This window comes from Prevotella melaninogenica, from assembly GCF_003609775.1.
Lineage (GTDB): Bacteria > Bacteroidota > Bacteroidia > Bacteroidales > Bacteroidaceae > Prevotella > Prevotella melaninogenica_A.
In genome coordinates, this window is sequence record NZ_AP018049.1 from 1,692,672 (window position 1) to 1,737,294 (window position 44,623).

Annotated in this window: 28 protein-coding genes (1 of these 28 running past the window's edge); 8 read left to right on the top strand and 20 right to left on the bottom strand. The window is 41.0% G+C overall.

All coding sequences use genetic code 11. From position 1 onward, the window contains the following. Positions 1-276, top strand: the 3' end of a protein-coding gene (locus PMEL_RS06870) for a glycosyltransferase family 2 protein (RefSeq protein WP_120174555.1). 510 nt of this gene lie to the left of the window's left edge; only the last 276 of its 786 coding nucleotides appear in the window; its start codon lies off the left edge, out of view; the stop codon is at positions 274-276. Positions 277-340: 64 nt separating this feature from the next. On the opposite strand, the gene PMEL_RS06875 is transcribed toward PMEL_RS06870, so the two are convergent. The 5 genes from PMEL_RS06875 to miaB form a co-directional block, all read right to left on the bottom strand. Beyond that, positions 341-2,323 carry an LTA synthase family protein gene (locus PMEL_RS06875; protein ID WP_120174556.1) on the bottom strand — a complete coding sequence of 661 codons (1,983 nt, stop codon included), beginning with the start codon at positions 2,321-2,323 and terminating at the stop codon, positions 341-343. 307 nt (positions 2,324-2,630) lie between these two features. After that, on the bottom strand, positions 2,631-3,446 hold the full coding sequence (locus PMEL_RS06880; RefSeq protein ID WP_120174557.1) for a glycosyltransferase: 816 nt from the start codon (positions 3,444-3,446) through the stop codon (positions 2,631-2,633). Then, entirely contained in the window at positions 3,443-4,417 is a 975-nt protein-coding gene (locus tag PMEL_RS06885) for a lysophospholipid acyltransferase family protein (protein ID WP_120174558.1), read from the bottom strand. Before PMEL_RS06885 ends, PMEL_RS06880 begins: the two co-directional genes overlap by 4 nt. A gap of 35 nt (positions 4,418-4,452) precedes the next feature. Next, positions 4,453-6,312: an ABC transporter ATP-binding protein gene (locus tag PMEL_RS06890; protein WP_120174559.1), complete on the bottom strand. Its 1,860-nt coding sequence runs from the start codon at positions 6,310-6,312 to the stop codon at positions 4,453-4,455. Positions 6,313-6,412: 100 nt separating this feature from the next. Next, the gene (gene miaB, locus PMEL_RS06895) at positions 6,413-7,741 is read right to left on the bottom strand and encodes a tRNA (N6-isopentenyl adenosine(37)-C2)-methylthiotransferase MiaB (RefSeq protein WP_120174560.1); all 1,329 of its coding nucleotides are present in this window, start codon (positions 7,739-7,741) and stop codon (positions 6,413-6,415) included. Positions 7,742-8,253: 512 nt separating this feature from the next. On the opposite strand from miaB, the gene PMEL_RS06900 reads away from it, so the two are divergent. The 3 genes from PMEL_RS06900 (at position 8,254) to PMEL_RS06910 (ending at position 11,141) form a co-directional block, all read left to right on the top strand. Beyond that, positions 8,254-9,498 carry a peptidase U32 family protein gene (locus tag PMEL_RS06900; protein WP_120174561.1) on the top strand — a complete coding sequence of 415 codons (1,245 nt, stop codon included), beginning with the start codon at positions 8,254-8,256 and terminating at the stop codon, positions 9,496-9,498. A gap of 435 nt (positions 9,499-9,933) precedes the next feature. Then, positions 9,934-10,350 carry a SufE family protein gene (locus tag PMEL_RS06905; RefSeq protein WP_013264161.1) on the top strand — a complete coding sequence of 139 codons (417 nt, stop codon included), beginning with the start codon at positions 9,934-9,936 and terminating at the stop codon, positions 10,348-10,350. Positions 10,351-10,565: 215 nt separating this feature from the next. Beyond that, entirely contained in the window at positions 10,566-11,141 is a 576-nt protein-coding gene (locus tag PMEL_RS06910) for an RNA methyltransferase (RefSeq protein WP_120174562.1), read from the top strand. Between the two features lie 345 nt (positions 11,142-11,486). Here PMEL_RS06910 and PMEL_RS06915 read toward each other — a convergent pair whose 3' ends face one another. The 4 genes from PMEL_RS06915 to rnr form a co-directional block, all read right to left on the bottom strand. After that, complete coding sequence (locus tag PMEL_RS06915; RefSeq protein WP_120174665.1) at positions 11,487-12,488, bottom strand: C1 family peptidase; 1,002 nt, start codon at positions 12,486-12,488, stop codon at positions 11,487-11,489. Between the two features lie 119 nt (positions 12,489-12,607). Continuing rightward, complete coding sequence (locus tag PMEL_RS06920) at positions 12,608-13,423, bottom strand: hypothetical protein (RefSeq protein ID WP_120174563.1); 816 nt, start codon at positions 13,421-13,423, stop codon at positions 12,608-12,610. A 27-nt stretch (positions 13,424-13,450) separates the two neighbouring features. Next, entirely contained in the window at positions 13,451-14,107 is a 657-nt protein-coding gene (gene trhA / locus PMEL_RS06925) for a PAQR family membrane homeostasis protein TrhA (protein ID WP_120174666.1), read from the bottom strand. Between the two features lie 7 nt (positions 14,108-14,114). Then, positions 14,115-16,412: a ribonuclease R gene (gene rnr, locus PMEL_RS06930; RefSeq protein ID WP_120174564.1), complete on the bottom strand. Its 2,298-nt coding sequence runs from the start codon at positions 16,410-16,412 to the stop codon at positions 14,115-14,117. A gap of 265 nt (positions 16,413-16,677) precedes the next feature. On the opposite strand from rnr, the gene PMEL_RS06935 reads away from it, so the two are divergent. Both PMEL_RS06935 and PMEL_RS06940 read left to right on the top strand, forming a co-directional pair. Beyond that, entirely contained in the window at positions 16,678-17,667 is a 990-nt protein-coding gene (locus PMEL_RS06935; protein ID WP_120174565.1) for an NAD-dependent epimerase/dehydratase family protein, read from the top strand. Positions 17,668-17,748: 81 nt separating this feature from the next. Beyond that, the gene (locus tag PMEL_RS06940; RefSeq protein WP_120174566.1) at positions 17,749-18,717 is read left to right on the top strand and encodes a phosphatase PAP2 family protein; all 969 of its coding nucleotides are present in this window, start codon (positions 17,749-17,751) and stop codon (positions 18,715-18,717) included. Between the two features lie 320 nt (positions 18,718-19,037). Here PMEL_RS06940 and PMEL_RS06945 read toward each other — a convergent pair whose 3' ends face one another. From PMEL_RS06945 to PMEL_RS06980, 8 genes are all read right to left on the bottom strand, one after another. After that, positions 19,038-20,303, bottom strand: a complete 1,266-nt coding sequence (locus PMEL_RS06945) for a S41 family peptidase (RefSeq protein ID WP_231999377.1) — start codon at positions 20,301-20,303, stop codon at positions 19,038-19,040. Positions 20,304-20,671: 368 nt separating this feature from the next. Further along, positions 20,672-23,149, bottom strand: a complete 2,478-nt coding sequence (locus PMEL_RS06950; RefSeq protein WP_120174568.1) for a TonB-dependent receptor domain-containing protein — start codon at positions 23,147-23,149, stop codon at positions 20,672-20,674. Positions 23,150-23,672: 523 nt separating this feature from the next. Next, complete coding sequence (locus PMEL_RS06955) at positions 23,673-25,694, bottom strand: glycoside hydrolase family 97 protein (RefSeq protein WP_120174569.1); 2,022 nt, start codon at positions 25,692-25,694, stop codon at positions 23,673-23,675. Between the two features lie 20 nt (positions 25,695-25,714). After that, positions 25,715-26,947 (bottom strand): glycoside hydrolase family 71/99-like protein, encoded by a 1,233-nt coding sequence (locus PMEL_RS06960; protein ID WP_120174667.1) that lies wholly within the window; start codon positions 26,945-26,947, stop codon positions 25,715-25,717. 494 nt (positions 26,948-27,441) lie between these two features. After that, positions 27,442-29,004 carry a RagB/SusD family nutrient uptake outer membrane protein gene (locus PMEL_RS06965; RefSeq protein ID WP_120174570.1) on the bottom strand — a complete coding sequence of 521 codons (1,563 nt, stop codon included), beginning with the start codon at positions 29,002-29,004 and terminating at the stop codon, positions 27,442-27,444. Between the two features lie 39 nt (positions 29,005-29,043). Continuing rightward, a complete protein-coding gene (locus PMEL_RS06970; protein ID WP_120174571.1) occupies positions 29,044-31,980 on the bottom strand; it encodes a SusC/RagA family TonB-linked outer membrane protein in 2,937 nt (978 codons plus the stop codon). Positions 31,981-32,039: 59 nt separating this feature from the next. Continuing rightward, positions 32,040-33,260 (bottom strand): hypothetical protein, encoded by a 1,221-nt coding sequence (locus PMEL_RS06975; RefSeq protein WP_120174572.1) that lies wholly within the window; start codon positions 33,258-33,260, stop codon positions 32,040-32,042. Between the two features lie 136 nt (positions 33,261-33,396). Next, positions 33,397-33,903 (bottom strand): DUF5004 domain-containing protein, encoded by a 507-nt coding sequence (locus PMEL_RS06980; RefSeq protein ID WP_120174573.1) that lies wholly within the window; start codon positions 33,901-33,903, stop codon positions 33,397-33,399. Between the two features lie 1,455 nt (positions 33,904-35,358). Between PMEL_RS06980 and PMEL_RS06985 the strand changes: the two genes are divergently transcribed. Together PMEL_RS06985 and PMEL_RS06990 are read left to right on the top strand one after the other, a co-directional pair. After that, positions 35,359-38,262, top strand: a complete 2,904-nt coding sequence (locus tag PMEL_RS06985) for a right-handed parallel beta-helix repeat-containing protein (protein ID WP_120174574.1) — start codon at positions 35,359-35,361, stop codon at positions 38,260-38,262. A 173-nt stretch (positions 38,263-38,435) separates the two neighbouring features. Further along, positions 38,436-40,031 (top strand): DUF6377 domain-containing protein, encoded by a 1,596-nt coding sequence (locus PMEL_RS06990; RefSeq protein WP_120174575.1) that lies wholly within the window; start codon positions 38,436-38,438, stop codon positions 40,029-40,031. Positions 40,032-40,894: 863 nt separating this feature from the next. Here the strand turns inward: PMEL_RS06990 and lgt are convergent. The 3 genes from lgt to PMEL_RS07005 form a co-directional block, all read right to left on the bottom strand. Continuing rightward, complete coding sequence (lgt, locus tag PMEL_RS06995) at positions 40,895-41,737, bottom strand: prolipoprotein diacylglyceryl transferase (RefSeq protein WP_120174576.1); 843 nt, start codon at positions 41,735-41,737, stop codon at positions 40,895-40,897. A gap of 72 nt (positions 41,738-41,809) precedes the next feature. Next, on the bottom strand, positions 41,810-42,913 hold the full coding sequence (gene ychF / locus PMEL_RS07000) for a redox-regulated ATPase YchF (protein WP_120174577.1): 1,104 nt from the start codon (positions 42,911-42,913) through the stop codon (positions 41,810-41,812). 302 nt (positions 42,914-43,215) lie between these two features. After that, positions 43,216-44,025 carry a DUF3108 domain-containing protein gene (locus tag PMEL_RS07005; RefSeq protein ID WP_120174578.1) on the bottom strand — a complete coding sequence of 270 codons (810 nt, stop codon included), beginning with the start codon at positions 44,023-44,025 and terminating at the stop codon, positions 43,216-43,218. Positions 44,026-44,623: the final 598 nt, after the last annotated feature.

The window sequence follows — 44,623 nt, forward strand, 5'->3', positions numbered from 1 at the left end:
CACTTAGCGGAGAACTATCTATCAGATATGTTAGAGAAATGTAACCGCTATACCACTAATGAAGTCCTCAAGAAGCAGGGCAAGAATTATGGAGTTGGTGTATTACTCTTCCGTCCTTTCTGGCGTTTCTTCAAATCCTACTTTATGAATGGAGAAATAAGAAACGGTGTTACAGGCTTTATTGATAGTGTTATGACAGGCTTCTACCAGTTTATGATTGTTGCGAAAGTAATAGAGGCAAGGATAAAGAAACAGAGTGAAGACGAACAGAAATAAACGAATCATTATAATATAACAATAGAGGGTGTAAGCTTCAAAACTTACACCCTCTATCGTTTTGTTACTGTTGTGTCCTCCAATACAAACCAAAATACACCTGACGGAGTAGGTTGCGGGCTGCCGTAAGTCGCTCAGCCTTCTTTTGATAGCTTGGTATAGCTTCTATCTGGTCAACGTTTGCACTATAATAAGTACTGTCCGAAACAGACGTATCTAATAGGTTCTTACCCATCTTGAAATACTTTGTATTACGGAAAGCAAAGGGGGCAAGCGTTGCTAAGATATCATCATGGCTTCCCCAACGATTGGTTAGCTTGTTATAAGCTTCCTTGCGTAGGTAAGGTGGAAGATAGACATAGAGCAGAACGGAATGTTCATACCGCTTATCGATTACATCATAATTAAGAATAACACGCACGTTATGGTCACCTGTGATAACAAGTATCGTATTCTTTGCTGCTGCAGAGGCTTTGAAGCGATTGAGAAAGTCGTTCAGTGCTTTGTTATAATAGCGGAATCCGGTGAGATACTTATCCAAAACCTTACGATTATGCTCTGCAAAACACTTCTTACCATAGAAAGAATCGGGCAAAGGAAGAAGTTTCAAGTCCTTTGGGAACTCAAAAGGTGGATGATTTGTCGTCGTCATCACAGTTATCATCTGCCGTTTCTTTGATGGTTTATTTAACTTATCTAACAACGCTTGGAAGAGGTATTCGTCGTAAACACCAATACTATTATAAGTCGCATGAGGATAGTCTTTCAAGAGAAAGAACTTATCATAGACTGCATCAAACTGCTGATGAGGCAATGCTTCAGCACAGTTCTCCCACGCAGCATCCATTCCCGACATGAACATCGTTGTATAGTTGCTGGCTTTGAAAGGTAAGGCAATCGATGTAGGAAGCGTATTGAAACGATAAGATGAAGTAAAGAAATGTGGAAAAGGAGTAGACACAAAGAGGTTTTCAAGCGAATTTATCGTACCATTCTGAACCGATTGGAAGTTGCGGAAAAGCAAATCTTCTTTGAAATGACGGTCCAAACCGAAGTTCATCTCCGCATCCTTCTGTTGGAGATTGAACAAATAATTACTCCAACTTTCGCTATAAATAATTACAACATTAGGTTGTGGCTGCTTTAAACTGTCACCCACTTCTGCGAATAATGCACGCTGCAAGGCTGTTAACGTGTCGTTCTTTGCTATCTTTATCTGCCCATCGGTATAAACATCTAATGCTTCTTGCAGACTCTTAAACTTATATTGTGCTAATAAGTCATCTGTACTCTCAACCTTAAAGGCCTTAGCTTTCTCTTTACAAGCCTTCTTCAACATGTAGATAGCGTTGGGAACAAGGTCGTTCAATAGCTTCTGATTTGATACAAAGGTGTCTTCTATCTGCAAAGGGAAACGCCATACCGACCCACGCATACCGATAACTAAAAAGGCAATATACAGTAAAATGATAACCGAAAGTTTAATAAGTTGACCGCGAGAAGTCTTCTGACCGCCTAAAGAACAGTTTGTTTGACGAGCCAACACCTTATCTGATTCTATTCTACGAATGACATAAAGGATCAATAATGAGAGGAAAAGGAAGGCTAAACCTTCATAAACACAATGATATTCTTCCCATATAGCTTGTATCAAACTCATTGGTCCTTCATTGAAAAAATCAAAGAAAGTGAGGTTAATATGGCTATTGAAATTAGAAAAGAAGCCCAAATCAATCCCGCTGAGTGCCAGTATAAGAATATCGACAATAGCGTAATAAACCTTACGAAAACGGCTCAATACTCGTTCAGCCCACGCCTTACGCAGAGCAGAAAAGACAAGGGTAAGAACCGTTGGAAGCAACAAAACATAACAAACTACCTGCATATCAAAACGCAGGACATTGAAAAGTAAACGTGGAAGAACAGTTAGGTTGCTGCCTATAAGACCCATCGGAACGAACGCAATAGCAAAGCAAATGCGCACGAAAAAGAGGATAACAAGGATTACAGCAGAGTGCTTAATTAAGTACTTTAAGTTGTTATACATTATTAGGTTTTACTTATTTCGGTTTTAGAATGATATATTTCCCACAACAACAGAGCATCAAGAGTCATTGTTTTTATCGTCATTTTTACTCCTGTTAGACATCGTAAGTAGTCTTCTCAACAACTTGTGGCGATTTTTTTTCATGTAAATAAATCTTTTTCTTCATGACAATAAATATTTATTTTCATGTAAATAATTCTTTCTTTTCATGAAAATAATTCACTAACAGAAGTCGATTGTATGACCATACACTACGGAATATTGATGAACTGTTACTGTTTTCTTATGTTATTTACGGCTTCAAAGACTATATGATATTGCGAAAGAGATTATCAAAGTAGTCAAAGCAATCCTCTTGTAAGGGCTTGTTGATATCTTTAATCCAATACAATGGAGTGTTACGATACATTGATGCAACCAGTGTAAACGTACTCGGTGGTCCAATTAGATAGTCGCAATGAGAAAGAAGACACAGGTCCTCTCCCGGATTACCTTGTGGAAAGACTACATTCTCTTGCCCAAAAGCATCGCTATAAGCCTGCTTATTGAGTTTTGGATCATTACCACAGATATAGATTACAACACGTTTATTAGGATGAAGGAGGATAAATTGGCGGATAATATTTACCATCTGCTTATCGTCATAGAGAAATCTACCATCATTCCATGTGGCATAATCACCACGACGGATATGTACACCCAATCTGATAATACCCTCTTTAGACGATGTTTCCAGCAATGAAGTAACCTTGTTTTCTATGTGAGAATCAAAGGTAAATAAGGATAATATCTCTGGCTTATACTGTAAGAAAAGGTCATACCAACGAGCATACCATCCCTCAGCAACAAGACATCCATGCCTCATTGCATTTTCCTTTTCAGTTAAGTCTTCGTCAGGTGTATCAAATGTGACAGTAGGTATTAGCTTTAATTTGGCTGCATACTTTGCAAAAAGATAAACAAAAAAATTATGCCAACGAGTCCTACAGATATGAAAGTACTGATACTTGTAAGCAAATCGCATTGAAACCGTCTTCCGGTTGTTTGCTCTTGCCCAAGCATATAGATGTCCATATTGCAGGATGTTATTACACATCCTTCCCTTATCTCTTACAAAAATCATTCCTTATCTTTTTTCCTTATAATCTCATCCAGTGGCTCCAAACTAACTCTTCCAGTCTTCTCATCATAGCGTAAGTTAAACTCTTCACGCGTACGCTTCCACCGTTTGTGGCTCCAAAGATAAAGTTCTGGCTGTCGACGGATGGTTTCTTCTAACAATTGAAAATATTTATCGGTTATTTCCCAATCCTTATACTTTGCTGGTTCAGTGGTTATCAACTTGAAATCACACTGATAATAGCCTCTTCGAACACGTGAAACATCACCATAGAAAACGGCTTGTCCAGTCTTCTTTATGATACGTTCACTACCTGTTAAGACGGGTGTATCGTGATTTAGGAAGTCTACCCAATGATGAATATTATTCCAGAAAGGTGCCTGATCAGCGATATATCCAATAACGATTGGTTGTTTCTTCTGGCGATAAGAAACTACTTGTCGCAGTGTCTCTGCCATCGGAATACAAAGTGCATGATGTTTTTCACGTACAGACTTGAAGAGTTTATCAAATCGTTCGTTCTTCAACGGATGATAAACTTGGCAGCACTGTGCCTTCTCAGAAACCCATAAAGGTAAGGATGTTATTAACTCCCAATTACCATAATGGCCCAAATAGACAGCACAGGACACTCCATTTTCAAGTAGCTCGTTCATTTCTTCTATGCCTGTGAAAACCATCCTCTGACGAAGTTCACGCTTACTCATATTGAGAAGCTTGATGGTTTCCACAAGATAATCACAGAAGTAATGATAAAATTCACGCTCTATACGCTGTAATTCAGCCTCATCTTTCTCTGGAAAACTGTCCTTCAAGTTCTTCCAAATAACCTTATGACGATACTTTACAACCTTTCCGACCAAAAGATAAAGGCAGTCAGAAAAGACATAAAGTAGGCTCATTGGCAACAAAGACATCGTATACCAAAAGGTATATGATAGTGCGTAAGCAATATAAGAAAGTCCTTTTTTCATTTTACGAGAAGTCTATCTATCTTCAATGATATTACTTATATCTCCTGCATATCATGCAGTTTCTTATAGTAGCCTTCGATATCCATAAGTTCATCGTGCGTACCTCGCTCTACAATCTCACCTTCATGCAGCACGCAAATCTCATCGCTATTCTTGATAGTAGATAGGCGGTGGGCTACAGCTATGGTCGTACGCGTCTTCATAAGCTTATAAAGGGCATCCTGTACAAGGCGTTCACTCTCTGTATCAAGAGCAGAAGTCGCTTCATCAAGGATGAGGATTGGAGGATTCTTAAGGATAGCACGCGCAATACTCACACGCTGACGCTGTCCGCCAGAGAGGCGTCCACCACGGTCACCAATATTGGTGTCGTATCCTTTCTCACTGCTAAGGATAAACTCATGGGCATTGGCAATCTTCGCAGCTTCGGCTATCGCCTCGTCTGTTGCATTGACACCGAAGGAGATGTTGTTCTTGAAACTATCGTTGAAGAGGATTGCCTCTTGGTTTACATTACCAATAAGCTGGCGGAGATCGTGTACTCCTAAATCCTTAATATTGATTCCGTCAATGAGAATCTCACCTTCCTGCACATCGTAGTAACGTGGGATGAGGTCGAGCAAAGTAGACTTTCCGCTACCACTCTGCCCTACCAAAGCGATTGTCTTACCCTTTGGAATAACGAGGTTAATATTCTTCAATACCCAGTGTAGCTCTGGATTCTCCTCATCGTCCTTACCGTCTGTATAAGCAAAGCTGACGTTACGGAACTCTATCTCATGCTCAAAGCTATCGATATGAACTGGTTTCTCTGGGTCTTGTATCTTTACTTCTGCCTTAAGAATCTTATCAATGCGCTCCATTGAGGCAAGTCCTTTAGGGATATTGTAGCCTGCACGAGAGAACTCCTTCAGTGGATTGATAATGCTGTAGAGAATAACAAGATAGTAGATAAAGGTAGGACCGCTGATAATCGGAGATTCGCCCAAGACGAGAGTACCACCAAACCAAAGTACAACAACTATCATAACCGTTCCGAGGAACTCACTCATCGGGTGCGCTAACTGCTGACGAATGTTCACACGCATGATGTCATTGCGGTATTGTGAGTTGATCTTGTCAAAGCGTTCGTTCATCATTCCTTCAGCACAGAAGGCTTTGATGACTCTTAAACCGCCTAAGGTCTCTTCCACTTGACTCATTGTATCACTCCACAACTTCTGTGCTGTCATACTGTTCTGCTTCAACTTACGACCAACAAAGCCCATAAACCATCCGAAGATAGGAACAAAGATGAGCGTGAAGAGCGTCAACTGCCAAGAGATAATAAGCAGTGTGGTAAAGTAAATGATAATAAGAACAGGATTCTTAAAGAGCATGTCGATAGATGACATGATGGAGTTGTCAACCTCTTGTACGTCACCACTCATACGAGCAATGATATCTCCCTTTCTTTCCTCACTGAAGAAGCCAAGAGAAAGGGATGTTATCTTCTCATAGAGTTGGTTACGAATGTCACGAACTACGCCTGTTCGGATAGGAGTAATTGATGCAGAAGAAAGGAAGTAGGCTCCTGTCTTTAAGAAAGTCATAAAGGCAAGGAGCAATCCGATAACCAATAAGACAGTTGTTGGACCCCAACTGGTGATGTATATCTGCGTATAATAATCCGCATTGTTCGATAGTACCTCCTTAAAAGAGCCTTCACTCCAAGCCATTGCACGCATCGCACCCGTTCCTGCATCAACTTTAAAAAGAATCTGAAGGAGAGGTATAAGCGTTGCAAAGGAGAATATATTGAGAATTGCTGACAATATATTGAAAATGATTGACAGCACAAGATACTTCTTGTATGGTGGTACGAACCTGCGTAAAACGTGTATGAATTCCTTCATCAACTAATCTTCTTATCTTATATTCAATTTTGCAAATATAGCTATAAATAGTAAAACCGCAAAATTGTTTTGCGGTTTTATCTTTATATGTAAAGTATATTTATACTTCTTCTCCAAAGAGTGTGGCACTGGTTGAGCCTGTGATGCGTACGCGGACGGTCTCACCAATATGATGATTGCCACGTGGCATGACTACAGCCTTGTTCTGTGGAGTACGTCCCATGAGCTGTTCGCGGCTTCGTTTACCGAAGCGTTCAATAAGGATATCAAACTCCTTGCCCTCGTCTTTCTTGTTCTGCTCGGCAGAAATTTCGGTCTGCAAGCGAATCAACTCATTCAAACGACGAATCTTCTCCTCTTCAGATACATTATCAGGGAGGTGCTTTGCAGCATAAGTACCTGGTCGCTCAGAGTACTTGAACATAAAGGCTGAGTCGAAACCTACCTCACGCATCAATGAAAGTGTTTGTTGGAAGTCTTCTTCTGACTCATTGTGATAACCTATAAAGATATCGGTTGTAAGTCCACAATCAGGAACAAGACGACGAATAGCAGCCACCTTCTCAAGGTAGTCCTCACGAGTGTACTTACGATTCATCAACTTCAGCACGCTATTACTACCGCTCTGTGCAGGGAAGTGGATGTGATTACAGAGGTTAGGCTCAGTAGCTACTGCCTCAATAATATCCTCTGTCATATCTTCTGGGTTAGAAGTCGTGAAGCGTACACGCATATCTGGTACGCTCTGTGCCACCTTATGCAACAATTCTGCAAAGGAAACGCCATTCTCTGGACGCTTACCATTAGGCAACAAGCCGTATGAATTAACGTTCTGACCTAAGAGTGTAACCTCCTTAAAGCCCTTATCATGCAGGTCTTTAACCTCCTTCAAGATACTATCAACATCACGTGAACGCTCACGACCACGGGTGAAAGGCACGATACAATAGTGACAGAAGTTATTGCAACCACGCATAATACTAACGAAACCCGAGACTCTATTGCCACCAATACGCTGTGGAATGACATCACGATAGGTCTCAGTAGTAGAGAGTTCGATATCCAGAGCATTCGTACCATTCTCACACTGCGCAATCATATCAGGCAAGTTGAGGTAAGAGTCAGGACCACACACAAGGTTGGCGTGGTGATTTTGAATTAAATCGTCTCTTACACGCTCTGCCATACATCCTAACACGCCCAAGATAAGGTCGCGCCCTTTCTTCTGCTCAGCGTGCAAAGCCTCTAAACGATTGTATATCTTGTTCTCTGCGTTCTCACGTACAGAACAGGTATTAAGGAAGATAGCATCAGCTTCATCCTCATTCTCACATACGTCATAACCTGCCATCTTCATGACAGAAGCCACAACCTCCGAGTCTGCCACATTCATCTGGCAGCCGTATGTCTCAATATATAGTTTCTTCATTCTGTTGTTATCTCGAAAAATTTAGCATGCAAAGATACTAAATTTATCGCATACAACCGAAAAACGTTCTAACTATTTGACTCTTAGAAAAGAACTAAGACACTCTTTTTAGTGAATAATGCTGACGCTTAAACATTTCCCATATAAGTTCATTCTTAGGTTTTTACTATCTATCATAATGGCTTTTAGGACGTTTTCTTTCCGTCTTCTGCTGATGTGTTAGCCCTCAGCACGGGTGGTGCTAAGGCTTAGCACCACTCGTACTATTGGTCAACACCAATCGTGTTGAAGGTAAAACACATAGCAATATATTGCATTAATGCAAGTAATTTGCAAAACTTACAAACTCGTTTACGCCCTTTATCAGATATTTTCCGTACCTTTGCAGACTGAATAGACACGTTTATAACAAATAAAGGATAGCAACAGACAAAGCAAAGCATAGGGATAAGTCTACGAAAGGTAACTGATTTCTTATTGCTTGATAACTGTCTGGTAATGATTATAAAACAATGAACAAGAATACAAATGATTTTGAGATAATGGCACCTGTTGGCTCACGTGAGTCATTAGCGGCTGCCATCAATGCCGGAGCTAACTCTGTTTACTTCGGTATCGGGAAGCTAAATATGCGTTCCCATTCGGCCAACCACTTCACCATCGACGATCTCAAAGAGATTGCCGAGACTTGTAATGCAAAGGGGATACAGACTTATCTTACTGTAAACACCGTTATCTATGGCGAAGATATTGAAACAATGCACGAGATTATCGATGCTGCCAAGGCTGCTAACATCACTGCTGTCATTGCCAGTGACGTTGCCGTAATGATGTATTGCCGCCAAGTCGGTGTTGAGGTTCACCTCTCTACACAGTTGAACATCTCTAACATTGACGCCTTGAAGTTCTACGCTCAGTTTGCAGATGTTGCCGTATTGGCACGCGAGCTGAACATGGATCAGGTAAAGGAGATACACGAGCAGATTATCAAACAGAATATCTGTGGACCAAAGGGACAGCCTGTTCGTATTGAGATGTTCTGCCATGGTGCGTTTTGTATGGCCATTTCGGGTAAGTGCTATATGAGTCTTCACGACTCTAACCGCTCTGCTAACCGTGGTGCTTGCACTCAGATATGCCGTCGTAGCTATACGGTTACAGACAATGAGACGGGCAATCAGCTTGAGATTGACAACAAGTACATTATGAGTCCTAAGGACTTAAAGAGCGTTCGCTTCATTGATAAGATGATGGATGCTGGTGTACGTGTGTTCAAGATTGAGGGTCGTGCGCGTGGACCAGAGTATGTTCACACCGTTGTGAGCTGTTATAAGGAGGCAATAGAGAGCGTACTCGATGGTACCTTCACAGAAGAAAAGAAAGACAAGTGGGACGAACGTCTCTCAACAGTCTTCAACCGTGGCTTCTGGGATGGCTACTATCAAGGTCAGGAGATGGGCGAATGGACCAAGGATTATGGTAACAAGGCTACAGAGAAGAAGGTTCTCATCGGTAAGGTGATTAAGTATTTCTCTCGTCTTGGCGTTGCTGAGGTTGCCGTTGAGGCTAACACTTTCGTAAAGGGAGAGAAGCTTCTCATCACAGGTAACAGCACTGGAGCTATGTTCCTCAATGCGGAAGAGATTCGTTATGAACTCAATCCTGTTGATAAAGCAGAACAAGGCTGGCGCGTTTCAATCCCAGTACCAGACAAGGTGCGCCCAAATGATAAACTGTTTAAGTTAGTAACAAAGTAAATCATTCTAATTCATAATTCATAATTCACAATTCATAATTATGATTAGTGCTAATTCAGAATTCATAATTCACAATGCATAATTATGATTAGTGTTAATTCATAATTCATAATTCACAATTCATAATTATGATTACTATGGTAATTCTGAATTCAACATTCATAATTCACAATCCAAATTCACAACGATGATTACTTCTATTGGTTAATATTATATGGTAAATAACAATATCGTAAGCTACTTGTAGCAATAAACTCTGCCCACAGAAGTTATCATAATTATGAATTGTGAATTATGAATTATGAATTAAAAAAGGGATATTGTAAGCTACTTATAGCAATAAACTCTGCCCACAGAAGTTATCATAATTATGAATTGTGAATTATGAATTATGAATTAAAAAATATGAATTATGAATTAAAAAAAAAATGAACTATGACAATAAACGAAGCACAAGATGCAGTAATTGGTGAGTTTGAAGACTTCACTGATTGGATGGATAAATACCAAATGCTCATTGACTTGGGCAACGAGTTAGAGCCATTAGAGGAGCAGTATAAGAACGAGCAGAACCTCATTGATGGTTGTCAGAGCCGTGTATGGCTGCAGTGTGACAATGTAGATGGTAAACTCATCTTCACTGCTGACTCTGATGCACTCATCACAAAGGGTATTATTGCCCTTCTGATACGTGTATTGAGTAACCATACTCCACAAGAGATTATTGATGCAGACTTGTATTTCATTGATAAGATCGGTCTTCGTCAGCATCTCTCACCAACACGTAGCAACGGCTTACTCTCTATGGTGACGAAGATTAAGGCGTATGCAGTAGGGTTTAGTTTGCAGTAAAAAAAGCCTCCCCCAGAAGCCTCCCAAAAGCCTCCCCCAACCCCTCCGAAGGGAGGGGAGTGCAGATAATAAAGAGAGAATAATACAGGGATGCTTTGTTGAAATATCTATAATATTTAGCATATATCCCTATTCTATAATAATATTCTACAACTATAACCCACACACAAGCTAATACTCCTCCCCCTTCGGGGAGGTTGGGTGGGGCTTTTATTATGAGAAAACTACGCACAATAGAAATGAATAGGCTTTCCCTTGAGGAGTTCAAGGAGGCTGATAAACTGCCACTCATCGTTGTGTTAGACGATGTGCGGTCATTACATAATGTGGGAAGTGTCTTCCGTTCGGCTGATGCTTTCCGCGTGGAGGCGGTCTATCTATGCGGTATCACTGCCACACCACCAAACGCTGAGATACATAAGACAGCACTCGGTGGTGAGGATTCAGTTGATTGGCGTTACTTTGAACGTACAGAGGATGCTATCGAAGAACTCCATCGTCAAGGCGTATTCGTGTATAGTGTAGAACAAGTGGAAGGCTCAACAAAGCTGCAGGAACTCAACACAGAGAACCCAACAAACCATCAACACCCAACATCCAACACCCAACACCTATCCACCCGCTACGCTATCGTGTTAGGCAACGAGGTGAAAGGTGTAAAGCAAAGTGTCGTGGACATGAGCGACGCCTGTCTTGAAATTCCACAATTCGGCACCAAACACTCATTGAATGTAAGTGTAACAACCGGTATTGTCATTTGGGAGTTTGCGCGTCAGCTACTTATAAAGTAGGTTTCAAACAACTGACGACATAAGATATTGGGGGCGTATATGCCCCCTTTTTTATTTCAAATCACACAGAACAAACCTCTTCACACAGGGAAAAAGCAAGCATAAAAGTCGTTCTCTGCAAATTATTTTCATGAAAAGAAATATTTTTCTTCACGTAAATAAATATTTTCTTTCATGAAAATAATTCTTTTTCTTCATGAAAATAATTCAGAAAGAGCTGTCAATTTGCAATGAAAAGACAACTCTTTCACACTTCAATTCATTATCATTAGGAACTTAAAAGAGTACTTATCTATAACGATATACAACTGTATATCAACGCAGAAACAAACTTTTAGGCGAAGATTAAATATTGCGTAGCACCACCGCAATAGTCTTCATGCGCACATAGTTCTCACTCAAGAACATAAATCCATGGTAGCGATTGTCTGTTCCCCAGCTATTCTTGCAGAGGAAGAAGCGACGACCATGCTGGTCGTGGGCCAATCCAACGATTTCCATAACGTGATCATCCGTCGTGCGACGTGCCTCAAAAGAAGCCTGTCGACGCTCTGCTGTCACCTTTTTCTTTTCGTTTTTCAATACGGCATAACCTTCCCCAAATAAGAAGCCAGGCTCTGATATGTCTCCTTCCCAGCACACAGGATGTCCTGCTCGTAGACTCTGAACAATGCGGTTCATCATCGTGTCGAGTGGAACATTGAGGAAAGTGTTATGAAAGTAATTATCAGGAACTTCCAAAGGGAAGCGTTGTCCGTAAGGATGATGTGTGAAACTGGTTAGTGCTATGTACTCATCATCTGTGCATACGCTATGTGCAAACTCTAATGGAGTGTATAATGCGCCTAACATAAAGACCTGATTTGGTAGCGGACCAATGTACTTATCCAACAGTTTCTCCGTATCATTGCCATAATCCAACTTACGACAAAGAACGTTATAGTCCATATCAGGCTTATGACGATAGGCATCATAATGCTGCAAACCGTATGTTTGTATAAGGTCGAGTGCCATAGTACACATTCCACGCGTTGTGATACCAGCCTCCTTCTGAACGACCTTATTAGGGAGTAAACGACGACGACTTGCCTGCTCACTAAGGTACATACGTGCCACATAGTCAGGACTTAGATTTACAGAATCGCCCCGCATGATATGCTCTGTTTCAAGGGTTGCAAGCATCGCATAGACCCAACAGAGTGAACTCGACCCTTGGTCTTTTACTGGAGTAGTAGGAAGACGCAACTCAACTGTGAACTTTTCCTCTGAAACATTCACCTTACCACGCTGCTTCTCACAGCTGATCAAAACTAAAAAAGATAAGAATAAAAAGACTGTTTTCTTCATCTTCCAACTCAATATTATCGTTTCTTTCTTACACTCTCTTGTAGATATTACCTACATGACATTCGTTTTAACTTCCTTTCACTCCTTAACTCCTTCACTCCTAAGAACATCCTTTCCACTTAATATTCCACCATCTTGGTCCAAGCCTCAGCCACTTCCTTATCTAAAGGTGGGACAACAGCAGGGATAGAGAAGGTCCAAACGCTGTTCTTCTCTTTCTTAATACGTTTGAGTTCGCTCTCTGTAATGGTCATACGATCCGACACATAAAACTCACTCCATACATCAATTCGTTCGTCATCGTCCTCTCCACGGTAGTGAGCAAAGAAGGTTTGATGCTTCTGGGAAGCAAGGAGGAGATTGTTAGAGAGGTAGCTCTCGCTCTCATCAAACTGTGTCATCCGAGCCACGATACCATACATACGTAGCTGACTCATGTCTATTTCGTGTTTTGGTTGTCCAACGAGTTCGTCCATCTCAAGGGTTGTAACGACCTCTGTCTTCCCATTAATCTTCCGCTTTTCCTTGCTTATCTTACCGCATTTATCCGCCCATCGGTACACATCTCCATTGTTACGAGTGGAATATTCCTCGCTGTTTATACTTGTTAGGAGGGTCTGTCGTTCCAGATTAGGTAATGAAATGCGCACAAAGGTATCATCGCCATTAGCTTTCGGAGCCTTACGACGACGCTCACCCAAGAATTTCCGCTCCACGAAAGGTGAACCTTTCTTTCCTTCCGAAGCCTCAGCAGTCGTGTCAGAAAGCGGTATATAAAACTCCATCATACCATCAATGAAATAGCTAAGCATGGAGTTTGTTGCCTGATAGACACGGTAATAGCCTTTCAGACGAGTGTATTGTCGTTCCTGTGCCTGTGTATTCACGACTGCAAGAATGAGTATTATAGAGAGCAAGAAACTACGTTTCAACATTGCTTTTAGGGTTTATATGAGTGCAAATTATATGTATTCCATTAGGATACCCCACACGGCTATGATATGACAAATGCTGCCTGCAAGGACGAAGAAGTGGAATATTGTGTGCATATACTTACGCTTGTTGAGTGAATAAAACAATGCACCGGTGATATACATGACTCCTTCTGCAAAGATCCAGACGAGCGATTGCGTTTCCAAAGCATCGACTAATGGTTTGAAGGCGACCAATACTGATAGGCCCATACCGATGAATGTCAGCGTTTCTAAGTTACTATGGTCACGCAGTTTACGGAAGGATGAGATGGTGCCGAGCAAAGCACAGAGCCATACAAAGGCAAACAAGCCCCAGCCCCAAGCACCTTGATTGCGCAAGGCTATCAGTGTTATGGGCGAATAAGAACCTGCTATATGCCAATAGATGGCTGCATGATCCCATTTTCGTAGCCGTTCTTTCCATACAGAATGGGCAGAGAGTGCATGATAAGCTGTCGACGTGATGTAACTGAAAAGCATCCCAATAAGATATAATATCACACCTGCTGTTGCCCAACCATTCGTCTCACGGAAGCACCAAACAAGGAAAATCGTACCGAACACTACGCCCAGTACGATTCCTCCACTATGACTCCATGAGTTCCATAGTTCTTCTTTGTGTGAAAAGAATATCTTTCGTCGCACCTTAGTACTACTTTCTTCTGCGACTCTTGCTACCACGCTTGCTGCTCTTTCGGTCGTTCTTCCTATTTACAGCATACTCTGCAGCAGTCTGCTTAGCCTTTAATGGGCGACCATCATCAAGTGCGAAGTCAAGCTGTCTACGCTCTAAATCGGCCTTTGCCACCTGAATGCGGATAGGATCACCAAGCTGGTAGACATGATGACGACGACGACCAACAAGACAATAGTTCTTCTCATCGAAGTCGTAATAGTCATCATCGAGGTCGCGCATAGGAATCATACCCTCGCAATGGTTCTCATCTATTTCTGCATAAATACCAAAACTCTGAATTCCAGAGATATGTGCGTCATAGCATTCACCGATATGCTCGCTCATAAACTCAACCATCTTATACTTGATAGAGTCGCGTTCTGCATTCTGTGCAACGAGTTCCATGTCTGAACAATGCTCACAAAGCTCCTCGTAATGGTCCTTATTAGCCGAGCGACCACCATTCTGATAGCGTGTTATCAAGCGATGAACCATCGTGTCGGGATAACGACGAATAGGCGAGGTAAAGTGGGTATAATAGTCGAAAGCAAGTCCGAAGTGACCGATGTTATGCGTAGTATATTTCGCCTTCATCATCGAACGGAGTGCAATCGTCTGTATCACCTTCTCCTCACGAGTGCCCTGTACTTCGTCCATCAGCTTATTCAGCGCACGGGCAGTGGCACCCTTAGTGCTGGCAGACTTGAGTTTATAACCGAACTTGGCTGTAAACTCACGCAAGTTCTCGAACTTCTGTGGGTCAGGATTGTCATGAACTCGATAAGGAAGGGTCTTTGCTTTCTTGCCTTTCTTTGCTATACCGATGCTTTCAGCTACTGTCTTATTAGCCAAGAGCATAAACTCTTCAATCAACTTGTTTGCATCCTTTGAACGCTTAAAGTAACAACGGATTGGTTTACCTTTCTCATCAATATCGAAGTGGAGCTCTTCTGAATCGAACTTCACACTTCCTGCCTTCATACGACGTGCACGAATCTGTTTTGCAAGACGGTCGAGCGTAACGATTTGTTCAGCATTCTCGCCCTTATATCCAGCCTTTCCTGGGTCTGGTGCAGGCTCACCTGTACCATCAACAACGCCATTGTCTTCCAATATCTGCTGTGCCTCTTCATAGGCATAACGACGATTTGACTTGATAACCGTGTGCACAATGCGGTAAGCCTTTACGTTTGCTTCCTCGTCAAGATTGAAGATACAACTGAAAGCAAGCTTCTCTTCGTCTGGACGGAGCGAACAGATAAAGTTACAAAGACGCTCGGGAAGCATCGGGATAGTGCGGTCTACGAGATAAACCGACGTCGCACGCTGTTGCGCTTCACGGTCGATAATATCTCCTTCTTTGACATAATGCGACACATCCGCAATATGTACGCCCACTTCCCACTGTCCGTTTTTCAGCTTTCGGATAGAAAGTGCATCGTCAAAGTCCTTCGCATCACGTGGGTCTATCGTACAAGTCCATACGTCACGGAAGTCTTCACGCTCCGCATAGTCCTGTGCTGTAATCTCAGCACTAATCTTTTCGGCAGCATCCTCGACACGTTTTGGATACTTATATGGCAATCCATACTGTGCAAGGATGGTGTTCATCTCTACATCATTGTCACCGGCTTCACCCAAGACGTCTACCACTTCGCCCACAAGGTTCTTATGGTCGGCATCGGGCCACTTAGTAATCTTCACCAAAGCACGGTCGTCTGTCTTTCCTCCTTTAAGTTTCTTCTTAGGGATAAGGATATCGTGAATATAGAGATTCTCCTGTGTTACAAGGAAGGCAATGTCCTTCTCGACACGCAACCTTCCAACGAAGGTGTCTTTCTTCCGTTGCAGTATCGCGATGACCATTGCCTCTTTGATATGGTTCTGACGGCGTGCCATGAACTGAACTCTCACTTGGTCGCCATTCAAAGCCGCCATAGAATTACGCTCAGAAACAAAGACTGGTGTACCACCATCCTCTGGTAGGAATGTATTCTTACCATTCGCCTTACGGATAAAGGTACCCTCTTGCACCTGTCCCTTGGTATTCAACGTGTAAGCACTCTCTCCAACCTTTGACAGGAAGTCGTCCCACGCCAATTCCTCCATCACATCTATCGCCAACATTTTGGCTGGATGGGTGGTCAGCTTGAGTGCATGAAATATCTGTTTAAAGCTAAATGTCTCGTCGGGTTGTGTCTGAAAGAAACTTATGAGTTTCTCTGCAAGCTGCTTCTTGGTCAATCGCTTGCTGCTTTTCTTTTCTTTCCTCATAGTGGAATTAGTAGTTTGAACTCAAGTAAAGGTTATCCTAAGCAGTCTTAAAAGCCATCGGACATCATTGTCCAGAGGCTTCGGACAAATCGTCCGAAATAGCCGTAGCATCTGTCCGGTAGTCCGAGACAAAACGGTTTGATACTTAGTTGTAATGCTGTTCATTACATACAAAACATCTAAAAACCGAAACTTGAGTTTTGTTATTTTCCACAAAGTAACGAAAAAGTTTGTATCTTTGCAAACGTTTGCAACGAAATTTTTAATGAAAAAGATACTTATAACAGGCGCATCGGGCTTCATTGGCTCCTTTATCGTGGAGGAAGCACTGCGCAGGGGTATGGAAACTTGGGCGGTAGTACGCCGTACTTCCTCACGAGAATACCTCCAAGATGAGCGGATTCATTTCATAGAATTAGACTTCTCATCAGTCGATAAACTAAAAGAACAGCTCTCTGGACATCAGTTTGACTATGTTGTTCATGCCGCTGGTGTGACAAAATGCTTGAATAAGGAGGATTTCTTCCGTGTCAATCGAGATGGTACGCGCAACTTTGTAGAGGCTCTTCAAGTGCTTAATCAGCCTTTGGAGCGTTTTGTTTTCCTATCAAGTCTTAGTATCTTTGGCGCTATCAGAGAGCAACAACCTTATAAGGAGATAGAGCCAACAGATACTCCACAGCCTAACACAGCCTACGGTAAGAGTAAGTTGGAGGCTGAACAGTTGCTGCCTTCGTCCTTCCCATATATCATCTTGCGCCCAACTGGCGTTTATGGACCACGTGAGAAGGATTACTTCCTAATGGCAAAAAGCATCAAGGGGCATAGCGACTTCGCTGTTGGCTACAAACAGCAGGATATCACCTTCGTATATGTTAAGGACGTTGTACAAGCTACCTTCCTCGCACTTGAGCACGGAAAGATAGGCAGTGCCTACTTCCTAAGTGATGGAAAGGTCTACCAGAGTACTACCTTTAGCGACCTTATCCACGAGGAGTTAGGCCGTCCTTGGTGGATTCGCATCACAGCTCCGATATGGGTATTGCGCGTTGTCACTTTCTTTGGTGACCTTATCGGACAAATGACAGGTAAGATTTCTGCTTTAAACAACGACAAATATCAGATTCTAAAGCAGCGTAACTGGCGTTGTAACATCCGCCCTGCGATTGAAGAGTTAGGTTATAAGCCTGAGTACGACCTCAAACGAGGCGTGAAAGAGACAATAGAATGGTATAAAAAAGAAGGCTGGCTGTAATTTAGCTAATTATTATTAGCCTTATTGGCCCAATTAGGCTAATAAGGCTAATAGGCCTAATAAGCCCAATAACAACAAACAATGAAACAATTCATCATAGACTTATTTAAATTAGAAAAGAAGCCCGTAAAGGGACTTATGGCATACGAATGGGTGGTAATGGCATACTTGGCGTTGACACTCATCGTCATCTTCTTTATGTACACCACCATAGACAACCCACAAGCAATGATTTTCGGTCGTCTACGCATCGTTGCCTTGACTGCCGCAATGTGGCTTGTCTATCGCATAGCTCCGTGTAGAGCGACTCGCTTTGCACGTGTTGGCGTACAATTAGGACTACTTGCTTGGTGGTATCCCGATACCTTTGAAATCAATAGACACCTGCCCAACCTCGACCATCTCTTTGCTCAATGGGAGCAAGACCTCTTTGGTTGTCAGCCTGCATTGCTCTTCTCAAAGGCTTTGCCGGGTCCTATCTTTAGCGAGTTGTTCGACATGGGCTATGCTGCCTACTATCCAATGATAGCCGCAACAGCTGTCTATTACTTCGGATGGTACTATAAGGAGTTTAATAGAGCTACTTTTATCATCCTCTCTTCCTTCTTTATTTATTACGTCATCTTCATCTTCGTGCCTGTAACGGGTCCTACCTTCTACTATAAGGCGATTGGTTTACAGAACGTGACAGCGGGTATTTTCCCTAATGTTCACGACTATTTCAACCATCATCAGGACTGTTTACCAAGTCCAGGATATACTGATGGCATCTTTTATCACCTTGTTGAAAGTGCGAAAGAAGCTGGCGAACGTCCTACTGCAGCCTTCCCAAGCTCACACGTTGGTGTCAGCACCATCTGTATGTTGCTCCTTTGGCACGATCGTAACTATAAGCTTTTGGCTATTTTGGTACCCTTCTATCTCCTACTTTGCTGTGCCACAGTTTATATCCAAGCGCATTACCTCATTGATGCCATCGCTGGTTTCATCTCTGCCTGCATCCTTTTTGCCATCCTCTTACGCATATCAAGAAAGATGATAACGAAATAATAAAACATAGCTGTCACGAAATAAAAAGAGCAACAACGAAATAAAAGACGTCAAGCCAATAGCTTTTATCGTATCATACTATTCCTCTATACGATAAGCTATTGGCTTGACGCCTTTTGTTTTCTTCACTTCTATTCTCTCTAAAACATCAAGATATAAGCAGAGAAAGCAAGAATGAATAGCAAAGGACGATAGAAGTATTTCGCTTTTATCGTCCTTTGTTTATGTAAGGGGAGTCTTGAGTAGAAGTAAAATGCTTTTCTTAGATTCGATAATATATTCGAAAACAAGCGTACACACAAACTTTCTAATGCTGACTGCTATTTTTGAAGCAGTTGAAGAGCATAAGACAATTGAGTATCTTTCCCTGATAAGAAGTCATCAACTTTCATTGGTACCAAATAGTTCGGGCTTATCCCTTTCCCTTCTAATGGGAAACCCTTGGAAGAAGTACCTGACGAATGTCCTACAGGAAGTCGATAGAATATTCCGTGTGATGTCTTAAAAAGACAAATAATACCACCAGTATCACCAGCTGAAGATGTACCAACCAACACGGCATCACCACTTTCTTTCATTGTAATGAGAAAAGTCTCAGCTGAAGAACAGGAATAATGACCCATCAAGATGATTACTTTTCCCTTATAGCTGTTAGTAGAAGGAGCTATTGTAGACCCATTCCAAATACGTCGTTTACCTTTTATTAAGTTCTGAGCAATATTATCTCCTATCCAACTGTTACCTCCACCATTCTGACGTACATCAACTATCAAGTATGGGAGTTTGCTTAGATACTTCAAAGCTTTGCTGAATTCAGTGTCAGCATTATCTTGCATGCTTTTTACGTTAATATATCCAACCTTTGAAGAAACCTTTCCCCAAGTTACGTTTTGTTCCTCTGCTTTTGTTGGAACAGACTTAGATTGCAGATGAAGGGTGATAGTTATTGGTCTTCCATGGCGAATAATACCAAGTGTCTTTATTGGACTTGTATAACTACAGAGTATGGTCAAAGCTGATAGCAGATAGTGAGTGGCATCAGTCGAAGCTGAGACATATTTGCTATTATGCATCACCCATTTATTTGTAGGTACACCATCAACAGTTACAATCTCGTCTTTATCTTGCAATCCAGCCTTTATAGCAAAGACTGAAGGACGATTAACAAACACACGATTCCCAATGGCAATGATATTATCTCCTTGTATGAACCAAGGATATAGTATGTTTTCATTATTTGCATGAGTGCATTTCAAGTTGGCAAAGAATTCCATTATAAGTAATGAATAAGCCACTTTCGATTGCATGGTGTCAATTCGTTGAAGGCATATAGCGTGAATCGAATCAAGCTTGATGTGTTTCTTTGCAGTATATGGGTACTTCTCTTTGACCTGTTCGAATATCTCTTCAAAATCATTTTGGAAGTCTTTTGGACTGACAGGAATCTTATCTGCTGTGTACCATTGAACCTCATCCCAGTCTACCTGTCCATGCATTGCATTCCATCTGTTTAGCAAAAATACTAAAGAAATGGATACTATTAATCCAAAGAGAACGATACTTAATATAACAAACTTCTTGCACATAATCATTACGGTTTTAGCTTGTCTTACGACTGCAAATATAGTAATAAATTAGCAATCACACAAACTTGTGTCACACAAGTTTGTGTGACACAAGTTTGTGTGACTATTAACACACTTACTAACAACCGTTTATAAGACATAAGAAAAGGAAAAAGCGACATCAAAAACACCTTGATATCGCTTCTTTTTTATGCTCTTTTTACGTAGAATAAACATGTGGAAAACCTACATTCTACCTGTGTTTATCATACAGAAAGCCCACAACAATGAATTTTATTCATGAACAAAAAGAATTATTTTCACGACAAGAAATATTTTTTTTCATGATAAGAAATATTTATTTTCATGAAAATAATTCGGCGATAGGGCTACATACCAGTGCCAGCACCCATCCCAATACCGTTCATTTGTTGGTCATTCTTCTTCTCTTGGAAGTCATTTGAAATATTACTCTTGTGTGTTTGGAACTGCTTCTTAGTATTTCCAAAATTCCAAGTGATAGTTAATGCCACGTGTTGTGCTGGTATCGTGAAGTTCATGTGATTCTCGAAGTTAGCACCATGGCTGTATTGCTTGATGTGCATCTTGCCTGTCAACGGTACGAAATACATCAAACTAAGGTTGAGTTTGTCCTTGATGAAACTCTTTGAAAGGGTTGACGTGAACATATTAAAGCCTCCGCTATATCCCTGCAATGAACGTTTCTTTGTCAGTCCACCCATAAATATACTCCAATTCAGCTTCCATGGGAAGGTTTGTTGTACGCCTAAGAATGCGCTTGCTTGCCATCCATGATTGTGTTCGTCCAACTGCTCTGAACGAATATCTCCATAGTCAACGCCACCATTGAGCATGATACGTGTCTTAGGGGTGACAGCATAATTCATAAAGGTGCTGAAATTGGTCCAACGACTACGCACGATATTGCCATAGGTAGTATTCAATACGGTTCCGTTCATGAATGAATACTGCTCTATCTGGTTATTAGCAAAAGCTTCACCAAGCGTCATATTCATCATAAACTTCGGTGTAAAGTAATTGAATACTAAACTTACATTGTGGCTCTTCTCAACTGATAGATTCGGATTACCATAACTCAAGACTGTTGGATTGGAACGATCGATATATGGGTTGAGGTAACTAACACCCGGACGGCTGATGCGCATGTTGTAATTCAAGCCTAAGTTGACTCCGCCAGAGATGTTATAACTGAGACTGGCAGAGGGAACAAGACTTCCATAATTCTTCTTAAAGTCGGCACCAGAACCAACAATAAAATTCACCTTCTCCCACGTATGCTCATAACGTAAGCCTGCCTTTGCACCAAACTTACCCATTGTCGCACTGTACTCAGCATACTCTGCCAAGATACTCTGTGTGTTCTTGTAGTCCACACTGTTAGTTGCATTATAGACCTCTGTACTGCCTATGATGTCATAGAACTTAGAATCCGATGTGTTGCGATGAGAGATAAACTTCAAACCAGTACTCAATGTCTGTCCTTTTGCTAATGGAGTCGTAAAGTCAACTTGTACAGTATGCTCCGTTCCACGCATCTTTGCAGCCGAATAAAGGTCTATTAAAGGGATCGACACACCTGCTGGTAAGGCATCATAAATGCGTCGATTGTTGTTTTCTGCAGGTGAGGTTGTAAGGAGATAACTCAATGTCAGACTACTTGTACGTGCCTTATTGAAGAAGCGTTGATAGTCTACACTACCGTTAAACGACGTACTCTTATTCTCCATCGTCATCTCATTTCCATACGTGAAACCTGTTCCATAGGCTCCACCAGAGAAGGTTGTCGTAGGATGGCCATCGTTCTTCATCTTGTGAGAGGTCAATCCAAAGGTAGCACCGATATTACTCATAGAGTCGAGTTCATAGCCTAAGCTGATGTTAGCCATCGTAAAATTGATGTTTGTATTGCCCTTTTGCCAATAAGACATAGCAGACCCATCAGATGAAGTACGGCGCATTTCGGTTTCAGTTCCATTCATCTTGCCTTTCGTTCCCATGACATTGGCACTGTAGGTGAACTTTCCTTGCTGTCCGCTAAAGAAGGTTGTGGTACGAGAACCCCTGTTACTTAAGCTAAGAGCTACACTACCATTATATCCGTTCATCATTGCCTTGCTCTTTCCATCACCAGTGTTCATGATGATATTCAGCACACCACCGACTCCTTCTGCATCATATTTTGCACCGGGGTTTGTGACTACTTCGATTGATTTCACAGCCGAAGCAGGCATTGCTTTGAATATCTGTGAAGGATTGGAAGAGAACATTACGTTAGGTTTTCCGTCCACATAGACCTTGAAGGAACCTTGTCCATTAACAGTAATATTATCCTGTCCGTCCACTGTTACCATCGGAACCTTGCGCAACATATCAAGTACGGTATTGGTCTTGACATCATTATCGCTCTGTACATCATAGGTCATCTTATCGGTTTCCATCTTTACAAGTGGCTTCTGAGCCACAACCTCGATACCCTTCAACTGCTTTGTATCATCTTGTACAAGGAGGTTTCCGAGATCGATAATGCCTCCAGTCTCCGTAAGTTGTACCCTACGCAAAATCTCTTTACGTCCCATCGAAGTAAAGGAGATAAGATAGTTACCTTGTCCCGTTACCTTTTGAGAGAACTTTCCGTCCTCTGCAGTCACCGACATAGCCACTGGTTTGTCGCTTTTCTTGCCTTTATAGACTCTAATAGTGGCGTATGGTTCACCCTCATGGGTCAAAGAATCGAGTAATACACCCGATATCGTTGAGGTCTGACCATGTGCGGTTATGGCAATAGCCATCATACCTAAAGTAACGATTAACCTATTAATTTTCATATTCTCTATGTTTTTACGGCTGAAAAGATGATATAGATGAAATACAAAGTTGTTTCCCATTACAACAAACAACATCAATAAAATCATTATCAATCACCTAACCAGTAGTGATTTACTACCTAATCTATGTGCGCATTATACAATGCAAAACTAACGAAAATAATCTGATAACACAAGTTTAAAAGTGAAAAAAACAACTTAAAATAGGATTCTTTCCTACTCTTTCTATGCTATACAATAACTATACTAACAACGTATTGCATCGTGTTTAACACTCCGCACCATCCGTGCTAACGCCCCGCACCACTCGTGCTAACCCTCCGCACATTATGTGCGGGATATCAACACGAAGATAGAAAAGGGTTATGAAGAATCATTATTGACATGATAAGAGATATAATAAGGCATTAATAACCAATTACATAATGGTAGACATTTACCCAATAATACAAAAGAAAAAATGATTACCAAGCCCCAATAATCTTGTCATCAAGGCTTGATAATCATCTTGGAAAGTATTTTCTTACTTCAAACAAACCAACTGAATGGCAAAACCACCACTCTTAGCCAAGTGCAAGTTAAGTACTGTTTCGTTGTTAACCACCTGCTGCTCAATCGTCATAGAGTATGGATTCTTATCGTATTCAGCATCAGGACCATCCTTATAGATGATAGCCTTGTAACTTGTACCAGGTGAAAGGAAGTCGAGTTTCAACTTGATATCACGTGCATTCTCGTCACTCATACCTCCTACAAACCAGTTCTCACTATCGTGATCCTTACGTGCTGTAACAATATACTTCCCTATCTCCGCCATTGGAACAACTATTCTTTGCCAGTTAGAAGGCATCGCCTCGATGAAAGCGAAGGCTGGTTGGTCCTTGTAGTTTTCGATCTCGTCGGCTGCCATCTGCCATGGAGTATAAATAACAACATACTCAGCCAACTGCTTAGCAAGTGTTGTATGTGGATGCGTATTAGGAAAAACCTTACCTTCAAGATTAAAGATTCCTGGTGTAAAGTCTATCGGTCCAGCCAATTGACGGGTGAAAGGAAGCACACAAAGATGGTAAGGAGGATTGCCACCATTGCCGTCCCAAGCATTCCACTCTTGTCCTCTAACACCCTCACTGGCAATGAGGTTTGGATAAGTACGCTGTAAACCTGTTGGCATAGCAGGCTCATGATTAACCACCATAATGTGATGACGGGCTGCAGCCTCTATCACCTTGCGATAGTGACGTACACCATATTGAGAGTGTTGGTGCTCCTTATCGTCCATTAGATTATTGACATAACCCGTCTTAATAGCCTTGATACCCATCTTCTCATAGAGAGAGAAGGCTTCTTCTAACTGATCTTCGTAGTTCTTTGCAGCACCACCTGTCTCGTTATGAGCAATGAGTGAAACACCTTTTGACAGTGCATACTTCTGCAATCCCTCAAAGTCATAATCAGGATAAGCCTTTGTGAAGTTGAATTTATCACCTTCCTTACCCCAGTCGTTCTCCCATCCATAGTTCCAACCTTCGACCAATACGCCCTTGAAACCATGCTTTGCAGCAAAGTCGATGTAGCGTTTTGTGTTCTCGGTTGTGGCACCATGCTTAGGACCGGGAGCCCACGTTGCTGTCTGCATGTGGTAAGACCACCATACACCGACGTACTTTCCTGTTGTAATCCATGATGTATCCTTAATCTTACAAGGGTCGTTGAGGTTTAACATGACACGGTTTGTAATCAAACCGCCCACCTTATTCTCCACTGACAACATACGCCAAGGACTGACGAAAGGAGCTTTTGCACGCACCAAGTCGCCATTTGACCATGGAACTAACTCAGCCTTCAATCTTACATTACCATCTTTTGTCTCCACAGGCTTAACATTCAGCGAAGCATAATCAGTAAGATTCGCTTCATGAAGCATCATATAAAGGTTTGGTTTTGCCTCGATAGTAACCGGAGTACACACCTTTCCCTTCTTACTAAGATGTTCCTTTGTCCACAGTCCTTCATAGTAAGCTGCATCGTATGGCAATGTCCAAGCCTCTGAATCACCCTTAAAGCAAAATTCTGTAGCCTCATCCGTGATGACAAAGTCCTTCAACTGCTTTTGCTCTGGGAACACATAACGGAAGCCCATACCATCGTCAAAGACACGGAAGACGATATTCAGCTGTCGCTGCAATCCTTTCTTCTGTGCCAACTTCATAGTCAACTCGTTATAATGGTTGCGCACATCGACTTCTTCTCCCCATGGTTGGCGCCACGTTTCGTCCTTTGTAGCTCTTGCAAAAGCCACAACACGAAAGTCACTATCAAGACTTCCATCTTTCAGTTTCATTCCCAAAGCTGAAGGGAGAAGGATTACTTCCCCTCCACGACGTAAGGAATAATAAGGTCGTCCAGCCTTATCAACACCTACTGTCAATGTAAGATTGCCCGAAGGTGAACTCACCGTAGCTTCCTGCTTTGCCATCATTGCCATTGGAAGGAGTGCAAAGCACAGCACTAAAAAGAGATTTTTAAAACGTTCTGTTTTCATTTATTGAGATTTTAATAATATTAATTCTTACCATTAACAGCATCAAGCAAGGCTTTTGCCTCAGCTGTCTTTAACTGTACAAGGGCATTATATGCCTCCTTTATCTTCGCATTATTAGGTTGTGCAACACGTGCTTGATACCAGCGATAGATAAGTTCTAAGTCGGCTTGCTGATAGCTTACGCCAGTGAACTTCTGCAACATGAGGAGGTATTTATACCCATACTCCAAGGTTGGTTCGATAGTAGTTCCCTCGCCATAGTCGTTCCATGTGCTTATTTGCAGATACTTCAGACCTGCCTGTCGGGCTGCATCAAGCTGTCTCTGGAACAACGCTCCGTTCTCAGCACTGTAGGTTTGATAACCTGTACCACCCTCACCTTCTTTGTAATAGTCCCAGAAACCAGGCATAGCACCGCCTACAAAGCACTTATAATCCTTAGCTATAGCATAGTTAGGATTAGGATTTACCCACGTATAAACACCTTGTGCATTGTCTGAATAAGTAGCATTATTAACGCTTCCCATCTTTCCTTCCAGTACAAGGAACATCGGTTTTGTGGTGAGGATAGAGAAACTACGGTACCAATCTTTTGGCGATTCCATCTGAATAGGACCGAAGTCTAATAACAATGGACGACCCTCAACCTTCACATAACTATCATCTTTAAAGAAGTTCTCAGCTAAATAACGTAAGTCCTGACGTACTGTTCCAACCTTATCTGTCACTCCTTCGAGTGTTCTGTCTTCATAAACGACACTCATCTTGAGCCCTGCACGTTTCAAAGCACGGAAGAGTGCTTCGGTATTCGACTTATGTAAGGCAATTGAATTATCACTATTAATACCATACCAGTCGACCATCACACCATCTAATCCAGCATATTTCATCAGCAAACACTGATAATCCAACACAGCCTCATCGCCACTTGCATAAGTACCCGTCTGTGGATAATAGTGTGAAGCTATCTGTCTTTTGCCGTTAGCATCGGTCTTGTTAGGGTCACAGTTCTTCATTGTCCAGTGGTAACCCCACTTTCCTTCGTTCTTAGGGTTGGATGTGGTGGTTTCAAACCAAGGCATATAATGTGCATATACCTGCATGGTATTTGACTTTGTAACAGCAACGGGCACGACTTGCATAGTCTGCTGACTGCCTTCAGTCTTCTTAGGTGCACCCTCATAGCTGTCTGCACAAGACGCAAAAAGCAATCCTGAGACAGCTGCAAATGTAAATACTGATTTCAACTTCATCTTGTCTATTGTTCTCTTAGCTGACCTTCCCATTCTTTAAGTAGGTATAGGTAATTTTTTACTTATTACGTTGCCACCTCGACCCTACTTTCTATTGCTTTGAAGAAGATGCCCTTTCGTTAGCACAAAGATAAACTTTAAATACCATAAAGGTGAACTCTAATAGTATAAAAAGTCATCTTCTCCGAATTATTCTCATGACAGAAAATATTTATTTTCATGAAAAAAAATATTTCTTTTCACGATGAAAAATATTTTTCTTCATGAAAGTAATTTGCCACAGACAGCTTTTCTATAGGAGAAAGTCATGTTATTAACTTGATATTACATGGGTTGTTGCATCATAAAAGGGGCTGTTTTCGTAAGCGTTAGTAGCTTATTCCAAGCTATATAAAGTTTCTCTAATAAAGCCTTTAAAACCCAATGGCAACTGCATGGACCTAAAATCCCTGCCGTACCATTGGGCATCTTTATAACACTAAACCCTTCAAAAATTAACTTTCGTAACCGGGATTCTGCTTTAAGTTAGGGTTCTTGCTCAACTCCTCTTGTGGAATTGGATAGATACCCGTATGCTTGTCGGCAGGATCAGCTGGCTTCTCCCACCACGCTTTGAAGTAAGTTCCGAAACGGATGTTGGTTGTACGGCGCAGATTCTCAAATACAAACTCGTGCTTCCACTCTGTGTCAAGATCGTCGAGGGTGAGCGTTGTGAGGTCGTCAAGGCCTGCACGCTTACGAATCTGATTGATATAAGTGAGTGCTGTTGAGGTGTAACCCAAACGGAAGTTACACTCAGCTTGCATCATCAAAATCTCTGCATAGCGCATTAGTACCCAGTCGTTATCGCGCTCCCAAGAGTCATTAGCACTCCATTCGTACTTGTTCAGACGGGCACCAGCATTCTTTGTAGCATCGGTGAAGTTGTCAATCTCCTCCGTATAGTTCAATGGTGAGCCATCATCCATCAGTACTTCAGAACCATCCTTAGCACTATATTGCTGACCGATGAGCAGACTTTGGCGACGTACATCCTTCGCATCGAATGATGAATAGAGTCCCGGCTGTGCGCAGATACCGTTACCACACCACTGATAAACGCCAGCTGGGTCGAAAGCCAACTTCTGGTTATAGTGGTAAGTCATACTTGCAAGATAGTTACCTACGGTTCCCTGCTTGTGATCGTAAGGTATTGCGAAGATGATTTCAGGAGATTTCTCGTTCTGAATAGCGAAACTTGCCTTATAATTTGCTGTCAGCGAATAGCCTTGAACCTTATTACAAGCATCAAGACAGTCCTGCCAACGAGCCGTACCAGTAAACACCTCGGCATTGAGATAGAGTCGTGCTAAGAGCATATTGGCAACGTTCTGGGTAAAACGACCATAGGTAATGCCAGAAGGCAAGAGTGGAATGATCTCCTTGAGTTCCTTCTCAATGAAGGCAAAGACATCCTTACGCGGAGTATTCGTTGGGAGTTCCTTCTGCGTGAAGTCGGTCACAACAGGTACGTTTCCAAAGCAATCAAGCAGGTTGTAATAGTAGTAAGCACGCAAGCCACGCAACTCTGCCTCCACTTTCTGCTTGTCCTCTGTGGTCAGTCCACTCTGTTCTACCTGATAGATGATGGCATTCACCTTTGAAACACCAGTGAAGTTATATCGCCATACAGAGAGGATACCAGAGTTCTTAGCATCCCAATTGTGACGTTGGAACTGCTGATAGCGACCACCATCATACCAGTCTGTACCACGGGTTGGGATACATGCTTCATCACTTGAGCATTCCTGTGTGAAGAAGACATACTCACAAGTAGGATAACAGATGATACCTGCGCCCTCAGGAGTACCAGAACCATAGCCTCGGAGCGTAGCATAAGCACCTCCAACGATGGTTGCTACCTCAGAAGAAGTCTTTCCATAGTCATCTTGCGACACCTTATCGTAGAGTTGTTCGTTAAGGTCAGTACAGGAAGCCATTGCCAAGAGCAGTCCTACTCCTAACCAAGTCTTCCGTCCAGGAAGGATATTTGATATGCTAATATTCAATCGTTTCATAATAATTATGTTCTTATAATGTTGAATGTTACGGTAAGATTAGAAGCCAATGTTGACACCCAATGAGAAAGTGCGTGGTCGTGGGTAACTATTAAAGAAGTCAATACCTGGTGAGTTCAGTACGTTATCTGGTACACTTACTTCTGGATCGATACCCTTATAGCCTGTAATACAGAAGAGGTTTTCGCCTGTCACATAGAAACGTAGACGACTAAGACCCATCTTCTTCACTGCATTCAGCGGAACAGAATAACCCAAAGTGATAGACTGTAGACGGAAGAAATCACCATTCTCTATGAAGTAATCAGAGAAAGTTGGATTATCAGTAATACCGCTCTTCATGAAGTCGTCGAGGGTGTTCTGTGATGGGAAGCGTGTTGGATCATACATCACCATGCGGCTAACATTCAGTACCTTCTGTCCAAACATACCGTAAGCAGCTATGCTTGCATCGAAGTCACGCCATATTGCATTGAGTGAAAGACCAAGGTTCCACTTAGGCATTGCTGAGCCTAAATAGCCTTCCTTCACCTTTCCATTCTCGTCTTTCTCAAGCATATACTTGCCATCTTCTGATATTCCTGTGCAATGAGGACCCCAGAAGGCACCTGCTGGAAAGCCCTCTTTGATAACCTGTGCGTAGGTGTTTGACATACCACGAACACTGTGCAATGGGCCTGCTTGAAGTCCTACTGCCTGATACTGGTCGTTAGAAAGCTTCGTAATCTCCTGATGGTTGTAGGCAAGAGAGAGGTTAGCATCAAGTGTCCAATCCTTCGTGCGGACTGCTTTATAACCCAAAGTAAGCTCAAATCCCTTATTTACTAAGTCACCAACATTCGCCAACATCGTACCCACAAGGTATGGAGGTTGTGGCACTGGGTAAGTCCAAAGGAGGTCGGAAGTCTTCTTATAGTAAAGTTCTAACGTACCATTCAATCTATTGTATAGAGAGAAGTCAAGGCCAAGGTTCCACTGTGCTGTTGACTCCCATTTAAGGTCAGGATTAGGGTTTTGAATCTGTGTATAGGAGTTTTTCCATGTTCCCGTAGTCCCATCGTAGTAGGCTGAACCTGCTGCAGAGAGGATAGAAAGCGACTTATATTCGCCAATACCATTTTGATTACCTGTCACACCGAAGCCTGCACGAAGCTTTAAGTTGTCGAGCCACTCACGTGTTGAAGTCATGAAAGGCTCTTCAGAGATACGCCAAGCCAAAGAAAGAGAAGGGAATACACCCCACTTATGGTGCTGACCGAAGCGAGAAGAACCATCATTACGAAGTGTAGCAGTAAGCATATAGCGGTCCATCAGGCTGTAGTTCACACGACCAAAGAACGAAATGAGTTTTGATTCACCCTTATAAGAACCCACATCTCCCTGTCTGTGATCTGTTCCTGCACCTAAGTTGTTATATCCAAAAGCATCAGAATCAAAGCCAGAGCGGGTAGAACTGAAGCCTTCATAGGTGTTATTGAGGTAAGAATAACCACCCATAAGATTCAAATGGTGGATGTCTGCGAACTTTTTATCGTATGTTAAGTAAAGCTCTAACTGCTTGTTTGTATAGTCATCATAGATTCTTTGACCCCATCCATGCTCACTCTGTCCCTCCATTCGAGCGTAAGTAGGCTTGTATAAGCCCGACTTAACAGAGTTGAATTCATAGGATGTATTGACCGTAGCTACCAATCCTTCGAGAAGAGAAAGCTCTGCCTTCAAGTAGCCTAAGAAGCGATGACGCTTGCGATCTTCGGTTCTGTTGTTGTTTAACTCTACTGGATTCTCTGTGTTAGTACCATTGAATTGAGCATAGCTACCGTCTTGATTATAGACAGGGAAGGTTGGTTGAAGGTTAGTCATGCGTTCAAAGATACGGTTGTCGACTGGATGCCAACTGTCAAAGTTGGTATTGATACCCTCATCCAAGCGTAAACGCCCGTTCATTCCAGTCTGATAAGCAGAGAGAGAACCTGCAAGTCGGTTCATAGTATTGTTCTTAATAACACCTTCATTGTTGTTATAAGTGAAGCTGGCACGATATCCATGCTTCTTCTTTGACGATGAGAAGTTAACATTATGCCCATGAGAGATAGCCGTACGCATAAGTTCTTTCTGCCAGTCGGTGCTTGCTCCGAAGTCTAAAGCATTCATATTGCCTGTTGAACGAACGTAACTACGCCACTGATTTGCCGATAGTAAGTCGAGCATCTTGGCTGCAGAAGCTAAGGCAACATAGCCATTATACTGAACAGTATTTACCTCAGTGTCAGAGCCTTGACGATTGGTAGTAATGATGATAACACCATTTGCACCACGAGAACCATAGATAGCCGCAGCAGAGGCATCCTTGAGAATATCCATGCTGACAATCTCTGAAGGCTGAACAGAGTTGATATCAACACCCGGAATACCGTCTACAACAACCAAAGGACCATTACTTGCCGACAAAGATGTACCACCACGAAGACGAATAGAAGCACCCGACTCGACAGCTCCAGAGCTTTGTACGATAGAAAGACCAGCTACCTTACCTTGCAACAACTGCTCAGTAGAGGTGATAACACCTTGTTTCATATCCTTCGAACTGACTGAGGCAATAGCACCCGTAAGGTCACTCTTGCGCATCTTACCATAGCCAATGCCCACAATAGTAACCTCATCAAGCGTCTTGGCATCCTCTTCCATCACTATTTTCAAGCCTTTTCCTGCCTGCACCTTACGACTTGTATAACCCACATAGGTGATTTCGAGCATATCACCTTGCCGACACTGAATACTGAAATTACCATCAATATCAGTGATAGCACCCACCTTACCGCCTACAACACTCACCGAAGCGCCAATAAGTGGTTCATGACCGCTATCGGATACCGTACCAGTAGCAGTAAAATCCTGCGCTGATACCTGACTACAGAACATCATCAACGCAAAGAGGATGAGTCCTGATAGTTTATTTTTTATTGTTAGTTTCATAGAATTTAATGCTTTTATGGATTGAATAAGATAAGGGGTAAATCTCTCCCCTTCCGTTATTAATCAGCCACAACGAGCGGTATTGTTGATGTAACAACCGTCTTATCATGCTGATCCTTTACTGTTACCTTCAGTTCAGAAGCCTCTACTCCCTGCAACTCCTTGTTTAAGTCGAGTGTTGCCTCACGCTTATCACGCACGCCAGGCATAGTACCAGTAATCGTCTTTGTGCCTGCAACGATTGTATATTTCAAGTCACCAGCCGTACGCTCATTGTATTCACGTGTCAAGGTAAGGATATCCTTACTGCTTAGACGTGTTGGGAAATAAGAGAAAACAGGGTCTGGATAAGGAGTAGCCGTACCTGCCTTCTGCTTTTGATCACCACTATTCACGCCCCATTGGTTAGCTCCAGCAGCATCCTTAATAACCTTTATGATAAGATAAGTCATATTTTCAAGCTGAAAAGCTGCCTTTTCATCGGGATCAGCAAGGATAGTTGGCTTATCTGCCTGACCCGCATCTTGTGGGTTATAAGCGTAGTATTCACTTGGAACACCTACATTCCAAACATACAAACCATTAGAAAGTTTCTTCAAACCTGTCTTTGCTAACACCGCAGGACGCCATACATCCAAGGTCTGTTGTACGGTCCAATCGTTCAAACCTGAGTGTGCAGCAAACTCTACGAAGTCGGCATCTTTTGCCAATTCTGTCAGTGTCTTCTCACCTAATTTATATACATCAGGATTGAAAACTACCGTCAATGGCTCGTCTAAGGTGAACTTATCGGTGAAACCCTTATCTTTCTTACCACTGAAGAAACGGATTCCATCACCCGACTTCTTAAACTCCTTAAACTCAGAACGGCTGTCAGGAGCTGCGAAAACACCCGACCACATACTACCATCCTTCGTCTTCAGACGTTGCCAAAAGCCTGGCCAAGCATCGTCCTCAAACTTTGATACATCGCTGTTAAAATACTGTGTCGGTACCATTGTCTTCTTATAGATGTTGTTACCAACGTATTCCAACTTTGCAAAGTCAGACGAATTGCCACCATGACCAGCATCTGGCTCAGTTGGTTGCCATGCCCATAGATAGAGGTCGACACCCTCCTGAAAACCGACATCGGTCAAATCATAATAGAAAGTAACCTCTTCATCAGCCGTGAAGACAGCAGGAACTGTCCAGCATTTTGGTGCCTTCGGTAGTTCTACACCATCAGCAAACAATGCCAAGGGGAACAAGCACATCAATGCAAATAATATCTTCTTCATATTGATTCTGTTATTTTAGGGGAGTTAGGAAGTAATAACATAAGATTGTAACTTATAGAAAAGTCCTTGAAAAGGAAAACTTTAAAGCCTTGATAAGCCCAAGAGAATAAGTTCTGATAACTTCCAAACTCCAAATTTACTTTACTGCCTGCGTCAGATTATAAGTGTAAGAAACAAAAGGCTGGCCGTTTGTCTTGCGTGTCAAACGATATTCTAACGTCTTCGTATTACCCGGCACTGCCGTTACAGTGAGTGCTGTCTCGGCCTTTCCGTCATTGAGAAGGAGTCGACTTGGCGTGTTATCACTCTTTGTGAAATTGTAATCCATCTTCCATGTGCCACTTGTTGGCAACAAAAGTGGTGCACTTCCTTCTATCGTGAAGGTCGAAGGATTACCAGCTTCATCTTGGTTTAGATTGATGACAAACGTACTAAAATCGAGTAGGTCTGTCAATGTCTTTGTACGGGCATTCGCCTCATCAGTTTGCAGAACAGAGTTAACAACCCACTTACCGCCAATCTTTTCGCTCAGCGTTATCGGTGCTGTGAAACTTCCGTCATCAACTGTAGAACATCCCGTGAACGCCATTGCCGTAGAAAAGAGTAGCCCAATAGCGAACAAATTATCTCTGATTGTTCTCATAGTGAATCTTGTTTTTAGTTATTGAATTTTTACTTTTGTTGATTATTTCTTTATTGGCAAAGTTAGTTATCATTATTCATTAAGTAAAGAAAACTGATAATTGTATAAACGTAAATTAGCTATATTGAATCATAAATAACTGATAATCAAACTATCTCTATTATCGTATAGAGCAAATAATATAACTTGAATATTACCTTTTTAGCCCTTTCTTAGCCTCAAAACAACAAACTTTCAGCTAAAAGAAATGCAATTATTAACATTTAACTCAAGGCTTTCATTAGATCACAAAAATATAGTTTTTATTACTATGGTATTCATTTTAATACTTCAAACCTTACAGACAAGGTATAGAAAAATCATTACATAATTTCAAATAAAACCTCTATAAATAAGGACAAAAACACACATAATGAGTAGGTTTGTAACCAACAGGAAATCAGTTGGTTATAAAGTAGTATAAGAAAAGGTGCTTAATTGGACTTCAAAAGGGCGTTAGTTAGACCTCAAAAGGGCATCTTTTGCAAGTCAATTAGGCGTCTTTTAAAAGCCAAAAGAGCATGTATTAGTTTTGAACTACGTAAAAATAGTTTACAAATACCAACTAATAAGGGAATAAATAGTTTGTAGAAGAAAAATAAATATGCTAATGGATAGACCTAATTATTTATTTTACTTATGTGCATTATAGCTTTAAACTAATCCCACTTTGAAAGACCATCTGATTTGAGATATTAATACCATACAAGTGTATAAGCCTTTATTCTATTTACAATCCATGTACTTAGCAGAATAGAGAACAAAAAGATAGAGCCTGTCTCACGACAAGCTCTATCTTCTTTAATTAACTTATAAAATGCGTCTAATTAAATCTATATTACTTAAATTACCCAAATAACAAATATATATACCAAATATCATTCTGAAGTTTGCACTCCGTTAAACTAAACCTAACTTTAATTCATTAATCTAATAGGTCTATATTCCACTGAACAAAAACCAAACAATTCTTATTGTATTAGGTAAAAATACCAAGCGTTTATTATCATTTCTGATAGCGAAATTACTGAAAATAATGCTGATGTCAACTATTTTTAAGGCTTGTCATTTATAAATATAAAGAAAATAGAGCTATATAAGTACCCATATATAACATAATAAACTAATTATCAATACCTTGTATTTAAAGGTCATCACCCTATAATATAACCTTGTTATTCAATGGAAATATGGCAGTATATGCCCTATTTACTCTTTCTAAGACGCAGACTTTATTTGTATTAAACTCAATTAATATACTTATAATTAACTGATAATCAAGATAATAATATTTACATGCACTTGAAAGATTTGTAATTGGCTTTTTTAACTTTACATTATAGCATGAAAACCCTATTTTTGTCATCATAAAGTATAATCTCAAAAACTCCTTTTATAAAAACTAAATCAAGTAATATGATGAAGAAAAAGTTATTTATTGCTCTGACACTTCTATTGTCTTGTACGATGGTGTCAAAGGCATCTTACGCTGATGACTGGAATATCCCATCAGCTGATGCTAAGGGACGAGTGGGTGCTTTGATGCCTTACACACGTTATGACTCTGAAACAGCAAGGCTTGGAGGAGGTGCCACCTTGAAGACCTCTCCTACTTGGGACCGTAAGAACATAGCTTCACAGGCTTCTCGACAGTCTTATGTTGACCTTCCTTCTAATGGTTCCTACGCCGAGTGGACCATGAAGGGAGATGCTAATGGTGTGACATTGCGCTTTACAATGCCTGATTCTCCTGACGGAATGGGATTGAATGGTTCGTTGGATGTCTATGTAAATGACAAGAAGGTGCAGACGGTTAATCTGACGTCTTATTATATGTATCAGTACTTTTCTGGTGGTAATCCAGCTGATAAAGATGATGGTGGACCAGCTTGTTTTGCCTTTGATGAGACCCACTTCCTTCTTAATAAGACACTTCGAGCAGGCGATAGAATCCGCATTCAGAGTTCTGGTGCCAATGGTTATAAATATGGAGTAGACTTCATTGAGACCGAGATTGTGCCAGAAGAGATTGAATGCCCTGCTGGTGCGGTGAGTGTTACAGATGCTAAATATCGCAAGTATGTCAAAGGGAATGATTATCTAAAGGCTTTTGAGGAAGCTTTAAAGGATGCTGACGCAGGCTCAAAGATTCTTTATATTCCTGCTGGAACATTTGAGTTGAGCGGTATCTGGTACATCTTTGCATCCGATGTAAAGATTACTGGTGCTGGTATGTGGTACACCAACCTTAAGTTTACGAATCCGAATCGTTTCGGAGGTGGTATCTCTGGCGGTAATGGATCACACGGACCAGATGGCTACTGCAACAATGTTGAAATCTGTAACCTCTATTTGAACTCTAATTTGAGAAGTCGTCATAACCAGCAAGCAGTGTATAAATGCTTCATGGATGTCTTCAAGGGCGGAAGTGTTATCCATCATGTATGGGAAGATCACTTTGAGTGTGGCTTCTGGATAGGCGATTACAATGGTAAAGTAGATTATAGCAATGGTGTTAAGATTATCAGCTGTCGTATCCGTAATAACTTCGCTGACGGTGTGAACTTCTGCCAAGGAACATCTAATGCAACAGTTTATAATTGTAGTGTTCGTAACAACGGAGATGATGGTTTGGCAATGTGGAACGATGAAACAATGGGTGCTATGGACGAAAAGAACAACACCTTCGCTTACAATACCATTGAACTCATCTGGCGTGCAGGCGGTATTGCCATCTATGGTGGTGATGGTCATAAGATTTATAATAACTATATTGCTGATATGTTCATGGCTGCGGGTATTCATCTGAATGATGTATTCCCTGGTCCAAAATATAAGAATACACAGAAGATTAGCTTTGATAACAATATTCTTGTGCGCTGTGGAACCAACGATGACAGCTGGCATGAGGACTTAGCTGCCATTGATATCAAAGGTGGTGTACGCAATGTAGTCTTCAATAATACGAAGATTTATGACTCTCCTTTCGATGCTATCCGTGTTATGTCAGGCCCAACAGGCATTGAATTTAAGAACACAGAGATTCTTGGTGCTTCTCTTGCAGGACAGACAACCAAGTATTCTACATGGGAACACTCTACTGGTGCGATTCGTTTAGACGTCGATGGCGTGAAGTTTAGCAATGGTATTAAGATTGCAAACGTCAGTGAGGATAAGATTAAAAACAACCAGACATGGCCTGTATGGACAGATAATAACAAGAGCCGTGCGGCTGCTATCGGTTATGAATACCTGAGTGACGCTACGTATAAAGTACCAGATTTCCCCGAAGCAGACACAAGTCAGCAAGGAGGTATCGTCAATCCATTGGAAGGTATCAAAGGGTATGACATTGCTTTACAAGGTTTACGATGGGAGAATGCCGAAGGTAATACTTCACTGAAGGAAGGAGACGATGTTATCTTTAAGTTTGCTCTTAAGAACATAAGTAATATTGACATTCCTGCTGGTGTAAATATCAGTGTGAAGATAACCGTTGATGGCGAGCAAAGTTTCGTCACCGCAAGCTATAAGAATGGACTGAAAGCAAAGCAGACCATCATCCTTACAACTCAATCAGCATGGAAAGCAACAGCTGGAGGACACACTGTAAAGGCTGAAGCTGACTATCGTAATAAACTTACTGATGAGTTAACAAGAGATAATAACAGTCGTGAGAAGAAGTTTAATGTGACTGAAAAGGATAACAACGAAGACTATACTCCTGTTACGGGAGGCTATGACCTCGTTGTTACAAAGGTTGCTTTTGACAAAAAAACTATCAATGCAGGCGATGAAGTACGCTTCACAGCAACGATTGTTAATGCAGGTGATAAAGACGTACCAGCAGGTACAAAGCTCGGTGTACAGTTCCAGATAGATGGCAATACTAACGTTATCACATGGAACGACAAGCACTATGGCGGTTTGAAGTCACATCAGAAGATTACACTTTCAGCAACTGGTGGTACGAATGGAAAGAATACTTGGACTGCAATAAATGGTATTCATACGCTCACCGCATGGGTAAATGACACACACGATTATAGAGATGAGGTGAATGGAAGTGACGATGCCAACAAGAAGAGTATTGAATTAAAGATTCCATTAGGTGCTATCAAATATTTTTCTGAGGCTGAAATCAATTCACCTGACGACTTGAATAACCTTAATCAAACCAATCGTATCGAGGGTTTGACAGGTAAGACAGTTGTGGATGAAGCCTACTATGACCTACAAGGAAATAAGATTACAACATCCAAGGAGAGTCTGAAACCAGGTCTTTATATCCATAAGGGAAAGAAAATCATCGTAAGATAATATCCAAGCTGCCTATGGGGAAGTATCTAATACATATTTTCCCATAGGACAAATAATGTATCGGCTGGACAGAAGTTCCAGTCGATATTTTTTGTAGTTATTAATAAAAGATTTATTTTTGCATCTAGATTAGATGATTAAAAATATCTGATAATCAACGAACAATACCTCAGATGAATACGCTTATGAAGTTATATCTGTCATTATTCTTGCTTGTTATTCCCTTATTCAGTATTGCAAACAATGAGAAATGGGAAGAACGATTAAACCAACTCGACCAAAGTTTGGAAAAAAAGAAGCTGTTTGAGCATGAAAAACTTGAAAAAATCAAACGATTAAAAGGCCGTTTGAAAACGATTCCAGCGAAAGACAGATTTGAAATAAACCGACAGCTATTTAAAGAATATTCATCTTATCAATACGATTCTGCCTACGCCTATGCTAATCATTTGCTTTCTGAAGCACGTAGACTGAAGAATCCTGACTATGAGGTTGAAGCACATTGTGACTTAGTATTCTGCTTGTTGTCTGCTGGATTGTACACTGAGGCTTTCAACGAACTGCACTCTATTCACACGGAAGGAATTAATCCCAATACAAGAAAGCTTTATTACACAATGGCATCACGCCTTTACTATGACGTATCTGACTATACACGCACTGAACCCTACCAGAGTCAGTATGTCAAACAAGCAGGTATATATACTGATTCTTTGCTCCATTATCTTCCAGAAGGCTCTACGGAATGGCTCTATGCGATAGGAATGAAACAAATGAAAGAACGGAAATACGAGGCTTCTCTCGATACTTTCAAGCAGTTTTTACAAAGGAAAGGAGTGGATTTGCACCACAAAGCGATTGTTACTTCTTGTATCGGATGGATTTATCTCTTTCTAAAAGAGAATGATCAAGCAATGGATTATCTTGCACAAGCAGCCATATATGACAACGAAGGGGTGGTCAGAGAGACTACTGCTCTTTGTACGTTGGCTAATCTTCTCTATAAAGAAGGAGACATACAGCACGCTACGGAGTACGTGAGAGAGTCACTCGCAAATGCTAACTTCTATGGAGCAAGACAGCGTGTGATTGAGGTTAGCAGCGTATTACCTATCATTGAACAGGATAGATACAAGATAATGCAGGGACAACGCAATGCTATTGCTATGGCTGCAATAATCTTTATCCTTTTTGTCATTGGATTATTGATGGCAGGATGGTTTATCCGTAGACAAATGATAAAGCTGAAGAAGGCACAAGCACTTATCGCACGACGAAACCAACAGTTGGAAGTTAAGAACGAACAGTTGGAGGAGGTGAATAAAATTAAAGATGAATACATTGGTAGATCATTCTATATCAACTCGGAATACATCAATAAGGTCGAGAAACTTTATCGTTCTATTGACCGCAAGATTTCCATGCATCGATTTGAAGACTTGCGTTCTTCATTAAAAGAGAGTGAATTAGGAGAAGAAAGAAAGTCGATGTTTGTGGATTTTGATGAGACCTTTTTGAAGCTTTTCCCACATTTCATTGAGCGATACAACGAACTCTTTGACGAACCAGATCAAAAGCCTCTCGATAGGAAACAACTTACTACAGAGATGCGTATCTTTGCACTTATCCGATTGGGTATCAATGATTCTGAACGTATAGCAAGCTTCCTCAACTACTCTGTACACACCATTAACACTTATAAGACACGTGTAAAGAACCGTTCACACATTGATAATGATAAGTTTGAAAGCCATATTATGGAGATATAAAAAAGCCGTTCTAAGGTCCTTATAATAGGTCCTAAAGAGAGGAAAAAGTCATTTCTAAGCTTTCAAAGAATAGTTTTAAAAAATTATGTTCATGAAAATAATTCGATACAATGCTTTGATTGTTACTATATAAATACGATAAATGATGCTAATTATTGGCTCTTCCGTTAAATGTGTGGACGCTTTTCGCATTGCTTTAACGTAAGAGCCGAGGTTGCTCATTAAACAAAAATATGACTAAGACAATCAACATTCTATCCTATTATCATCCTCTTTCATTGAAAATCTTTTCATTTTAAGACTTCGAAAACTTGTAGACAAGAGTTTGAAAAATTATTACATAATTTCAAAGAAAATATCTATAAATAACGCCAAAAACACATATAAGAAGTAGGTATGCAATCAACAGAGAATCAAGTAGTTACTAAGTAGTAAAATAAAAGGTGCTTAATTGGACTTCAAAAGGGCGTTAGTAAGGGTCTTAAAGGGCACCTTTTGCAAGTCAATTGGGCGTCTTTTAGAAGCCAAAAGAGCATGTGTTGGTTTTGAAACACATGAAAATAGTTTACAAACTTCAACTAATGGGGGAATAAGTTGTTTGTAGAAGACAGATCGATATCGCAGCTAATTACGTTTATCATATAGTTTATCCCCCTTTATAAAACTATCTAAATGGGGGTAATTATTCCGTTTATGTGGATTAATCTCATTCTATTAACAATTTACGCATTTAACGGAAGAACCTAATTATTTGAATATATCGAATTGATTAGACGTTAATTACAATATATAAAACGAATTGCACGAATATTCCTAATCAATGGATATTCGTGCAATTATCGTAATTCGTTATCAGAACTATGTTATGGAAGTTTACTTTCTTTACCTCTTGAGCGTAGGATTGACCATACACCGAGAGCTATAAGAGGAATACTCAATATCTGACCCATATCGATTGGCAAACCAGCCTCAAAGGCTACCTGTATCTCCTTAGTATATTCAATAAAGAAACGGAAGGTAAAGATTAGTGCAAGACAGAGTCCAAAATAAAGTCCTGTACCCACTTTCTTAGGATATTTCCTATATATAAAATAAATAAAAAGGAAGATAATTAAGTAGGCTATTGCCTCATAGAGCTGTCCTGGATGACGTGGTTTATCGTCTACATTATAGAAGATAAATGCCCAAGGAACGTCTGTTACCTTACCTATAATCTCTGAATTCATCAGGTTTCCAAGGCGAATAAAGCAAGCTGTGATACCTGATACGATACCGAAAAAGTCAAGTACTACCCACGTATTCATCTTCGTCCTGCGAATATAAAGGAAGAGGGCAATCAATAATCCAGCCACTCCACCATGCGATGCGAGTCCTTGATAACCCACATACTTCCATGAACCGTCAGCCATTTCACGAATAGGAATAAAGATAGTCATGATTCCTTTCCAAGAAGTGAGGAACTCCTCTGGCTCATAAAAGAGACAATGACCCAAGCGGGCACCAAGCAATACGCCAAAGAAGACATAGAGAAAGAGTGGATCAAACTGTGATGGAGGAAATTTATGACGCTTAAAAAGCCACTGCATCATAAAATATCCCAAGGCAAGACCTACCAACCAACACATTCCGTACCAACGAATAGGAAGGGGACCAAGCTGGAATATCTCTTCACTTGGTTGCCATGCAATATAAAGTAGATTGTTCATAGTTATACTATTAAAAGTGAAGATAGCACCAATAATTATCCCCTCTCTGTGTAGAGAGGGGTTAAATAGGGGCTATACATTAAATCTAAAGTGCATGATATCACCGTCTTGTACAACATACTCCTTACCTTCGATGCCAAGTTTACCAGCCTCACGAATAGCTGCCTCAGAACCATATTTAATGTAATCGTCGTACTTGATGACCTCTGCACGAATAAAACCCTTCTCAAAGTCGGTATGGATAACACCCGCACACTGCGGAGCTTTCCACCCCTTATGGAAGGTCCATGCCTTTACTTCCATCTCACCAGCGGTGATAAAGGTCTGGAGATTGAGCAAATGATATGCCTTATTGATGAGTCGGCTCACACCACTTTCTTCCAATCCAAGCTCGTCAAGGAACATTTTCTTGTCCTCATAGCTCTCCAAAGAAGCGATATCTTCCTCTGTCTTAGCCGCGATAATCATTGCTTCAGCACCTTCTTCAGCAGCAATCTTCTCAATCATCTGACTATATTCATTGCCTGTCTTAGCACTTGATTCGTCTACATTGCAAACGTAAAGTACAGGCTTTGTTGTCAGAAGGAAGAGGTCGTGCGCTGCTTGCTGTTCTTCCTTGCTTTCAAACTCAACGCTACGAGCATTCTTACCTTGTTCTAAGACTTCCTTATAAGCCTCCAAGACAGATACCATTACCTTAGCATCTTTATTGCCTGCAGCAGCAACTTTCTGCTGTTTAGCAAGCTGTGCCTCGATGGTTTCAAGGTCTTTAAGCTGCAGCTCAGTATCGATAATTTCTTTATCTTCAATTGGGTTGACTGCCATACCACCCTCACGTACCACGTTATCGTCCTCAAAACAGCGGATTACATGAATGATAGCATCGCACTCACGGATATTACCAAGGAACTTATTACCCAATCCTTCACCCTTTGAAGCACCCTTAACAAGTCCTGCGATGTCGACAATTTCACAAGTAGCAGGTACGATTCGTCCTGGATGAATAATCTCAGCCAATTTGTTCAGACGCTCGTCTGGAACAGTAATTACGCCAAGGTTTGGCTCAATTGTACAGAAAGGGAAGTTAGCTGCTTGTGCTTTGGCACTGCTCAAGCAGTTGAAAAGTGTGGACTTACCTACGTTTGGCAGTCCTACTATACCACATTTTAATGCCATATCTTAAATAAATGTTTATTTCTTTTGTCCAAAAATAAGGCTTACGAACACAGAAGAAGTATTCATTCTCTTTTCCGTATGCTGCTTATTATCTGCAAAATTACATAATTAATTCGATATAAGCGAGAAGAAGTGGAAATAAGGTGGGCTACAAACAAACTCAATCTCAACTCTATGATACGATTATAGAGGTATAACGCCTGTGTTACGTTATACCCCTATAAGTATAAGGAATAGTTTTATATCGTCCTTTATAAGACCTTATTCTTTATATATAAGAAAAGAACTAACCTAAACTTTTGCTATTTTACCTCTGATGTAATAGGATTATTAATACCCTTCATTGAAACGAGGAAAGCCTTAGCTGAACCAAACTTCAGACGCATATCAAGACGAACAGGGATATGGTTGCTGTCATCTGTTACATAGAAGTTGGCTATTTCACGCCATTTATCATCCTCATATTCATAATAGGTGAGACGCAAACAACGATACTTATGATCATTGTCGGCTTTGATATTCTCCTTACCACCATAGATAATGCGAGCAGGATGACGGCTATTTCCATCTACGATAGGGAACTTCACCACCTCACCTTTCTTCCAGTTCTCTGGATTGAAACTACGTGCACGCAAGAAGATACTCATCATATCGAAAGAACAATCATCGTATGTATTCTCCATCCATTGATGTTTTCCTTCGTTATTGATTCTATGTTGGCGTATCTTACTTTTACCATTTTGATAAGAGTAGAATACCTCATCCACCGTATATCGTTTTCCTTCCCTTGCTCCCTTACGGAAGTAGAGTGGCTCCATCTGCTTTGAGTTGTAGGCAAGCAACGTATCACGCAATACGAAATAATCGTCAAGCTTACCATTACCACGTGTTGTCAGGGAAGCACGATAAGCTGGAATACCCTTATAAGTAGAGGAAACCGTGTACCAAGAAGCCGTACCTGCCTTTACCCAAATAAACTTCCAGTTATAATAAAGGTTGTATGTTAGATACTCTCCACTGCTAAACGCCGTATTACGGAATGTACACTGTGCGGTTGCACTGATGGCAATCATCGCAAAGAGACAAACTATATAAATCTTCAACTTTTTCATATTCTCCGTTTTATCCGTTCAACTTTAATATTATTCTTTATTTCTCTTTTAAAAGAAAAAAAAATGTTTTAGTATGATAGGCTGTGGATTAGTGCAGAACTTTTTAGCCATTTTCTTGCCAGAATGGTTATCAAACTTAGATGTAACTTTATTAACAAGTTATTCTCATATCTACCGTTTGATATTCAGGTACTATACTAAGTTATCCACATTATCCACAATTGATGCAAAGATAATAAGTTTATATCTTTTTTGATATGAAAGTTGTGTAAAACTTCTCTAAAACTGCATTAATAACCTTGTGGATATCCACATAGAAGCTTCTTCTTCTGTTCTTGTGTGGATATCCACAGAGTTATAAAATAGTTATCAACATAGTTTTCCACAGAGTTATCAACAGTTATTAGTTCAATATCTGTATAAGTATTATCTGATAAATGTTCCCTTATAAATTAATCATTCGTGTTCTACGATGTATTATAATAGCTCTAATCACTTTTTATGCCATCTTTAAACGTTGTGTTGATGCCCAGCACATTATGTGCGGAGCGTTAACACCAATGGTGCTAACCACTAATTACATTGCCATATAGTATTG

Excerpts from the sequence above, each read along its gene's own strand:
- PMEL_RS06935 (WP_120174565.1), top strand. The coding sequence starts at position 16,678 with ATGAAAAAGATACTTATAACAGGCGCATCGGGCTTCATTGGCTCCTTT.
- PMEL_RS06965 (WP_120174570.1), bottom strand. The coding sequence starts at position 29,004 with ATGAAACGATTGAATATTAGCATATCAAATATCCTTCCTGGACGGAAG.
- ychF (WP_120174577.1), bottom strand. The coding sequence starts at position 42,913 with ATGGCATTAAAATGTGGTATAGTAGGACTGCCAAACGTAGGTAAGTCC.
- PMEL_RS06960 (WP_120174667.1), bottom strand. The coding sequence starts at position 26,947 with ATGAAGTTGAAATCAGTATTTACATTTGCAGCTGTCTCAGGATTGCTT.
- PMEL_RS07005 (WP_120174578.1), bottom strand. The coding sequence starts at position 44,025 with ATGAAAAAGTTGAAGATTTATATAGTTTGTCTCTTTGCGATGATTGCC.
- PMEL_RS06890 (WP_120174559.1), bottom strand. The coding sequence starts at position 6,312 with ATGAAGGAATTCATACACGTTTTACGCAGGTTCGTACCACCATACAAG.
- PMEL_RS06955 (WP_120174569.1), bottom strand. The coding sequence starts at position 25,694 with ATGAAAACAGAACGTTTTAAAAATCTCTTTTTAGTGCTGTGCTTTGCA.
- PMEL_RS06980 (WP_120174573.1), bottom strand. The coding sequence starts at position 33,903 with ATGAGAACAATCAGAGATAATTTGTTCGCTATTGGGCTACTCTTTTCT.
- PMEL_RS06985 (WP_120174574.1), top strand. The coding sequence starts at position 35,359 with ATGATGAAGAAAAAGTTATTTATTGCTCTGACACTTCTATTGTCTTGT.
- PMEL_RS06905 (WP_013264161.1), top strand. The coding sequence starts at position 9,934 with ATGACAATAAACGAAGCACAAGATGCAGTAATTGGTGAGTTTGAAGAC.
- lgt (WP_120174576.1), bottom strand. The coding sequence starts at position 41,737 with ATGAACAATCTACTTTATATTGCATGGCAACCAAGTGAAGAGATATTC.
- PMEL_RS06920 (WP_120174563.1), bottom strand. The coding sequence starts at position 13,423 with ATGTTGAAACGTAGTTTCTTGCTCTCTATAATACTCATTCTTGCAGTC.
- PMEL_RS06900 (WP_120174561.1), top strand. The coding sequence starts at position 8,254 with ATGAACAAGAATACAAATGATTTTGAGATAATGGCACCTGTTGGCTCA.
- PMEL_RS06950 (WP_120174568.1), bottom strand. The coding sequence starts at position 23,149 with ATGAAAATTAATAGGTTAATCGTTACTTTAGGTATGATGGCTATTGCC.
- miaB (WP_120174560.1), bottom strand. The coding sequence starts at position 7,741 with ATGAAGAAACTATATATTGAGACATACGGCTGCCAGATGAATGTGGCA.
- PMEL_RS06915 (WP_120174665.1), bottom strand. The coding sequence starts at position 12,488 with ATGAAGAAAACAGTCTTTTTATTCTTATCTTTTTTAGTTTTGATCAGC.
- PMEL_RS06940 (WP_120174566.1), top strand. The coding sequence starts at position 17,749 with ATGAAACAATTCATCATAGACTTATTTAAATTAGAAAAGAAGCCCGTA.
- PMEL_RS06990 (WP_120174575.1), top strand. The coding sequence starts at position 38,436 with ATGAATACGCTTATGAAGTTATATCTGTCATTATTCTTGCTTGTTATT.
- PMEL_RS06880 (WP_120174557.1), bottom strand. The coding sequence starts at position 3,446 with ATGATTTTTGTAAGAGATAAGGGAAGGATGTGTAATAACATCCTGCAA.
- PMEL_RS06885 (WP_120174558.1), bottom strand. The coding sequence starts at position 4,417 with ATGAAAAAAGGACTTTCTTATATTGCTTACGCACTATCATATACCTTT.
- PMEL_RS06945 (WP_231999377.1), bottom strand. The coding sequence starts at position 20,303 with ATGTGCAAGAAGTTTGTTATATTAAGTATCGTTCTCTTTGGATTAATA.
- PMEL_RS06875 (WP_120174556.1), bottom strand. The coding sequence starts at position 2,323 with ATGTATAACAACTTAAAGTACTTAATTAAGCACTCTGCTGTAATCCTT.
- PMEL_RS06910 (WP_120174562.1), top strand. The coding sequence starts at position 10,566 with ATGAGAAAACTACGCACAATAGAAATGAATAGGCTTTCCCTTGAGGAG.
- rnr (WP_120174564.1), bottom strand. The coding sequence starts at position 16,412 with ATGAGGAAAGAAAAGAAAAGCAGCAAGCGATTGACCAAGAAGCAGCTT.
- PMEL_RS06975 (WP_120174572.1), bottom strand. The coding sequence starts at position 33,260 with ATGAAGAAGATATTATTTGCATTGATGTGCTTGTTCCCCTTGGCATTG.
- PMEL_RS06970 (WP_120174571.1), bottom strand. The coding sequence starts at position 31,980 with ATGAAACTAACAATAAAAAATAAACTATCAGGACTCATCCTCTTTGCG.